Raw genomic sequence first — 43,546 nt, 5'->3', positions numbered from 1 at the left:
CTCTTTACTGATTCGAATATAGAGGCCATTCCCAATTGAGTGATAGCCTACTTTACCCGTTTTGATTAAAGACTTAATTTGCTGAGCGTTGATTTTGTTTGCCATATCATACCTTTACAATAAAAGTGGTGGCAGATTTTTAAAGTTTGGGGCAAATTTTGAATTTTTTCAAAATTTGCCACCATTTCTGCCATCATTTTTTAATTACAAAGAGCAATTCGGGGCAACAGGTTGAAACACGTAAAAATTATAACTATAAGATTTTAAAGACTATTTTAACACTCGGAAACAGCCTGAAACATTACTCGATGTTTTGGATCTGCTCACGCATTTGTTCAACTAATACTTTCAATTCAACCGCTGCGCTGGTGATGTCGGTGTTAATTGATTTTGAGGCAAGGGTATTTGACTCGCGGTTAAACTCTTGCATCATAAAGTCTAAACGACGGCCGCATGCGCCACCTTTTTTAATGATTTTGTGGGTTTCTTTTACATGTGACTTTAAGCGGTCGAGTTCTTCGGCCACATCTTGCTTTTGAGCTAAGTAAATAAGCTCTTGCTCAAGGCGGTTTTCGTCAATGTCGGCTTTTAAGTCTTCTAGCTTGGCATTGAGCTTTTCACGTTGCCATTTGGCGATTTCTGGCATGTGCGTTTCTACAATAGAAACTTGTTCTAAAATTCCGTCTAGGCGGGTGGTGATCATGGTTTCAAGGTTATCGCCTTCGCTGCCACGTGCGGCTTTAAACTCTTCAATGAGTTCGTTAAAGCCTGCAAGTAGGGCTTTATTCACGGTGTCTAGGTCAACTTCTTGTGCTTCCATAACACCCGGCCAGCGTAAAATGTCTACTGGATTGATGTCGCCTTGGCTTTGCTGTTGCACCCACTTTGCACTGTTTATGAGCTGCTCAGCTAAGGTTTCATTAATTGATAGCTCACCCACGTGTGCTGGGTTGGCAGTAAACTTTAAATACACTTCAACTTTACCGCGCTGTAAGTGTTTACGTAGGCGCTCGCGTATTACCGGCTCCATACCGCGAAATTGTTCAGGTGCGCGGATAAAGGTTTCTAGGTAACGCTGATTTACTGAGCGGATTTCCCAAACTCCTGTGCCCCAATCACCTTTAACTTCTCGGCGTGCGTAGGCGGTCATACTATGGATCATGTAAAGTTCCTAATCTATTAACAAAATTTCCAGCAGGTATTATAGCTTAATAAAAAATCAACGCAGCAAGCAATTTTCACTCAATGTCGTTGTTTTGTCGATTTCTACATGGCATCGTAAAGGCTGACCCATTATAATGACTGAAATTTTGACTATTAGGGGAACGTGGATGCGTCCAAGTGAAAGAACAGCAAACCAGATCAGACCGGTAACATTTACACGTAACTACACAATACACGCTGAAGGTGCTGTATTAGTTGAGTTTGGTAATACAAAAGTACTTTGTACTGCAACCGTTGAAGCCGGTGTGCCGCGCTTTATGAAAGGTCAGGGCAAAGGTTGGATCACCGCTGAATATGGTATGTTGCCACGTTCTACGCATACTCGTAACAACCGTGAAGCGGCCCGTGGTAAGCAAGGCGGTCGTACTATGGAAATTCAACGTTTAATCGCACGTGCACTGCGCGCTGCGGTTGACTTAAAAGCCCTAGGTGAAAATACCATTACTATCGACTGTGATGTATTGCAAGCGGATGGCGGTACGCGTACTGCATCAATCAGTGGTGCATGTGTTGCGTTGGTTGATGCACTGACGCACATGCGTACGAAAGGCATGATCAACAATAACCCACTTAAATTTATGATTGCAGCGATTTCTGTTGGGGTTTACAACGGTCAAGCAATCTCAGATTTAGAATACCTAGAAGACTCAGAAGCTGAAACTGACATGAACGTGATCATGACCGAAACCGGCAAGCTGATTGAAGTGCAAGGTACGGCTGAAGGTGAACCTTTCTCGTTTGAAGAACTGGATGAGCTATTAGGGCTGGCTAAGCATTCAATTCGTGAAATTATCGACCTGCAAAAGAAAGCATTAGCATAATCGGTTGTTGTTCAAGTTTAGTTTAGGTATCAGTTAAGTAGGTAAGAATATGAAAGCATATCAAAAAGAGTTTATTGAATTTGCCCTTGAAAAGCAGGTGCTTAAGTTTGGTGAGTTCACCCTGAAATCAGGCCGAACTAGCCCGTATTTTTTTAATGCAGGGTTATTTAATACCGGTCGTGATTTAGCACGTTTAGGTCGCTTTTATGCCGCCGCGCTTGAAGATGCGGGTATTGAATATGACTTACTGTTTGGCCCTGCGTATAAAGGCATTCCAATAGCAACCACCACGGCGGTGGCATTGTCTGATCACTATGACAAAGATGTACCGTATTGCTTTAACCGTAAAGAGAAAAAGCAACATGGTGAAGGTGGTTCATTAGTGGGCTCGCCTTTGGAAGGGCGCATTATGCTGGTCGATGATGTGATCACCGCAGGCACGGCTATCCGTGAGTCAATGGAAATCATTGCCGCAGCAGGTGCTGACTTATCAGGGGTGTTAATTGCGCTTGACCGTCAAGAAAAAGGCAAAGCCGAGTTATCAGCTATTCAAGAAGTTGAGCGTGATTTTGGTACTCAGGTAGTATCAATTGTAAAACTGGCCGACTTAATTGTGTATCTTGAAGAGCAAGGTAGCATGGGTGAGCATCTTGATGCGGTAAAAGCATATAGAGATCAATACGGCGTAGCATAACCGCTGTTTGCGTGAACTGCCAAGCTTAAGTTAAACACGCAAATTAAAAGTTTACACTGAAAAATGCCAGTCTCTGACTGGCATTTTTTTATGGTGTTTTATCATAATACGTTGTTGAGCGGTTGGTGGGCGAAAGCGTTTATAGACAGCGTAAATAGCCACTACTTATAAAAAGCGCTCAGAGAAATCGCAATACACACAGCGATAAATACGGGTACTCATCACTAATTCAGCCAGAGTGAGCTATTCTTGCCGTTTTTGCACAGCTGTTTTGCAGTTAGGTTTATGGTTTGTTGAGCAGAAATTTGGCATAGTAAGCACCTTGCTGAACAGGGCAGCGTAAATCTTTACATAAGGCACACATTTTCATGGTCTCAACGCTAAATAATAACAAGCATATTCATATTTTGGGCATTTGTGGCACGTTTATGGGGGGCATTGCCGCCATTGCGCAATCGCTTGGCTATAAAGTGACAGGTTCTGATCAAAATGTGTACCCTCCCATGAGTACACAGCTTGAAGCACTTGGCATTGAACTCACCCAAGGATACGACGTTGCACAGCTAAATCCCGTCCCCGATGTGGTGGTAATTGGCAACGCCATGAGCCGAGGTAACCCCTGTGTTGAGCATGTGCTTGAAAAAAACATTCCGTATACCTCAGGCCCAGAATGGTTAAAGCACCATTTGCTGCAAGACAGTTGGGTATTAGCCGTTGCAGGGACCCATGGTAAAACCACCACCGCCAGCATGTTGGCGTGGGTATTGGAGTACGCGGGTTTGCGCCCCGGTTTTTTAATCGGTGGTATAGTGCAAAACTTTGGGGTGTCGGCACGAGTGAGCGATACACCGTTCTTCGTGATTGAAGCCGATGAATACGATACCGCCTTTTTTGATAAGCGCAGCAAATTTGTGCATTACTTGCCCCGCACGCTGGTCATGAACAATTTAGAGTTTGATCATGCAGATATTTTTGCTGACTTAAACGCCATTCAAACTCAGTTTCACCATTTGTTAAGAACATTACCCGCCCAAGGTAAAGCCATTTACCCAGCAGACGATACTGCACTGGTTGAAGTGGTAAAGCGAGGGTTTTGGAGTGAGCAGGAAACTTTAAACGGCGATTGGTCGTATAACTTGCTTGAAGCAGATGGGTCACAATTTGAAGTGTGCTTAAACGGCCAAGTTGAGGGGCAGGTGGTATGGCAAGCAATTGGTGAGCATAACGTAAAAAATGCCATGATGACCATTGCCGCGGCGCGCCATGTGGGCATTCCTGTTGGCGTAACGATTGACGCGTTAAGTGAGTTTATTTCACCAAAACGCCGTATGGAGTTGCTAGGGGACGTGAATGGCATCAGTGTGTATGACGATTTTGCGCACCATCCAACCGCGATTAAAACCACGCTGGCAGGGTTAAAAGCCAAAGTGGGTAGTGCCCCTGTGGTAGCCATTTTAGAACCGCGTTCAAATACCATGACAATGGGGGTGCATCAACACACTTTATTGGCATCGCTGAGTGAAGCCGATGAAGCCTATTTGTTTGAGCCTGATAATTTGGGGTGGTCGCTGCGAGAAGAAGCCAGCAAGGCTGGGCGTCAGTGCTTTTCGAGTATTGATGAAATCATTCAGCAAGTGTGTGCGCATGCCCAAGCAGGGCAACATATTTTAATTATGAGTAATGGTGGCTTTGGTGGGTTACATCAAAAATTACTTAGCGCGCTCAAAACAACGCGTATCTTGTCACAATAGTGCGGTTTAATTAATAAGGGTAAATGTCGTGAATAGTTTTAAACCTGCGATTACGCTGGCGTTTAGTGGTGCATCAGGTGCGCCTTATGGGTTGCGATTACTAGATGTATTAGTGGCCATGAATTACCAAGTGTTTGTACTTATTTCCAGTGCTGCACGCGTTGTGCTTGATACTGAGTCAAATGTAAAACTCTCAGGCAATGAGCAAAAAGCCACAGAGCAACTAACGGCCATGTTTAATGCCCAACCTGAACAAATTAAGGTATTTGGCAAAGACAATTGGTTTAGCCCTGTTGCCTCGGGTTCTGCAGCGCCTAAAAAGATGGTGGTGTGCCCGTGTAGTGCTGGAGCTGTTTCAGCCATTGCCATGGGCGCCTCCGACAATTTATTAGAGCGTGCTGCCGATGTGGTTATTAAAGAACGTGGGCAGCTCATTTTAGTACCCAGAGAAACACCATTTAGCTCAATTCACTTAGAAAACATGCTGAAACTGAGCCAGTTAGGCGTCACAATTATGCCTGCGGCGCCAGGTTTTTATCATCAGCCAGAGACCATTAATGATTTGGTTGATTTTATGGTGGCACGCATTTTAGATCACCTCAATATAGAGCATACCCTGACCAAGCGGTGGGGTTATGGAGAACAAAAATAACATGACGGTTGCATTAGATATAAAAGGCTTGAAAAAAGTCTATAAAAATGGCGTTGAAGCGGTAAAAGGCATCGACCTACAGGTAGAGCAAGGAGACTTTTTTGCCTTGCTCGGGCCAAATGGCGCGGGTAAATCAACCACTATCGGGGTAATTGCGTCATTGGTGAATAAAACCGCCGGTGATGTTCAGGTGTTTGGGCATTCTATTGATACCGCCCTTGAAGATGCGAAGGCTGAGCTGGGGTTAGTACCGCAGGAGTTTAACTTTAGCCAATTTGAAACCTTAAGCCAGATTTTGGTCAATCAAGCTGGTTACTATGGTGTACCTAGACAAGAAGCCCATAAACGTGCTGATAAATATTTAGCACAATTGGGGCTACTGGAGAAAAAAGACAAGCAGGCACGTACGTTATCGGGTGGCATGAAGCGTCGCTTAATGATCGCCCGCGCTTTGATGCATGAGCCAAAGTTACTTATTTTAGATGAGCCCACCGCGGGGGTTGATATTGAATTACGCCGTTCTATGTGGACCTTCTTACGTGAAATAAACGAGCAAGGAGTGACCATTATTTTGACCACGCACTACCTTGAAGAAGCGGAACTGCTGTGTAAAAACATTGCCATTATTGATCAAGGAGTGATTGTCGAGAACACCACTATTAAGGCGCTGCTGGCGAAGTTAGACAAAGAAACCTTTGTGCTGGATTTAAAAATGCCAGTACAGCCAGTAGACATTGATGGGTATGCATTTAACTTAACCGATGAGCACACCCTTGAAGTGGAAGTTAAAAAATCACAAAGCCTTAATGAGGTGTTTGCGCAATTAAGTACACAAGGTAATACGGTATTGAGTATGCGTAATAAAGCAAACCGATTAGAAGAGTTATTTGTTGGGTTATTAGAGCAAGGGCGCACGTCATGAGCATTACTCGTTACGGGGTAGCATTAAAAAGTATTTGGATTAAAGAGTGTATTCGATTTTTGCGTATTTGGGTGCAAACATTAGTACCGCCAGCCATCACAATGACGCTCTATTTTGTTATTTTTGGTAGCTTAATTGGCTCTCGTATTGGTGAAATGGGGGGCTTTAGTTATATGGAATTTATTGTTCCTGGCTTAATCATGATGTCGGTGATCACCAACTCCTATTCGAATGTGGCCTCGAGTTTCTATTCGACGAAATTTCAAAAAAGCATTGAAGAGCTGTTGGTTGCGCCAGTGCCGAACTACATAATTGTACTCGGTTATATGGGCGGTGGTATGGCACGCGGCATGCTGGTGGGCTTCATTGTGACCTTGGTATCACTCTTTTTTGTGGATATTCAAATACATAATATTGGTGTGATCGTTGCGACGGTAATACTGACGTCTGCGGTGTTTGCCCTCGGTGGGTTAATTAATGCGGTATTCGCCAACAGTTTTGATGACATTAGTATTATTCCTACTTTCATTCTGACACCTTTAACGTATTTAGGTGGGGTGTTTTATTCGATCACGCTGTTACCGGAGTTTTGGCAAGGCGTTTCACAAGCGAACCCCATTATTTATATGGTTAATGCGTTTAGATTTGGCTTTTTAGGGGTGTCAGATGTCAACATTTATGTGGCATTTACGGTATTATTGGCATTTATTACTGGGTTATTTATCTTGGCGCTTACCTTAATTCGCCGAGGAGTAGGATTACGTCACTGATGACAGAAGCAAATTCGAGAAGTATTGTCTCAAATCAGCCGAGCTTGCATGAAAAGCTAGATGAGATTGTCAATAAGCACCTAACGGCTGAGTTTAAAAAGCCAATTGCGGCGCATACTCAAAAAGCGTTTGATGAAGTTAATGAGCGTGTTCAGGCTTTTACTGGCGGCATTGTTTTAGACTCATGTTGTGGCGTCGGAGAAAGTACCGCTAATTTGGCGAAACTGCATCCAGATGCATTAATTATTGGCATCGATAAGTCGGCACATCGGTTAGACAAACATGATGTTGAATATAAGCAAACGGAGTCAGGACAGTATATTTTGGTGCGAGCCGACTTGAATGATTTTTGGCGTTTGGCTGTGGCGGCCAATTGGCAGCCAACCCATCATTACTTGCTTTACCCAAACCCATGGCCAAAAGCAAAGCACATTGGCCGTCGTTGGCATGGTGCTGGGGTATTTCCTTTTATTGTTAAACTGGGTGGTCGGCTTGAAGTGCGCAGTAATTGGGATATTTACGTTAAAGAGTTTGCGCGTGCTTTACAATTATCAGGGCATCCGACTGCTGTCGAGCCCTATAGTAGTGACGAAGCCATTACCCCCTTTGAACGTAAATACTGGATGAGTGGTCAGTCGAGCACGCGATTAGTCATAAACCTTTAGTGAGTTAGGTTACGTGAGTTTGTTTTGATGTGAGGGGTCGCTTTGCCAATATAGCGACCCTGCATCATACTCACACCCGCATCAATAAAACGCTGAAACTGTGTTTCATCTTGCACGGCCCCCACAATCAATCTTATATCTCGGTCACTACATAGCTTGGCCAAGTGAGAAATGAATTCAAACACTTGATCATCTCTGTGCATATGCGCCGAAATACTTTCATCGAGCTTGATGGCATCGATATTGAGTTTCATAACTCGGCTGACGGTTAATAAGCCACTGCTTACCGCATTGATTAATATTTTCACCCCTTTACTTTTGAGGCCATTAATACAGGTTGCCATTGAATTGAAGTTATTGAGCACCGCCTGCTCATCAAATTCAAAGGTCACCAGTGCAGGTTGCGGGTAACGTCTTAATTCTTGATTAATAAAGTCAATCAGTTGTGGGTCAGTTGCATCTTGATAGCTGAGCTTTAAGCTCCATGCTGTATTGGTTTTTCTGAAGCGAGTGACACATTGCGTCAAAATGTTGTGGGTCATTTTGCCTTCCATACGCGAGCGTGTTACAACTTTTTGATACATATCGGCATTGAGAATTGCACCTTGCTCGTTGATAACACGTGCGGTACAAATGTGTTGCGTAATTTGATTTTTTTGTACGTCAAATCGTGGTGTAAAGTAAGCGACAATACGGTTGTGTTCAAAGGCATTTTGTAAGGTATTGGCCATTGCCAGATGACTCGCTTGTTGCTGTTTCGCCTCTTGGTTGTTGGTGGTGTACATACAGACGGTTTTATTTTGTTGTTTGGCTTGGCGACATGCCACATAGGCGTTGTCTAGCAATAAAGCTTTATTACCTGAGGCGATACCTGCACACAATTGAATATATAGGTGTGGGCTATTTATGACAGGATGCGAGCTTGGAAACTCTCTGATCAAATTATTCAGGTAATGCTCTCCTTTATCGGTGTCGCACATGATCACTAATTTAGAGGTGGCAAGACGGTATACCGGATAAGGATAAGTAAACTCGCTAAAATGGCGCATGACCCGTTGAATGACTTGGTCGCCAATACTCGCCCCATAAAAGCTAATGATATCTTCTAACTCACTAACCCACACAATCGCTAGACTCAGGTGCTGGTTATGGCTTTTAGCCAAATCACGCTCTAAAGCGATGCGATTAGCAAAGCCCGTTCGGGTATCGGAGGTCATGGCTTTACGATAAAGCAACAAGTAGAGCCCAGCGACGAGCAAAGAAATAAAGAAAAAGAAACTGGCGGTGAGCGTTGCCTTTGCCACGCTTGACCTTAATTGACGTTGCACGTTGTCAATGGTGATATCTGCACCGGCTAAGTAAATTGTGCCGTCTGCGCTCACAAACGGCACTAAAATGGTTTTAAAGTAGCCCCACTGGTCTTCAGAGACTTCAAAAACAGGTTCTGTTGAGCGAAATGCCCCTTTATTAATAACGGTGGCTTCTAAATAAGGGTCTAAGAATTGGGTGACACGACCATTTTCTAAATCTTCTTTGGTGAAGCTGGACGATGTAAAGCGCACATATGGCGAGTCGTAGATCATGGTGTAGACATATTCAACACCGAGCGCTTCGCTAAGTTCGGTTAACTTGGCACTGAGTGATTGAAATTGATATTGCTCAATGTTTTCTAATTGGTTATGGAAATCATTACCGACAATAAGTTGTGCGCTTTTAGCCGCATATAATAGGCGCGTATCAATATCATCCATAATGGCTTGGCGTGTTGTATGGTAGGTATACCCAACATAAGCCGCAAGGCTTGCAATAAAGGTAGAGAACCCAATAAATAGCCAAACAACGAGAGAGGTCCTTCTGAGCATATAATTCCCTTTTTAATCCTGTCCCTTAATTTTAAACTTAGAAGCTAAAGCAATGCAAAGGATTGATAGCACATATTGATATTATTTTTACTATTTATAAACTTAAATATACATGTAAATTTCAATAAAGTGTCGTTATATTTAAATGATAATGTCACTAATCATTAAGGTATTTCGCGACTTTTCAGCGTTCAAAGCGAGACAAACCTAGCAACTTGAAGTAAAGTTAGCCATTTCGTCATAACAAACTTACGGGCATTGTGGTAAACGCAATAGATCTGTAGGGGTAATTAGGTAGCAAGATGGGTCCAAAGCGTTGTGCTGTCGCTTCTGAAGAAAGTTTGATGCGTATTTTTACGGTGCCAGAAGCGCCAGATTCGACTCTGAGTAAGATAGAGTTAGAAATCTCTAATAATTTAGCCGGGTTCTTAAATGAGAACATCGCGGCCATAGAGAAGCCTTTACATGAAATAGAAAAGGACTTTCAGGATGCTGTGATCCCTGAAGAGCCAATGTTTGTGTCTGACTATGCGCAGGACATTATGGAGCAGTTGGTTGCCCATTCAGTGCACACTGCCGCACCGAGCTTTATTGGGCATATGACCTCAGCGCTTCCTCATTTTGTGCTTCCACTGTCGAAATTGATGGTAGGTTTAAATCAAAACCTCGTAAAAATCGAAACGTCTAAAGCATTCACCCCATTAGAGCGCCAAGTTTTAGGCATGATGCATCACTTAGCCTATGGTAACGAGGCCAGTTTTTACGATAAATGGATGCACAGCGCGAAAACATCATTGGGCGCGTTTTGCTCTGGTGGCACCATTGCCAACATTACCGCGCTGTGGATCGCACGAAATCGTTTGCTCAAAGCCGATGGCGAGTTTAAAGGCATTGCCGCACAAGGTGTGCTAGCAGGCATGCTGCATTACGGATATAAAGGGTTAGCAGTGTTGGTGTCAGAGCGTGGCCATTACTCATTGGGTAAAGCCGCTGACATTTTGGGGCTAGGGCGAGATAATTTTATTGGTATTCCAACCCGAGATAACAACAAAGTTGACGTCGAAAAAATGCGTGAAAAAGCGTTGGAACTGCAAGCCAAAGGCATTAAGGTATTAGCCTTAGTGGGTGTGGCAGGCACAACAGAGACTGGCAATATTGATCCGTTGAATGAGATGGCAGATCTCAGTACGGAACTGGGGTGCTATTTTCATGTCGATGCCGCTTGGGGCGGAGCGACCTTGTTGTCAGACAATAACCGTTATTTACTCACTGGTATTGAACGCGCTGATTCAATTACCATTGATGCACACAAGCAAATGTATGTCCCTATGGGGGCTGGCCTAGTGTTATTTAAAGACCCAGCGGCCGCGGATGTAATAGAGCATCATGCTGAATATATTCTACGTAAAGGCTCAAAAGATTTAGGCAGTCATACATTAGAAGGTAGTCGTCCGGGAATGGCGATGCTGGTACATGCCTGTATGCGTGTGATTGGCCGTAAAGGCTATGAAATGTTGATTGATAAAGGCATCGACAAAGCGGGTTACTTTGCCGAGCTGATAAAAAATGACCCTGACTTTGAACTTATTTCTGAACCCGAGTTGTGCTTATTAACGTATCGGTATGTGCCCACCCAAATAAAGCGCGCCATTGCACAAGCGGATGAGGCTGAGCGCATTGAAATATATGCAGCGTTAAACCGCTTTACTGCGAGTATGCAAAAGCGCCAGCGTGAAACGGGTCGTTCATTTGTTTCACGTACTCGGTTGACACCACCACAATATGACAATCAACCGACGGTGGTTTTCAGAGTGGTGTTGGCAAATCCATTAACGTCTAAAACAATTTTGAAAGAGATTCTAGCCGAACAAAAAACTTTGGCGCAAACAGATCCCATCTTTAAAAAGTACTTGGCAAAGTACCTGTAGTATTCAGGTATTTTCTCACAATCTAATCTAAGCCAAACCAGCGAATGGTTAGATTGTGCTTAACCCCCCGAAAAGCACACAATAATACGTAAATATACCTTCCATGAATAAAATAGTTCCTACTTTCTTGAATTATTGCGTATGCTTAGTAGAGGTATAAAAAGTGTTTGTTGTGTGTATTCTTAGTGGCTTTGGTGTCTTATGCTCAATGATTTAAGTGAAGTAACGCAACGTTTGAGACGTGTATGTTCTCAAGAAGTTGACGTTTCAGGTAGTTATCAAGCATTTTTACAGGATATTATTGACGAAGGACGAACAACACTTGCGGTTAGCAGGGTCTCTGTTTGGCTGTTTGACGATCATACTCAACCTTGCTTTTTACTCAATGTTGCCAATACTGATTGGTCCAGTAATGTGGATCAAACAGATTATGCAAAATTGAGTTATGAGCGTTATCCTGTTTATTTTGATGCGTTAATGACAGGTGAATCTATCGCTGCCCATGACGCTGAAACAGACGCTCGTACCGCTGAATTCACCGATGAGTATTTACGCCCTAATGGCATAACAACCATGCTGGATACCGTTATTTTTAAAAATGGTGTGCCCCATGGCATTGTTTGCTTTGAAGGCGATGGAGGGCCTCGGCAGTGGCAAATGGCCGAAGTGTCTTATGCGGAAATAATTGCGGATTGTTGTAGCCGTAGGATATTGGTGAGTGAGCTGTGGGCGTTACAACAACAATTGACAGACTTGGCATTTCAAGATGCGCTGACGGGACTAAAAAATCGCCGCTACTTGATGGATTATGCTGATAGAGAAATTAGCCGCCATACGCGAGCGGAATTGCCATTAAGTATGGTGATGGTTGATATTGACCATTTCAAAGCAATCAATGACACCTACGGGCATGAGGTGGGTGACATTGTATTACAGGCTTTCGCGTCGTGTTGTAAACAAGTACTCAGAACCGAAGACTGCTTATGTCGGCTCGGTGGTGAAGAGTTTATTGCTATTTTACCTCACACCAATGCAGATAATGCGTATCATGTTGCTGAGCGTTTACGTATCGCTCTATCACAGGAGCAAATTCGTTATGGCCCTGAGAAAATCATGATTTCCGTCAGTTGTGGGGTGACGCAAGTCAATTTACAACTGCCTTTTAGTCAATCTCTAAAACAGGCCGATCACGCGGTTTATCAAGCCAAAGCTGAAGGGCGAAACCGTGTTGTAAGAGGCTAAAGCACTATATTGCGTTAAAGAAGCACATTACTCATTGTAGAGAATAGTTTTGTCTTTGCCGGTTTCTTTGGCAGTATAAAGTGCTTTATCCGCTCGTGCTTGAATCGCATCAAAGCGTTCATTATTCTTTTGATTAATCGCAATACCGATACTGAGTGTGATGCTTTCATGAATGAGTGCAGGGTGCTGCGTACATTTTTCAGTGAAGACCTGACGAATACGCTCAGCGACTTCTAAAGCATGATGCGTATGCATGGCATAAGTCAGTACACAAAACTTTCTCCTCCCCATCTGGCAACCGCATCACTTTCGCGAATGATGTCTGACAGTGTTTTGCCAGCCAGCTCTAAAACTGTATCACCAACGAGGTGACCGTGTGAGTCGTTTAACAATTTGAAATTATCAATATCAAGCATAAAAATATGTATGTTGCTGTGCTGGCGTGCGCCAATGGTAAGCAACGGCTTTATTGCGTAGTAAAAACCACGTCGATTGTATAGGCCTGTGAGTGGGTCGTGGTGAGCTGCTTTGTCTAATTCAGCGATAAAGCGGCTGGTACTGAGCAGCATTAAAATCGGCGCTCCGACCATAATGCCAACTAAGGCACCTAACCAAGTAATAACAGCCACGGTACCTGTTTGTTTTCCGATAAGAGGCAGCTCACCAAGCGCGCCATTGGTGGTATAAATGAGGGTGGCAATGACTTCAATGAGCACAAGCGATGCTGCCACGCGTGAAATGGTTTTTTCGTAGCGATTATTGTTAGCATAGCGCCATAAGCAATACGCAAAGCTTGTTCGTACTACGATCAGCCAGATACCAATGGTTACGAGGCGCACATCGCGTATCGGCATGACAAAGGTAAACACAACGGTGGATGCAAAAATGGTTATAAAGAGCAGGGAAATAGTACGAGGGGGTAAAGGTTTATTCATAAATTGCCAAGTGCCCGCCAGTAACCAAGTGTGACCAGCAATCAACATGGTGTTATAAGTAAAACCCCTAATGGGGTTCCACTCAGATGAAACAAAAACATTAATTGCGTAGGCAATCGCTAAACAGCTATAACCCAGCGCCCACATTCTGGCTCCCAGAGCTGAGTCGCTCATTTTTCCAATGGCAGCGATCATAACGGCACCAATGAGTGCGGCGAGCGTTAATGCAAACATCAACGTAATATCGTGAAACTCCACTTTTTTAGTCACCTTGTGATTATTTTTATCTGTATCTTATTTTCAGTTGCTTTACTTACTCTCTACCAAGTGCATGATTTGACTGTGTCAAACCAAGGTGCAGTGAATACTTTGTTGGGCACCTTAGCCGGTAAAGTCACACTTAAATTTAACCGTGACGCTAAGTGTTGTTTTATTAATGCTTTGAGGCCACGACTTTCTAGTTGGTAAAACTGTGAAATGAGTTGCTCTTTAGTAGCTTGGTTGATTTTTTCACCTTGCTCAAATTTATAAGTGCTATTTACCCAAAATAAGTAAATTCTTTTTGGTTTATCGGGTAGATCATTAACGAGCTGCGCGATAGGTTCATACAGGCGTTGATAGTTTACAAATTGCTTTTGCAGTAAGAAAACAAAGAGTAAATTGATGCCAGAATTGATATGTCCTGGTTTTTTTCCTTGTAGCTGATGGCCGGCCAATGCAAGTCTAAAATAGGCATTAGCCTGCTCAAGATTGCCGTTATCTAACGCAAGCACCCCCAAATTATTGGTGATTGTTGCTACAGCGCTTTTTTTGTCTAACTTTTTAGCAATATCCAATGCCTCTAAATAGAGTGTCTTAGCTCTGCGATAGTGCTCTTGCCGACGTGCAATAATGGCAGAACTGATTGTTAACCCGATTCTCTGAACAGAAGATGAAGGTTGCTTGAGTGCACACTGAAAAGTGAGTTCGGCCTCTTTAAAATACGATGACTTTCGCAGCCAAATTCCCACCATTCTCAAAATAGCGACGCGCTTTTTTAAAAAGAAAGGGCGTGTAGGGTGTGAAAGCAAGTATTCTATTGATGTACCCGCACGTGCCAGTTGATTGGTGTTAGTGGATGCTCGCGTGTTGATCATATGCCAAAGAATGTGTTGTGGTTGGGTCAACTGGGCAAGATCAAGATTCGCGTCTAATATCTGTAACGTTTGTATTGGGTCAGACGATAGAAAGTATTTTGCTTGTTGCAGCAAATATTCATTCTCAGCTTTTTGGTCACTCGGTGCAGCGGTACACAACTCACAGACGAAAAGGGTGAAAAGAATAAAGGTTTTGTACAATGAAATGTACCCAGTATTAAACAGCGTTATTCAAGTATAGGTTAGCTTGGGATGACACACCAATTAGGGGGCAGGAATAAGAGAAGAGCCTATTCCTGAAGGGGGATGGTCGGCGTATTTATCTTATTGTTCAGGCATTTGTGAAGAGTGATGCTCTACAATAAGCCACTGTGTCTTAATTTTTTGATATACAAAAGTAAACCGTGCTTGTACTTGTCGGTTCTGGTTTAACTGAATATGGTAAATTCCTGAATGAATGGCAATGTTGGTATAAGTACGAACATTACTTTCCACTAAATGAGCTTTGGGCTCATTCTTTAAAAATAGCATGAAGTAATCTTCAAACTCTTGTGGGTTGTGGCGCACCAGATCAGAAATGGTGGGCAGTAAAACCGCGTCGTGAGCGTATAACTCAGTAACGCGTTTTGGGTTGCCGCTTTGTAAGGCTTGGTTCCATTGTTCAAATAAGGTAAGGACCAGTTCGGAGGCCATATTGCTTCCTATTCAATAGTATTTTTGTTCATAAGCGACGGCGTTGTGCGCATGTAAGCTTTCTTGATGCTCTACTTTAAATTGGTAGTCTTTGACAAAGTCCATGCTTTCTAAGTTTGCTTTTAAGCGCCGAGCAGCATCTTCACAAAACATCAAGTTTTTGGCGTTGAGCCTAGCGAATTCTTGTTCATCTTCACGTTTGACAGCGGTTTGTACTGGAGTGCCTATGACTTCTTCAAATTGAAAAATGAATTTATCTAATGGGTTCCATTGCGCTTGACTGTTGTGCTCTAAATGTAAACGCAGATATGCGTAAGAGCGCTGACTATGAGGTGTTGCAATGGAACCATGCTCTGATTGTAGCCACTTTAACAGCTGAGCTTTATCAATGTGTGATTGAGTAAATTGCTTATCAATGGCTTGGGCACTAAGTTGGCGCGATAACGATGCCGAACAAGGGCAAGTGCTTGAATAAGGTATTGTCAGTTTTAGCTCGTAATGAATGTGGCCTTGTTCATTACTGGCGATTAAGCTAATTGGGTAACGCTGTGAACCAGATTCTTGGCTTAATAATGCTGGTTTGTTCAGTGTGATATCAAAGTCTAGCTGTAATTTGGCACAGTCGCTGAGCCCAGCTTGCGATGCAACAGCAAGCCGAAGCAAGGTAGTGATATTGGTTTGATCACATTCTTCAGCACTGAGCTGATTGAGTAATCGATATAGCCGAGACATATGAATGCCTTTGGCTTGAGTGTTAACTAAATTAACAAATATATGGCCTTGCGCACTGGGTTTTTGTGTACCTTGCGCCAAAGTTAAATTCAGTGGCACAGCGATATTTTCCATACCCACCCATTGTAATGGCAGGTTTTTATGACGGGTATTTTGGCTTTGTATATCTGGGAGTGGATTATTGTTTTTCAAAGGTTAATCTCCGTGCGCTAAGCGGTTGTTCTATTATTTCTTTGCCATTGAATACCAGCTGACCATTCACCCATGTGCTGACAATACTGGCGCTAAATTGATGAGCCATATAGGGAGACCAACCACAGTGATAGAGTATGCTTTCTGGTGTGACCGTATATTGCTCAGTTGTATCAACTAACACTAAATCTGCATAGTAGCCTTCGCGAATATAGCCACGGTCTTTAATGTTGTAGCGAATAGCGGGGTTGTGTGCTGTTTTTTCTACCACTTGCTCTAGGGTCATCACTTGGCGATGAACTTGGTCCAATAAGCTGAGTAAGGCATGTTGCACCAATGGCAAACCGGCCGGCGCGTTTGGGTAAGGTACTTGCTTTTCTTCCCACGTATGTGGTGCGTGGTCGGTTGCGATGATATCGATACGGCCATCTTGTAGTGCACTCAGAAGTGCTTGTCGGTCTGATTCTTTTTTGATTGCTGGGTTACATTTTATTTGATTACCAAGACGTGCATAGTCGAGCTCTGAAAACCATAAGTGATGTACACATGCCTCAGCTGTAATTTTTTTAGTGTGAATAGCGCCTGGAGTAAATAAACTCAGCTCTTTTGCTGTTGTGATGTGCAATACATGTAATTGGCTATCAAATCGTTTCGCAAGATTAACTGCATAGGATGAAGAGGCGAAGCAGGCTTCGTCATCGCGAATAACCGGGTGATCTTGAATAACGATGTCTCGATTTAGGTTATCCAGTTTGGCTTGATTCTGTGCTATCACGGGGCCGCTTTCACAGTGAGTGACAATTAAGGTTGGCGCTTCACGAAAAATACCTTCTAATGCCGTGGTATTTTCAACTAATAAATTACCTGTTGATGCCCCCATAAAGACCTTTACGCCACAATGTGTGCTTGAGTCTAAGCGCTTTATTTGTTCTAAATTATGTTCAGTAGCACCCAGATAAAAAGAATAGTTCCCGATACTGCTACGCGCTGCAATATCAAATTTGGCTTCGAGTGCCTCAATGCTGGTGGTCGCAGGCGTAACGTTAGGCATTTCCATAAAACTGGTTATACCGCCTGCCACCGCAGCACGTGACTCACTTGCGATAGTCCCTTTGTGTGTTAGACCTGGTTCACGAAAGTGCACTTGATCATCGATCATACCAGGCAACAGGAATTTACCATCGGCATCTAAGACGGGCTCATTGGCTTTTGGCGTAATTGATAAGGCGATTTTTTCGATGCGCTCGCCGACAATACGTACATCGCTACTGACTATTTGCCCTTCATTGACGAGCTTTGCATTTTTAATAAGCATTATAATTCCTCTACTTTTTGATATTCGCCAGTAACTCGGACATGGTCTTCTTCGACCTTGAGATAAAAACAATGTCGACGACCGGTGTGGCAAGCGGCACCTGTTTGGTGTACTTCACACAGCACGGCATCGCCATCGCAGTCAAATGACAAATTAACGAGTAATTGCACATGACCGCTGGTTTCACCTTTGACCCAATAACACTGTCGGCTGCGTGACCAATAAGTGACTCGGCGGGTGTTTAAAGTGCGCTTGAGCGCGTCGATATTCATCCATGCCATCATGAGTACTTGCTTAGTTTCAGTGTCTTGGGTAATTACCGGAATAAGCCCATCTTGATTGAAAGCAAGCTGAGCAAGTACTTCATCAAGGGGAATTGGTTGCTCTTTGGGATGATATTCAATGGATTGAAAGTACGTATGCTGCATTGCTTTTCCTCATGTCACAAAGTTAGCTGCCAATACTTGTGAATATATCGTTATTTACCTTCAGATAAATAAACGTGTTTAGTGGTAAACGAACATGGCCCATTTACTGGTAATTATTTTTTTATCAGTGCTATGTACTTTCTTAAAGTGAAAAGCGAAGCATCTCCTGAAAGGCGCAAAGCACGTTCAGAGTGCCATCTCTTTATATTTATAAATAGTACAGTTAAATTATGTTATAACATAACACTTAAGGTTTGGAAGTTAAAGTAAAAAGTAGGCACATACTATTTACGATATAGGACGGTATAGCGCTTAAGGTGTTACTTAACCTCAAATTTGGATAAGGGTTTTGGAATAGAAAATGTTTTGAAAACACACTTACGTACAATCCAATGATGCTATTTTGTTCAATACTAAGGCGCTTTTATGCAGTAATAGCGGGCTATTACAAATGAAAGCAACGCCGAGAGTGAGAAAAATAGCTTTATTGGGCAAATTCGTTTATCCAGAACAGAGGTTATTTGCATCAGGGCTGAGTTCTTATCTTTTAACTCATGCATCTAGTGGGGTAATGCTTCAGGGTATGATCTTTCGAGCATAGGCTTCGTATTCACACAGAGCGCATTGCATTTTTATCGGGTGGGGTGTTGCGGTATAAAATATACAGTGCTAAATTTTTACTGTTCATTATTTAAACATATTTAGTTACCCTTATTAAGGAAAATAATTATGAAATTAACACTGAATAAAAGTAAGTTAAAAACATTATCTCAGGATAAAAGCGCTTTACCTGAGAATATGACACCAAAAATAGTTGGCGGTGGTTTATGGGACACTCAAGCTGGCTGTGTACCCACTTATAAGGCTGCTTGCAGAACGGTAAACCAATGGTGCGGCCCTTCTGGCGTATGTTAAAACCTAATGATCTTCCCCTAATAATGTACACACCTTTTATTTAGAGAATGAAGTAAGATAAGAGGTTAAAGTGACTTTTAAAGTTCATAAGAACAGTGGGATCTGCATTTCCCTTAACCTAGAGGCTTGCAGAAATATGTTGAAGAAAAAGGTGCTGTAGCCGAATGTTATATTGCGATATTTGTGGCAACTGGGTGCTTATTTCATTATCAATTTAACGGAAATCTCGGCTTTTAGCCGAGATTTTTATATCTTGCTGTTGCCAGCTCATAATGTGTCGAAGCTAACTTCAATATGGGCGTTACCGTCGTCTGAGGTAAAAGGCATCATTAATTTTGCGCCTTCACACTTATGTGTAATTGTATGACCTGTACCAGAGACAACAATCGGTGTAGCCATTTCAAAATCATAGCCCTTTTCACCTAATAAATTTTTGGCACCACCTGTGACCATGTTGGTTATTTCACCAACCATATCAGTGACTTCTTCATTAATACCCTCTGGGCGCTCACCTAACATACGTTCCATAATTGTGAGTGCTAGGCTTTCATCAAAGGAAATTGAGAAAGAGCCTTTCGTTTGCGGGCCGACCATACCAATTAAACCAGATACATCGCCACGTGCGACTTCGTCTTTTTTGACTTTCGGCTTCCCTGGAGTCAACTCAGTTTGTGCCATGGTTGACAGCACATTAATTAAAGACGCCAAAAAAGGATTGATGAACTCTACCTTCATTAGGGATTCCCTTGTTTTCTCTTATTTAATAATTCATATAACCAATATGTAAGTGTAGTGCGTTTTAGATGTAGTTGCCTCTACTGTTTACATTTTTTGCATTGGCCGTGGGCTTCAATAGTTTGAGCACTGACTGTAAAGCCTTTCTCTGCAGCTAAGTTATTCAGTTCATGAGAAATGATACTAGAATGCAATTCATCAACGTGGCCACAACTGTCACAGATGAGTAGCTGTACAGGGTGAATGTGATCAAAATGGTGACACAACATGAATGCATTCGCGCTTTCAATTTTGTGAATGAACCCTAACTCAGACAAAAAGTCGAGCGCACGATAAATCGTGGCTGGTTTTGCTCCAGATTCCGTTAGTTTAAGTTCTTCTAGTAAATCATATGCTCCAACCCCACCTTGCTTACTTGCGAGTAGCCTAAATACTTTCTCGCGAATGGGGGTGAAACGTGCACCTTTGTTATCACAAACTTGTTTGGCTTTACTCACCAATAGTTCAACATTCATAATTTAGATCCTTACACTGCTTAGCAATACTAACATATTCTTTTTAATAGTCTTGTGTTGTTAAAAATTATTATTAATTTAACAAAGCGGAGTTATATAGCTGCACAGAAGCAGAGCGTTGCCGTGGATAGAAACATATTGTAAGTGAATCTGGATGAATGTGCGAGTTTTAGTGATGTTATTGAAAAAAGCACATGTTTGGTCCTACAAAAGCCTATATATAGTTCGTAATAAAAGACCTCATATTACGACATGCGATTAGGTGATGGTTTTGTTCATAGGTTTAAGGGTAAAGCAAAGATGAACCTAGTGCGTATTATACAGTCTGAATTAATCTGGGCACTTTTATGTTGGAAGTGCGCATTAAATTTTGTTGCGTAAAAGTAGCAGCGAAGCGATAGGGCTGTGGGGGAAATGTTAGCAAGCCGCCAGTGGGCAATTAATGGACCTTGACACATTAATTATTTTAGAAGAGCCGAACATATGAACATATTAATATTTAAAGATGTATAATTTAACATTATGGTAACGAGGTTTACTTTATTATCGTAGTTCGATTGATATTGAGCATGTTGACGGATCTTTAAAAAGAGACGGATGGGGAGTAGGAGTGTTTACTGATACGCAAGCTAAATTGAAATGTTGGTTTCAGCGCTTAGCCGCAAGGCCGAATTATGGTCGCTATGAAAAAATTGACAAAGAGATGGAAGCTATTGATTTTCAAAATACATGCTCCCAGCAACTGCTGTGCCTTGATGATGTGAAAGCATATCGTGTCCACCATTATGGCGTTGAAGATGTTGTAAAGTATACACGAGATACACAGTCAATTTATGTTAAACATGTCTTTATTGATAAGATAAAAGGCAAAGTAAAGCCCGTAATAACGGCGGCTGATATCGATTTCTTTCGCTCGTTAGACCACCTTTCAATGTACTGTTATGTTTTAGTGTATGTAAAAGATCCCCAGACAAAGTATTACGATAGTGCTTTTTTTCTAGACGATTATGAAGCCATTCAAGGCATAGACAGCACCGAAGCCGAAAAGCGTTTAGCGGGCTTAGATGCGATTTCAAAAATCATCCGCAGTATATTGTTATAAACAAAGTCTGCTAAATTTCGCTCTGAGTTATTGGTAATCGAAAATTTGTGATGATTCAAAATAGGGGCGGCATATATCTACCTCGTACTTTTATTGTGTACTCATTCAGCTCCGTAAAGGCTGGTAACTCAGTTGATTTTTGTCATTTTGTATAAAAGGCTTCTTTTATCGTAATGGTTTTTAAGAAGCCCTAAGTGATTGCCAGTTTTTGGTATTAACCATGCTGCTTAGTATCGGCCCCATGGAGGAGCAGATGAACCCCCTTTGGCAGGTAGTGTTGGTGCGGAGTGCGGGTTATTTGATCCACCCATTACTTTACTCAGTGTTTCTTTTGATAGTATGTTCATGGTACTTACCTTCGATCGTTTTAGTGAAATACTGAGTTTAGAATGTCATGAATTATGCTCTATGTCATGTGGGGCAAGGGGCTCTAGTGCTATGTTGTAAAGCAGGAGGTGATGGAAAGTATGTTCATGGGCACATCGTGGTTATGTAGAGGCATCCTATAGCAAGGGATCATTCGTTTTGAGGTGGCGCTTTAAAATAATGACATCGCGAGTTAATCCACCAGCTTAAGAAGGGTAAATCACTCATGTTGGTATAGGTTAACGGTATTTGGAAAGTGTGCGAAACTGTATTTTTTGACATGCTAGATAGCATGTTCACCAATCAATAGTTAAATACAAAGATAACTGGTTTGAATTAATCAGTATGTGTTACTAGAGGGAGGTAAATATTTTGAAATGGTGGCCCCTCCCAGTATAAATACAGCTGTTTTTCAGCGTTTTCAGGGTGGTTTTAACACTGTTTTTTAAAGAAAAAGCATCTTTTTTTACACCTTTTCTCAATGTAAAAAAAGGTGTAAAAAATGACTCAACCAACTAACCTAATTAGGTCTAGCAGTTCGATACCTCGATGTTAGACCTTACATGTTCTGGTCCATTTAAGCCTTAGTTCTGTTAGTCAGCCATTTAAAATAAAATCGGCACCGTTTTGTGCTTGGTTTTGCGTAAATTCCAGCTTTTCCCAAAATGCTTCAATATCAGGTTCTCCAATCTGTTGCATCTGACTAAATAATTTTTGATGCCAAAATGCCCACTCTTTTCGCTTTAACGTATCGATGACGTGAGGACGAGCTTCATCACTTATTCTGCTCACTAGATGGGTTGAATCTCTTGGCCGTAGCTCATCTTCAATAATTGCTTCAAGTGATCGAAATTGACCTTCAACACGGCCTCGAATTTCGTAAACTTCATCCCATGTATTGAGCTTATCCAGTAACAAAGGGTCCTGCGTATTCCAATCTACTTTTATGGTAGGTTCTGGGTCACGTAAATTATCAATTGAAATATCAATGAAACTCTTTGCTTCTTCAGTATATGGGTAGAACGTTAAGCGCTCAGTACCATTTTTATGTTTGAACAGATCTTTTGCCTTTTTAGCATCCTGATTACATACATCACACAGTGGAATAAGATTATCTGGATGCACAGCAAATATGGGGTACTTTGATTTACATAGCTGATGATCGTAATCGGCTCGCCACTGTTCACCATCTGGCACTTCGGCTCTGAACGGCGCTAGTTTTCCCATGCCACACGCTTTGCAGATATTGCCATTAACCGCTTGAGCTCGGTAAGCATTGAAGTGAACCTTGATATCTGAACCACCCGCAGCAATAACTGCATCCAGACCTTTAGTTGAGCAGTATAGGTGAGTACATAATGTTTTAAGTGCTGTAAAACAAGCCTCGCTCATAAAATCAAACAAGTTTCTTTGGGGAGCTACAAACAATAGTTGGAGGCTCTGATTATCACGCATGACCTCAAAGAGTTGCAGCTTTGTATCATTACCAGCTGCTTGCATAGAATTAAATAAACCTCTGTACTTCTCACGAGTTGGTCCGTTACCCCAACAAGCTTTCCCTATATCATCTTGGGTTAATAATGTTCGACAAAAGGTATCGGTATTAACCGATTGCTCTAAAAAATGTAAAAGCTCAGCATTAAGCAATCTAAACACTTTAAATCTAGGCGTGTTGGGGGCTAAACGAAATAACATTATTGGCTCAACTTCCTTATTAAATACGCTTTTTCGGCCGATAAGCCAAGGTTTGCTTCAATCCACTCTCTAGCGTTGTCATCACCTTGTTTTAGCTGCTCACGAATTTCATCAATCACGCTTTGTGATATCAGTGAACGCAAGTCAAATAAATCCTTAATCAACACATCAAATGACGCACCATAAGTTTCGTTCTGCGCCACTTTCATATCAATTAAACCATCATCGCTTCGGCGGAATTGGTACACGTTATTTCGCTTGAGCGAAGAAACCATAAAAGGTGAATGGGTTGATAATAACGCCTGAGATTTTGTCTTCCCATTTTTTCCTCTTAAGGCATTCGTTAAATAAGAATGAAATGATGTACGCCATGCCGGATTCAAATGAGTTTCAGGTTCATCAAGCAAAAATAATGTGTTCTCATGAGTGTATAATTTTATAACCGCCAGTATTTGCAGTAATTGAGATTCACCGTCAGACAACTCTTCATAAGCCACCGAGTCTATCCCGCTATTTTTTAACTCAAGGCTTTTAGCCATTAGGGGAAGCTTAACCTTTAGTGGTTTTTTAACCGCCCCTAAAAAGCCATCTTTTTCAAGTAGCTTGCGGTCATGCGCTCGAATATTCTTTATGCCTAATTGCTGCACCTTATATAAACGCTCAAATAACCTAACTGGGTTGAGCGTGCCAAACGTCGAAAGCTGGCTTTCTTTTGCAAGTTCAGTTAGATCTAGTTCTATTAGCCCTTTTAGAAAATCCAGTTCGTAATAATCGTATTCTTCTGCTGTTGTTTTTTTACCTAAGTACTGTGTTGTGCCATTACCCGTTTCGGCCAACCGAATAAAAGATTTAATATCATCTACAACCTCATCGGCAACATTAGGTTGAGTAAAATCAAATTCTAATGCCAGTGAGGTAGGTATAGTGAAGGTAAGGTTTGATCGATCTTTATTGCTTTGGGAATGCTGTGTAATAAGTGCTTGATATTCAAAATCGATGAAAGCGACTGCAAATTGTGCACTGTCATAATCTAGATAAACCAGATTTGACGGATGAGTTGCCGTTTCGGGTAGCGCTAAATCATCATCAGTATATTCAGCCGCATCGAAATCAAATAAATAAGCGTGATTGCGCCTGAATTTATCAACCAGCTCTTTTTTGTTACTTAAGTATATATTAAAGGCCAATTCAGAGTCGCTGTTACGTAACTCATAAGCCATTTCTATTTTACGTTTTTCCTTGTGGTACTTAGCCCTAGCTCGTAATGCTTTAAATAATTGATTCGCATTTTTCAAAAACGGGCGTTGTAAGTTTTCATTTAATCCAGATGAATAACCAACAATATGAGGCAAAGGTAAGCTTTCAATGCCGATTGCGATTGCACTCTCAGATGATTTAAGAGCAATACTCTCAACTTTATTATCTTTAACTAAAATCTTGAATTTAGGGTCGGCAAACCCATCTGCGACATTTAGTTTATTACCAAACACTTCCACTCGGCTAAAAGGCGCCTGATTTACATATCCAGACATACTGTAGTTCAGTGTGAAATCAAAACCTAAATGCCCCTTATCTTTAAAGTCATGGCGCTGTAAACGCTCTAAATAAGCAAAACATTCGGCTATCAGCTCTAATAACTGAGATTTACCCGAGCCATTTAAACCAATAAATGCAATAACATGATCATCAGCATTTTCAAAGCTAAACGTTTGGTCTTTCAAGCCTTTGTATTGTCCGTTTAGCGCCAGAGACAGCAAGCGCATTAGGCTTTTTTCCTTGCCGCAGCTTTCTTCTTGGGTTTCTTTTTACTTGAAAGCGCTTCACGTTCTGCCTTAATCTTTGCCAGCAATGCCTCGGCGCTATTTTTACCGCTAATGAGTTCAGGGTTGGCTGTGCGCCAATCGGCAGTGAGTTCACCACGAAAGGCTTTGGCTAAGATGGATTGCGTTAGGTTATTCACTCGCTCAAGGGCGGCATTGGCTTTTTGCTCGATGCGGTCGGCAAAGGCGAATAGTTCTTCAACACGACGGACGATTTGGGTTTGTTCGGGTTCGCTTGGAAGGTCTACTGTGATTTCTCGGACTTTATTCAAGTTTAAATTTGGCTGCGCTCCACCAACTGCGGCTTTTCTTGTTTCTTCATAATTTTCTTGTAAGCGCAATTTAAGAAACTCTTTACTTACTTTTGTTTCATCTACAAGAATTGCTGCACATGCCTGATTGCAGGTAGCTTCTAACTGTAACTCAGTTACTTGACCTCGTGTTTTACCTTCGCCATACATTGCCAGCAAGAGCGTGCCTCTTGGAAATGATTTCAAAGTACATTCTTTAACTGCCAGTTTCGTAACGAATTGCTCAGCTTCAAATGTTAATGCAGATCCCGTTGCAGCACTTGTCAGCCAAGGAATATCGCCACCATCCCAATATTCTGTATTTGTTCTTTTTGGGGTTTTGCCAGTAGCTACCTGCGCTAATGATCCAATATTAGTTGAAACCCAACTTTCAATTGAAACATCATTCTCACCCCGCCACTCTACCGTCAACTTGCCGCTGACGGCGGCGGCGAGGACGGATTGGCGGAAGGTTTTTAGGATTTGGGGGATACGCTCGAGGCGAGCTTTAGTGGTTTCCACCTGTGCCAGTAGGGTGTCCAGTTTATCGGCAATCACTTTTTGTTCGGCTGGGGGAGGAAGTGGGAACTTATAAGATTGAACATCGGAGGACTTTGCAGCAGGATACAATGCACCTTGAACAGTGCCACTAATTGAATCAATAAAGTTCTTTGAGCGGGTTAAAGCGAAAATGTAACGGCTATCTACCAGCAAGGACTTAATTACTTCAAATCCAGTCGATGCAATTTGATTGTTATATTCAGCAGGAACTAACGCCACCGCATTAAGGTTTGGTCTCGTTAGTGAAACCAAAACATCACCCGTATTTACGATTTTTCTGGCTCGGCTTGGGGCATCTTTACCAATAAGGTGCTGAGGGGATTCAATACATTTTAAATCCCTATTAATACTGCCTATATCAATATATGAAAATTCAGCATCTTGAGCCGGCTTACATTGCTCGCCTTTATAAGAAATATCCGCAATACAAACAGCACTCCAGCCCTTAGGCAAATTAACGTCGCTCATCAAATCCCCCCTTCCAACGCCGCCAGCAATTCATCCAGCTCACTTAACGCGCCGGTAAGCTCCTCTTTCGCTTCGCGTGCCAATACACTTGGCTCGGGTAAATCAGCCGCATCAACACTGTCTTTGTCTTTTAACCAGCTTATATCTAGCGAATCGCCTTTGGTGTTGGCGATCCAGTCGCGACTAAAACAGCGCCAGCGACTATGTAAAAGCTTGTCGTCAACATTTTCATTTTCCACGGCGGCTTGTTTGTCTACTGCAATTTGTTCAGCACCAAAGCTGTATTCACCTTGGGTGCGCTTGCTTGAACCATCAGATTTATCACCGAACACTTTTTCAAAGGCCCCAAGGTGTGGGTCTAAGCCAAAGTATTGTTGTGTAAAACCAATATCTGAATTGCCAAACGGGGTGCGTTTGCCAAAGCTGGGCATGTTGGTACGTAGGTCGTAAACCCACACGTTTTCGGTGCAATTTTCTTGCTGGTGCTTGTCGGTTTCGCTGCCTTTGGTAAAGAACAACACATTGGTTTTTACCCCTTGGGCGTAAAAAATCCCTGTGGGTAGGCGCAAAATCGTGTGCAGGTTGCATTTATCCATTAAATCGCGGCGTACGTCGGTACCGACACCCGCTTCAAACAATACATTGTCGGGCAATACAACGGCGGCGCGGCCACCGGGTTTTAAGTTGCGGTAAATATGCTGTAAAAACGCTAACTGTTTGTTACTGGTTTTGTGAGTGAAATTCCGGGTATTGCTAGCCTCGCCGCCTTTACTGGTACCAAACGGCGGGTTAGCCAAAATTATATCGGCGCCCTTTAATGCTTTACCCGCATCGCCCAGTGCGTTACCTAAATGTATTACGCCCTCGTCATCGCCTTCCATACCGTGTAACAAGCAGTTCATTAATGCTAAACGGCGCGTGTTAGGTACAAGCTCTACACCCACAAATGCCTTATTTTTTTGAAATTCAGATTGCTTGCTGTTTAAGTCAAAATAGTCGTCGGTTTGCTCACGCATGTATTGGTCGGCAGCGACCAGAAAGCCTGCTGTACCCGCAGCGGGATCTTGAATTACTTCGCCAATTTGCGGCTTCATACAGCGCACCATGCTATTAATTAATGCACGCGGGGTAAAGTACTGCCCCGCGCCCGATTTAGTCTCGCTGGCGTTTTTTTCTAATAAGCCTTCGTATAAATCACCTAGGCCGTCTTTAGCGGCACTAAACCAGTCGATTTGATCCAGCGTTTTAATCATTTGTTCTAAATGCCGCGGCTCACGCAGGCGCGTTTGCGCATCGGCATAAATAGCGCTAATTAATGGATCTTCGTGTACTTGCATTTCTTTGGTTTGGCCTAGGTTTTCTGGGTCGGCCTCTAGGCGTTTACCGGTTGAAAGGGCAAATAAAATGGCCTTGTAATCGTTTAGTAGATTAATGCCCGATTTATCACTGATATTCTGCCAGCGGCAGCCGATTGGCAGCGGGTGTTTTTTTAAGGTGCCGGCTTCGGTGTTTTCGTGCACCATTTTAATAAACAACAGCAGTACCAGTTCGGTAACGTAGTCGCTGTAGTTAATACCGTCGTCACGTAATACGTCACACAGGTTCCAAAGTTTTTGTACAATGTCGTTATTGGTCATGAAAAGTCTCGTTAAATAATCTGCCAAAACGGGTCTTGCTGCCAATCATTTGGCAAACCCATTCGGGCTAATGGTGTATTCGGGAATTCATTAAAAAGCTCGGCTAAGCGTTGCTTCCAACTCGCGTGTGGCGCGCAATAAATCATGAAGTGTTGCAATATTGGCAAAATAACTGCCGCACGAGTATGCAAATTTACATTGCCGCTTCGTAAGTAATCTGGCCATGCAATTCTTCTACTTTTAGGCACGGCTGGTTTTATGCCTAGCTCTCGATTCCATAATCGACTGTGGTGGGCACAAATATTTCTCACCGCAGTTAGGGTGTGTAACCAAGATTCCAGTAACGGCGCCTCTAGCCCTAACCCTCTGGCAATAGCTTTTTTATCGCTGTCCTTACTTAAATTCTTATATAAATGAGATAAAGTGCCCAAAGTAATTTCTTCCACCATGGCCCAATTAGGCATGAGTTGAGGGGTAGAATAAGTTAGCGCGTAGTGCCGCGCGTAGCCTTCTTGTTGGCGCTTTTGTTTTAGTTTTGCTTTGCGCGTTGAGTCGGTTTTCAGTTTATCTATTCGCTGGCATTCTCTATGGTAATCGCGCAGTTCATTGTCTTGCTTGCGACGGATCTCGTCTAGTAGACGGTTATGCTGATCATTATTTTTAAAATGCTTAGCATCTAAATACCAATGGCTTTCATAGGTAGTGCCCATATGATTGCTTATGTGGCCACGAACCGCAACTTCTGCTCGCTCAATGGCATCTATCACCAACAAGCGCAAACGACGGTCAAAGTCGTATAACTCTGCTAACTGGCGAAACCCCGTACCCGCGATAAAGTTATGTTGTGCATTGACCTGAAACGGCCGCATATAGGGTGTAAGGCGAAAGAAACTGACTGATTGTAAAAATGCCAAAGCTCGGGGTCGATCAAGGGTGCTCAACCCACGCTGTTGCAGCAGAGTAAGCTGTTGCTCTGGAGTAATTGCTGGTTTATTAAATGCCATCATTGCCTTATCTCATTTTCGTGCAGGCAGATTGCAGACATAAAAAACCCGCACGATTTGAGCGTGGCTACAAGAACCATAGGCTTGGCGGGTATATTGCGGGAGATTATAGGTAGTAAAGCTAACTTAATCAAGCATAACATGCGCAGCGTATGAGTGTAATAACAGCTCATTTCTATACATATATGCTGATATGTATATAGTTTTTCATCTTTTTTATACATATTACCGCTCACCTTTTGCTAACCTAGTTTGGGCCAAATGGCTTCACTAAGTTCTTCTAGCACTGTATCAAGTTGATTATTCAAAACTTTATCAAACTGTTTAGCTCCGCCATGCTCACCGAAGCGGTTGTTAACAAAGTCACGGTCAATAATCACTTCATGTACGAGCTGTTTAGCTAATCGTTCTAACCACTTGCGCTGGTTAGGGTTCCACTGGTGGCTTTGGTAAATGCGCGCCATAGCCTGCGCAACTCTTTGTTCAAACGGAACCAGTGCCTCTCCTAATGCCGCACGACGAATATGGCCAATAATGCTCGCTGCGATATCTTGGTTAGTTTGGTTACGCACTGCACTTTGCAGCTTAGGCTCGGTGTAACCTGCGCCATCAAGCAGCAGCTTAATATCTTTGAGCTGGGTGCGATTTAAATCGCGTGGCTTGTTAATAACCGCGGCAAGCGCTGCATTTTGATTTAATTGTTCTTTAACGAACTGATTAAAACTATCGAGGTAATCTTCTGGTTTTTGATGCGCACCATAACTTTGGCTACGATCGCGGATTTCATCGTGATGCTCTGAAATAACAGGTTGTCGTTCGCTGCCTAGCAAGCTATTTACTTCTGCTAATTGATTTAATAGACCACTGTGCTGGTTTATAAACGTTGCCGCTTTTTTTGGTCCTAGCTGGTTTAAATGAGTGTGTAAGCTTTTTGGTTCAACACCCCATGATTCTTGTAACTCATCTAACTTTTGCTTAAGGGCTGGTTTATTTTCTGATTTTTTCTGTGCTTTACGTAATACCCGCATCACCTTTTGGCTTAGTTGACTCAGCACGACATCAGCATGGCTTTGTTCAGGTGTATCGCCTGGAGCACTAAGCGCTCGTTCGAGTAGCTCTGGATTGGTAATTTCATCCACTAATTGGTCAAGCGTAACGTTCGGGTCTCTTACCAAGGGCTTCATGGTATTAACATCTTGCAATGCAGCGTAGATATCAACTGGGTCATAAATGCGAAATACGGTTTTACCTATGTCATCACAGCGGCGGGTTGCACGCCCAACCATTTGCTCGTATAAAATACGAGATTTTACTCGGCGCATAAACACTAAGTTACAAATTTTAGGCACATCAATGCCGGTCGTTAATAAGTCGACGGTAATGGCAATATTAGGGTATCGCTCGTTTTTATATTGGCGGATAAGCTGCTCTACCTTATCACTTTGGCCAGTTACTTTTGCCACGGCAGCCTGATTATATTCGCCGTTATAAAGATCTTTAAAAGCCTCATCGAGTAAGCGTTTTACCATGTCGGCGTGCAAATCGGTGGCACAAAAAATCATGGTTTTCTCATCACCAAAAGGGTCGAGTTCTTGAACAAGTTGCTCACAAATAACACGGTTGAAGTTTTCGTTAATAACTCGGCGGTTAAACGCGTCAACTTCAAAGCTGAGTTCGTCGTCGAGCTCAGCACTTTGTACTTCACCGGTTTGTGTATTAATAGCGCTAACTTCCTCACCTTTGGTAAAAGTAATGCCATTTTGTGTCAATAAGGTTTCATAACGAATCGGTGGCTCATGATCGATTAGCCAGTCGTCAGCTACAGCTTCTCTGTATGAATAGGTATAAACAGGTTTGCCAAAAATATCACTCGTGTGTTTTGCCGGTGTCGCCGTAAGTGCGATTTTTACTGCATCGAAATAATCTAAGACACGGCGATAGCTCGACAAGTACTGGCTGGTGTCGCGAGTAGCCAGTTCACCCTCTGTCATTTCTTGATCGAGTGTATAACCTCGGTGGGCTTCATCAATTATAATGCAATCAAACTGGTCTAGCGGTGGCGGGTTATCACTCATAAAAACACGCTTAACCATAGCTTGCACAGTTGCAACTTGTACTCGGGTTTCTGCTTCTGCCGCCATGTCTCCTAGCTCTGCTACATTATATATTTTTGATAATGTGTGATTTTGTTCAAGCGGAGCTTCGTTAAAAGCGTCTATTGCTTGTTGCCCTAGAGCCGTTCGGTCGACTAAAAATAAAATTCGCTTGAAACGTTCTGCTTTTAAAAAGCGATACATTAAACCAATAATTGTACGGGTTTTTCCAGTGCCAGTTGCCATTGCTAGCAATGCATGGCGAATATTTTGCGCTAAGGTATTTTCAACAGCGATAATCGCTTTTTGCTGGTAATCACGCACTTTTAAGTAGCCAAAAGGCTCATCTTTGAGTTTTTGTTGGGCGGCGTCTTTGCTGCGCTTAAGTAGATCAAGCAACCCCTCAGGGGTATGAAACTTTGGCAAAGCGCGTTTAATATTCGCAGGCTCGCGTACATCACGAAACCACGTACCTGATTGTTCAGCAAGTTGAGGTACATACGGGCGACCGTTACAGGAATAAACAAACGGTACTTTGTAGTGGCCATCTTCTTCATCTGGCCATGCTATGGTCAACCCTTGTAGCTCCCAAGCAGGTATTAAAGGGGACTGAACATTCAAGCCTTTACTGTATCGCTCTGCTTGTGGAATTTTACCTGCAACATTGGTATTTTCTTTTTTAGCTTCAACCACCGCAATAGGTGAAAGGCCTGCAAAAAGTACGTAATCAGCACGCCCTTTTTTACCTTTATATTCAGTTGGCCACTCGGCAATGGCGATGTTTTTTCCTTTTTCTGGGCGAGTGCCATTTTTATAGGTGAGCACTTCAGTATCAACCTCCCAGCCAGATTCTTGCAACTGTTGGTCGATTAGAATACGCGTTAACGCTTCATCCAGGATGATATGCTGAGTTGCAGCTTTTGAACTTGTACTTAGCTTTTGCTTATATGAAGAGTTTGATTCGTCATCTAGGTTTGAAAGCTTAGTTTGTAACTCTGCTATCTTCTTTTCGTAGTTGTGCTTTTGGTCGGCAAGCGCTCTTTCATGTTCTTTAGCTTGTTCAGCTAGCTCTTTGGACTCTTGGTCCATTTCAAAAGCTAGCGATTCATATTCTGTTTTTTCTTTATTTATTAATTCGTTGAGTTGTTGGCTGGAATCAAGATCGAGATTTGCTTTTTGCAGGTCGACTTTTAAGTTATCTATTTCACTTTGTAAACTGCGTAATTGCTCACTGGGGTCATGAGGGGGAATAAAAGCACCCGGTTTAAATGATGTACCTTGCTTACCAAATGACTGATGAAACCAGATTGCTAACTTGCGTGCGACAACTAAGCCATTGATGGCTTCTTTATGTTTTGTTCTAAATTTGTGAGTTGCTTTGTTCCCTTCAACCCTTAGCGTATGAAAAAGGTCTTTAACAACCTGATCTAATTGAAGCTCTCTACTGATTCTGTGTATTAATTCAAGCTGCGATGTATTGTCTTCAAAGTTAACTCTTACCAACACAGCAATGTGTTGCGCAATCGCCTCGCCTAGCTGTCTCAATTTAATTAACGTGGTATTAGGGTCACTAGCAAACGCTTTTTCAGCTGCACTCGCTAGCTCGACAAAAAGATCATCGTGTTCAGAAAGAAAGTAAAAATTTCCCGTTTTATTATCCACAGCTAACTCCATTTAAGCACTTGCTCTAACTTATTAGGCATCTACTTATTCAACTTATATTTTTATTGTTGAATACCATTAAGCTTATTACTTTCAGCCATAATACCAATATAAGTTAAAAATTATACATTCTTAATCAAAAAGATATACATACGAAAAACGGCCATTTGATGTGGCCGTTTTAGTTGCATACTTAAGCGACATTTATGGCTAAAAAAGAATCAAGGAAAATTGAAGGGTACAATCATAAAGAGAGATTTAACTCGCTAAATGATAAATTCTTGCTCCACAACTCTCACCTCTTTATTTAGAGCAATATCAAGCTCCTTCTGAGGTAAATACTCAGAAGCTAATTTAGGACGATTATCTCTGGACATACATGCAGCCATAGCAGTAAGCCGAAATTGAGCAATGATAACTTATAGGGGGGTAGAAAAAGGTGTAAAAAAAATTTATGAATATACTTTAACTATTTGATATTGATTATGTTAAAGGTTAAAAATGGTGGCCCCTCCCAGACTCGAACTGGGGACCTAACGATTATGAGTCGTGTGCTCTAACCAACTGAGCTAAGGGGCCATAGACAATATGATTTGGATTAATCATATTTTATTTCGCTTGAAAGTGTTATCAAGCGGGGTGCAGTATAAAAACTTTTAAAAGCCTTGTCACTAGTAAATGTAATAAATTTAACTATCTGTAAATCAAACGGTTAATTTTTCTTCAATTTCAGCGTAATACCGGTTTTAAAAACAAAAAAGCCAGCATCAGAGCTGGCTTTTTAGGGTGATGAAATTAGGCAATACCGAGTTTCTTCTCTAAATAATGGATGTTAGTGCCACCATTATGGAAGTTTTCATCAGCCAATATTTTCTTATGCAATGGCGTATTGGTTTTGATACCGTCAATCACAAGCTCATTTAACGCATTGCGTGCACGTGCAATAGCCACATCGCGGTTTTCGCCATAAGTGATAAGCTTACCAATCATAGAGTCATAATGCGGTGGTACAGTGTAATCTGCGTATATATGACTATCCCAGCGGATCCCTAACCCACCAGCAGGATGGAATCGTGTGATTTTACCTGGAGATGGAATAAATGAATCAGGGTCTTCTGCGTTGATACGACATTCAACAGCATGCCCACGGATCACCACATCATCTTGAGTAAATGAAAGAGGTTGCCCCGCCGCAATTTTTAGCTGCTCTTTGATCAAGTCGACACCAGTCACCATTTCAGTAACAGGGTGCTCAACTTGAATTCGCGTATTCATTTCAATGAAATAGAACTCGCCATTTTCATACAAGAACTCAAAAGTTCCCGCACCACGATAGCCAATTTCAATACATGCACGCGTACAACGTTCACCAATGAATTTGCGCATTTCTTCGGTAATACCTGGTGCAGGTGCTTCTTCAACGACCTTTTGATGGCGGCGTTGCATTGAGCAATCGCGCTCACCTAAATGAACAGCATTACCTTGGCCATCAGCCAGCACTTGTACTTCGATGTGACGAGGGTTCTCTAGGAATTTCTCCATGTAAACCATGCCATTACCAAAGAACTGCTTGGCTTCTTGTTGCGTTAGAGCAATTGAATCAATTAATTCAGCTTCGCTGCGTACCACACGCATACCTCGACCACCACCGCCGCCTGCGGCTTTGATGATAACAGGGTAACCGATGCGTTTTGCTATCTGAACGTTACGTTCTTGATCTTCCGTTAAAGGACCATCTGAGCCTGGTACACAAGGTACTCCGGCTTTACGCATCGCTTCAATCGCGGCAACTTTATCACCCATGATGCGAATAGTATCGCCTGTAGGGCCGATGAAAATGAAACCACTTTGCTCAACTTGGTCTGCAAAATCAGCATTTTCAGATAAGAATCCGTATCCTGGGTGAATTGCGACGGCATCAGTTATTTCTGCGGCTGCAATAATGCGTGGAATGTCTAAATAGCTTTCGGTCGCTGCTGGTTTACCAATACAAATGGTTTCATCTGCAAGCAAGACATGCTTAAGATCACGGTCAGCTGTAGAATGCACAGCGACAGTTTTAATCCCAAGTTCCTTGCAGGCACGCAATACACGAAGTGCAATTTCACCTCGGTTTGCAATGACTACTTTATCTAACATAGCGTTTGCCTTCTGAGTGCGTGATTATTCGATGATGAATAGCGGTTGGTCGAATTCAATAGGGTCGCCATTTGCTACAAGGATCGCTTTAACTACACCCGCTTTGTCAGCTTCGATTTGGTTCATCATTTTCATGGCTTCAACGATACAAAGTGTATCACCAACGTTTACTTTAGTGCCTACTTCAACGTATGAAGGTGCTTCAGGAGAAGCGGCTGAATAGAAAGTACCAACCATCGGCGAAAGAACTTGATGACCTGCAGGCGCAGCTGGAGCTGGTGCATCTACTGCTGGTGCGGCTGTAGCCGCTGGAGCTGGTGCCACAGGAGCAGGTGCAGCAAATTGTTGCGGTGCAGCAACAACAGGTGCGCTGCTAAAGCGATTAATGCGTACTGACTCTTCACCTTCAGTGATTTCCAGTTCAGCAATCCCTGATTCTTCTACTAATTCGATAAGTTTTTTGATCTTGCGAATATCCATACAATGACCCGCCTGTTAGTTAATTTGAGTTATTTTCGCTGTGCAATTGGCTAATCGCTGCTGTTAACGCTGCGTGATAGCCCATTGCGCCTAATCCACATATTACTCCCTGCGCCACATCGGAAAAGTACGATTTATGACGGAAGGATTCGCGTGCATATACATTGGTAATATGCACTTCGTAAAAAGGTATCGAGACACTGAGTAATGCATCGCGCAGCGCTATACTGGTATGTGTAAAAGCGGCTGGGTTAATGATAATGGCATCAATGTTTTGCCAAGCGTCATGTATTGCATTAATGAGCTCTGCTTCGCTATTGCTTTGCAGGTGCGTCAGTGTCACATGTTGTTGCTGTGCATAATTCGTTAGGGGCTGCATAATATCGTCTAAAGTCTGCGTACCATATTTATGAGGCTCGCGGCGACCTAACATGTTCAAGTTTGGGCCATTTAAGACTAAAATCTTTAACTGTGTAGACATAATGCGTGAAATTCCCTTAAATTTAAAACTAACGAATAATTTAGCTTATGATGTTAGTTAACTTAAGCTGTTCAACGAGAAATAGCAACTTTTTCTCACGTTCGCAGACTATTATAGAGAGTTCGGGGTAAATAGCAGCAAAATACTGGTCTAATGAGAGAGGCTTGAAGGAAAAAAGGTTAAGCGTTTGCTTAACCTTTAGAGAGTTTATTGTAGCGCGTTACGTACTTTTTTTAAGTGAGCAGAAAATTCATCGGCACCTAAAAAGCCTGTTACTCGTAATTCGGGCATTTCATTACCATCTTTGTCGAAAAATAAAATGCTGGGTAATCCGAATACCGTATACTCTTCCATGATCTCAATACTGGTATCATTTGTGTCGGTGAGATCAAGTTTCAATAGCGAGAAATGTTTAAACTCAGCTTGGACGTTATCTGCAGGGAAACTGTATTTTTCAAATTCTTTACAGGCTACGCACCAGTCAGCATACAAGTCGACCATCGCAATTTGGCCGTTATCGTTTGCTTCTTTGGTGGCAACTTTAAGCGCTGCCAAATCAGCGAGTAGGGTAAATCCTTTTTTGCCGGCTACTTCAGAGGATTGCACTGACGCATTTTGACTCGGAAGCACAACGTGCTTCGCTGTTAATATACTTGTTAATAGTAAGCCACTTGCGAGTGCCCAAAGAAGTGTTTTGAGCTTGCCCGCGGTTTGCGTGCTTTGCCAATAATGTAAATACAGCGCTGTTGCAGCCATTAAGCCCGCGGCCATGAGTAAAATAATGTCAAACGCTAAAATACGCTCAAGCAAGATCAATGGCACCACTAACATGATAAATCCGAATAGGGTTTTGACTTGCTCCATCCAGCCGCCAGCTTTTGGTAATAGTTTACCGCCTGATGTACCGAGTAATAGTAAGGGCAGCCCCATACCTAGGCTGAGAACATATAAGGTTACACCGCCAACAACATAGTCACCACTTTGTGCAACATAGAGTAATGCTGCGGACAAAGGCGCCGTTGTGCAAGGAGAGGCGATTAAACCAGATAATACACCCATAGAAAATACACCTAAATAGCTCCCGCCTTGTTGTTTGTTACTGACAGAGGTCAGTCTATTCATCATACCGCTGGGTAGTTTAATTTCGTACCAACCAAACATCGACATGGCTAATAATACGAACAATAAGCTGAAACTAATTAACACGGCGGGATGCTGTATATAACCCTGCACTTGACCACCTAGTGCGGCAACCACTAAACCCAAAGCGGCATAGGTGACAGCCATACCTTGGATATAAACAAATGATAATCGAAATGCCTTTTTAGTTGATAGCCCTTGTTGTCCTGCAATTAAGCTCGACAAAATGGGAAACATAGGAAAAACGCAGGGTGTAAATGCCAAGCCAACACCAACCACAAAAAAGATCGCCAAATTAGTTAAAAAGCTTTGTTGGGCGAGTTGCTCCGTAAATGATAAATCATCGCTACTGTTGAGAGTGTTGGCATCCTTGAGTGGCGCTTCCTGGGTTGTGTTCGTGGTGTTTGCATCAGATTCAGTCAATAGCGGTGTAAGTGGCACTGTGATGACTTCTGGTGGGTAGCACAAGCCAGCCTCGGCGCAGCCTTGATAGCGAATTTTAACAACAGCATTGTCTTGTATGGCACTAAGTTTAGATACCACTGAGAATGAATCAAAATACACTTGCGTTCTGCCAAAAAATTCATCTTCAATCTCTTGACCTGGTGCGAGCTCAGGCACTGAAATAGACGCCTCTTTGGCAATAATTTCAATCTTTTTTTGATAAATGTAGTAACCCGGTTCAATTTCCCAGCCAATAAATAGGATGTTGCCTTGTTGATCAAAGTCAAACTTGAACGCTTCATCAACGGGTAAAAACGTATCTTGCTTAGGTGCAAGTAAGCTATCCAAGACAGTATTTGATGCATGTACTGGCAGTAACCACAGTAAAGAAAAAAGAAAAACCAACAATCTCATTTATTGAGTACCTCATCTATATCAGTAACGACTTATGCACATTGCGAATGCTTGGCATTAAGGTGTGATGTTATCTGATTGTGTGTGAGTAACAACACAGATGTTATATTGCGTGTTACTTAACTTTTGCCATATCTATGGCAGACCTCAATGTGAAAGAAATGTTCCCTTTTACATTGAATGAAATCAATTATTTATTAAGCCTGCATATGAATGTGGATATGATAGACACAGTGAGTTAAATCATACTCATAAATATGGCATCATAGAGACATTATATTTGGGTCGTTTGAATCAGCCTCATAGTAGCGGATAGACTCAAAATTCCCAAGCAGATTGCGCTGGCTTGAAATGAGACCTTGTCACCCATATTTATCTTTCATAGGAATTAGGAGAAAGTATGTTTCGAATTTTATTTGTGCTGTTTATTGTTGTTCCCATTATAGAAATTGCGTTGTTGATTCAAGTTAGCGATGTTATTGGTGGCGTCGCAACCATTGCATTGGTGGTATTGACTGCGGTATTGGGTGCCAAGTTAGTAAAAAAACAAGGTCTCAGTGCATTCTCAAATGTGCAAGGGCAAATGGCGCAAGGGCAAATGCCTGCAAGTGAGTTATTCAGTGGCTTATGTGTGATCATTGCTGGCGTATTGTTGATGACGCCGGGGATTATGACTGATGTAATCGGTTTTATGTTATTAACGCCCGCTATTCGAGTGCACTTAGCGAATGCGCTGGTTAAGCAAATGGGTGCACAAATGCATGCCAAAATGTCGGCTCAGCAAGGTGGTTTTTCACATCACGCGCAACAAAACCCATTCGAGCAACTTCAATCACAGTTTGATAAAACCGAGAGTGTGCAAGAGCAATCAAGCACCATTGAAGGCGAGTATCAGCGAAAAGATTAAAAAAATTACAATTTTTACTTGGGTTTTAAAAATGCCATCCCCATTAATGATGGCAACTGAAAATGAACTTTTTTTCTGTATATGCAGAAACTGTTAGGAGAACAAATTTTATGAATATTCGTCCTTTACATGATCGTGTAATCATCAAGCGTCTTGAAGAAGAAACAAAATCTGCTGGTGGTATTGTATTAACTGGCTCTGCTGCAGAAAAATCAACACGCGGTGAAGTGGTTGCTGTAGGTAACGGCCGTGTTTTAGACAATGGCGAAGTAAGAGCACTAGAAGTAAAAACAGGCGACACAGTCCTGTTTGGTTCTTACGTTGAAAAAACTGAAAAGATCGAAGGTCAAGAGTACCTGATCATGCGTGAAGACAACATCTTAGGCATTGTAGGCTAATCCTACTTTTCAACTTTCAAAGCATTCAAATTTAGAGGAATTTAATCATGGCAGCAAAAGAAGTATTCTTTGCAAACGACGCACGCACAAAGATGCTTGCGGGTGTAAACACGCTAGCGAACGCAGTACGTGTAACTTTAGGTCCTAAAGGCCGTAACGTTATTTTAGACAAGTCATTTGGCGCACCAGTGATCACCAAAGATGGTGTATCTGTTGCTAAAGAGATTGAACTTGAAGACAAGTTTGAGAACATGGGTGCACAAATGGTAAAAGAAGTTGCATCTAAAGCAAATGATGCAGCAGGTGACGGTACAACAACAGCAACAGTATTAGCACAGTCTATCGTAAACGAAGGCTTAAAAGCCGTTGCTGCGGGTATGAACCCAATGGACCTTAAGCGCGGTATCGATAAAGCAGTTATTGCTGCGGTAGCGGAGCTTAAAACATTGTCAGTACCATGTGCTGATACAAAAGCCATTGCGCAGGTAGGTACTATCTCTGCAAACTCAGATAAAGAAATTGGTGAAATCATTGCCAATGCAATGGAGCGTGTAGGCCGTGAGTCTGGCGTTATCACAGTAGAAGAAGGTCAATCTCTAGAAAATGAACTAGATGTTGTTGAAGGCATGCAGTTCGACCGTGGTTACCTTTCTCCTTACTTCATCAACAACGCAGAAAAAGGCGCTGTTGAACTAGATAGCCCACTTATCCTGTTAGTTGATAAAAAAATCTCTAATATCCGTGAATTACTTCCTACATTAGAAGCTGTTGCTAAAACAAGTAAGCCATTACTTATTATTGCCGAAGACCTTGAAGGTGAAGCACTGGCAACGCTCGTTGTAAATAACATGCGTGGTATTGTTAAAGTTGCTGCGGTTAAAGCACCAGGCTTTGGTGACCGTCGTAAAGCAATGCTACAAGATATTGCAACTCTAACTGGTGGTACTGTTATCTCTGAAGAGATTGGTCTAGAACTTGAGAAATCAACGATTGAAGACTTAGGTACTGCTAAGCGCGTTGTTATCACTAAAGATGATACAACCATCATTGATGGTGCGGGTGAGCAAGACGGTATCGACGGTCGAGTTTCACAAATTAAAGCACAAATTGAAGAAGCAACGTCAGACTACGACAAAGAAAAGCTGCAAGAGCGCATGGCGAAACTTGCTGGCGGTGTTGCAGTGATTAAAGTTGGTGCAGCGACTGAAGTTGAAATGAAAGAGAAAAAAGACCGCGTAGAAGATGCATTACATGCAACACGTGCAGCGGTTGAAGAAGGTGTGGTACCTGGTGGTGGTGTTGCGCTAGTACGTGTAGCGAACAAGCTTACAGAACTACTAGGTGACAACGAAGACCAAAACCATGGTATTAAAGTAGCACTTCGTGCGATGGAAGCACCACTTCGTCAAATCGTATCAAATGCGGGTGATGAAGCATCTGTTGTTGTGAACAACGTGAAAGGTGGTGAAGGTAACTACGGTTACAACGCGGCAAATGGCGAATACAGCGACATGATTGCGATGGGTATCCTTGACCCAACTAAAGTAACACGCTCTGCACTACAATTTGCAGCATCAATTGCGGGTCTTATGATCACCACTGAAGCAATGGTTGCGGAAATTCCACAAGAAGCAGCACCAGCAGCACCAGATATGGGCGGCATGGGCGGCATGGGTGGAATGGGCGGCATGATGTAATCATCCTCCTATGTTTTCATAGGAACTCATAACGTATCAAAAACCCCGTAAAACATTGTTTTGCGGGGTTTTTCTTTGTCATGAGCTGTTCAACTCGTTTCACAATAGTTCATGAAGTTTCAATTTTCTGGGGGTATAAAGTGGGGGATCGCCACTTGCTTAGTAATATTTTTTAGTCTTTAATTAGGTGCGTACCCCACATTTGATACCCCTAAAAGGATTGAAATATGAGCTTAACAGCCTTAGAAGTGAAAAGTATTTCGTGCCCAGAAGATAAAAAACAAATCAAAAAGTTTGACAGTAATGGGTTGTTTTTATTAGTAAAAAACAATGGTTCTAAATTGTGGAGAATGCGATTTAAACTCGCAGGCAAGCATAAAGAACTAGCTTTAGGCCAATACCCCTCGATACCCCTTGTTGATGCAAGAAAGCTGGCAGAGGAAGCAAGGGCGTCTTTGATTCAAGGGATCAATCCAATAGATGAAAGAAGAGAAAGAAAACGAAACCACGCAGCAATCAATAGGCGGTTTCACGCCGTAGCCATGAATTGGTGGGAACAACAAAAAGACTCTTGGTCTACTGACCACCAAGCTCGCGTAAAACGGTTTCTAACCACAGAGTGTAAATCATTAAGCACATTACTCATTGAGCAAATTGACGCAGGTCATATTACCGAAGTCATGTTGTCGATAGAAGCCTCAGGCAGCCCAAAAAAAGCACCTGTGATACTTTCTATAATCAACCGAATCTTTGGCTATGCGCTAGCCCATAGACTCACCAGATATAATCCTGCTCAGGGATTACCACTCAAAGATATTATGAAACCACTACCAAAGGTACGTTCACATTCAGCCATTATTAAAGCCAGTGAACTAGGTAAGTTAATTTATGACATAGACACCACTCCTACAGGGAGTTTTTGCACCGTAGAAGCGCTGAAACTGATCCCTAGGGTATTTCTGCGGCCAAATGAAATACGTAACCTGAAATGGGAGTACATTGATTTTGATGAAAAGCTTATACGTATACCAGCCGAAGAAATGAAAAAAAATCGTGACCACCTTGTCCCGCTCTCGAAGCAAGTGATGAAGCAATTAAAGTATATACGGGATTTTACCAGTTACTCTATCTATGTTTTTCCAAGCCAACGAGATGGCAATAAACCAATGAGTAAGAACGTAATGACCAATCGTTTACGAGACTTAGGATATACCGCTGATGTAATGTCTGCTCACGGGTTTAGAAGTACCGCTTCAACGATCCTACATGAACAAGGTTGGAGTCATGATGCAATAGAAGCACAACTTGCTCATTTGACGGGTACGAACACCTCAAGAGCATATAACAGATCAATTTATTTGCCCGAGCGCAAAAAAATGATGCAACAATGGAGTAATTATTTAGAACAACTTTCGAGTAAATAAGAATTTTTAATTACATTTAAACTGTTGAAATTTATTAATTTTACCTTTTTTGTAACATATTTTCGTTCAAAATTTCCCGCTGCTTTGCCGACTCTTTACAAAATTAAAAAAAGTCGTATAAATTAATGTTGGCTTAATGGGTGCTGAGTATAATTGTTTGGCCTAAGACGTCTGGCATTTATATATTTTCTAACTTTTTTTAATGAAAAAAGAAACATTTCTTACGTCAATTTCAATCGACGTATACCAATCAAAGAACAGTGAGAGCACTTCAGAGCGTTCAAAAGTATTTTATGACCTGTTGAATTTAAATATGAGCCAGATCCAAAGAATCATTAAGATGGTTCGCCTGTGTGCCAAAGATGGGTGATCTTTACGTATGATATAGTAAAGTTGAAAACATATCTCTTAAAAAATCCTCCTTGTATTGCCATAAAAACTGTACATAAGCTACTAAGTTAAAACGCATTTAAATTGTAAAAAAACGAGATGATTCGATTTGTTTGAATGATAAATAATTGGTTTTTTCAACGTACATTACGCAAGAAAATAAGCATATCTCACAGGCAAAGGCACATCTACATCTCTTGAAAAACAGGGAGCTGAAAGAGTGAACTTATCAAGCAGTTCATCTACTCAGAAATATGCTCGCAAAGACCCAAAAATGCCATCGTTTTACTTGATCCGCATTGAGATATGTCGAAGGAAATCGCGAGATTTAAGGAATTTTCAAACGAGAAAGTAGCGCACAGATTAGTGTATATAGACCCATCACTCAGCACGAATGCGTACCCATCAATTAACCCCTTTGCTTTTGTTGATACACATGAGGATAGTGTGAACCTTATGACCCAAGAGATCATCAAAATACTCAATGTACTGCTTAAGTGAACCACTACAACCAGTCAAATGAACGCGATTTTGTACCCCTGTGTTACGACTCTACTCAGACGAAAAAATAGCTCGCTAATAGACTTAAAGCGATTTATGAATGATGAGGAAAACTCAGACCTCATTAAAGATTGATTACAGCTAGAGAATCAATTGCATCGTAGTTTTTTCGCTAAAAAATTTACGAGTAAATCATTATGAATCAGCAAACATGCCATAGAAATGAGGCTGCAAGTATTACTCAATGACCCAATACTACAGCGACTCCTTACGTGAGCTGATTCAATCGATCTTGAAACCTTAATA

The 43,546-nt window shown here is 42.0% G+C and carries 34 protein-coding genes, 1 tRNA gene and 1 pseudogene; 15 read left to right on the top strand and 21 right to left on the bottom strand.

Features of this window, described 5'->3' with window-relative positions:
- Positions 1-301: 301 nt before the first annotated feature.
- Positions 302-1,162, bottom strand: a complete 861-nt coding sequence (locus J8L97_RS13335) for a YicC/YloC family endoribonuclease (RefSeq protein ID WP_211050341.1) — start codon at positions 1,160-1,162, stop codon at positions 302-304.
- Positions 1,163-1,331: 169 nt separating this feature from the next.
- Between J8L97_RS13335 and rph the strand changes: the two genes are divergently transcribed.
- From rph to J8L97_RS13300, 7 genes are all read left to right on the top strand, one after another.
- Positions 1,332-2,045: a ribonuclease PH gene (gene rph / locus J8L97_RS13330; protein ID WP_210996862.1), complete on the top strand. Its 714-nt coding sequence runs from the start codon at positions 1,332-1,334 to the stop codon at positions 2,043-2,045.
- A 49-nt stretch (positions 2,046-2,094) separates the two neighbouring features.
- Complete coding sequence (gene pyrE, locus J8L97_RS13325; RefSeq protein WP_192505989.1) at positions 2,095-2,739, top strand: orotate phosphoribosyltransferase; 645 nt, start codon at positions 2,095-2,097, stop codon at positions 2,737-2,739.
- Between the two features lie 368 nt (positions 2,740-3,107).
- A complete protein-coding gene (gene mpl, locus J8L97_RS13320) occupies positions 3,108-4,490 on the top strand; it encodes a UDP-N-acetylmuramate:L-alanyl-gamma-D-glutamyl-meso-diaminopimelate ligase (protein ID WP_211050339.1) in 1,383 nt (460 codons plus the stop codon).
- Positions 4,491-4,518: 28 nt separating this feature from the next.
- Positions 4,519-5,142: a flavin prenyltransferase UbiX gene (locus J8L97_RS13315; RefSeq protein WP_192505987.1), complete on the top strand. Its 624-nt coding sequence runs from the start codon at positions 4,519-4,521 to the stop codon at positions 5,140-5,142.
- A 1-nt stretch (position 5,143) separates the two neighbouring features.
- Complete coding sequence (locus J8L97_RS13310) at positions 5,144-6,064, top strand: ABC transporter ATP-binding protein (RefSeq protein WP_211050345.1); 921 nt, start codon at positions 5,144-5,146, stop codon at positions 6,062-6,064.
- A gap of 2 nt (positions 6,065-6,066) precedes the next feature.
- Entirely contained in the window at positions 6,067-6,834 is a 768-nt protein-coding gene (locus J8L97_RS13305) for an ABC transporter permease (RefSeq protein WP_211050343.1), read from the top strand.
- Complete coding sequence (locus J8L97_RS13300; RefSeq protein ID WP_211050337.1) at positions 6,834-7,499, top strand: tRNA (guanosine(46)-N(7))-methyltransferase TrmB; 666 nt, start codon at positions 6,834-6,836, stop codon at positions 7,497-7,499. Before J8L97_RS13305 ends, J8L97_RS13300 begins: the two co-directional genes overlap by 1 nt.
- On the opposite strand, the gene J8L97_RS13295 is transcribed toward J8L97_RS13300, so the two are convergent.
- Positions 7,496-9,361, bottom strand: coding sequence for a GGDEF domain-containing protein (locus J8L97_RS13295; RefSeq protein ID WP_211050335.1), 1,866 nt, complete (start codon positions 9,359-9,361; stop codon positions 7,496-7,498). The two genes, J8L97_RS13300 and J8L97_RS13295, sit on opposite strands and share 4 nt — an antisense overlap.
- A gap of 302 nt (positions 9,362-9,663) precedes the next feature.
- Between J8L97_RS13295 and panP the strand changes: the two genes are divergently transcribed.
- Positions 9,664-11,289 carry a pyridoxal-dependent aspartate 1-decarboxylase PanP gene (gene panP, locus J8L97_RS13290; RefSeq protein ID WP_211050333.1) on the top strand — a complete coding sequence of 542 codons (1,626 nt, stop codon included), beginning with the start codon at positions 9,664-9,666 and terminating at the stop codon, positions 11,287-11,289.
- Between the two features lie 201 nt (positions 11,290-11,490).
- The gene (locus J8L97_RS13285; RefSeq protein ID WP_211050331.1) at positions 11,491-12,531 is read left to right on the top strand and encodes a sensor domain-containing diguanylate cyclase; all 1,041 of its coding nucleotides are present in this window, start codon (positions 11,491-11,493) and stop codon (positions 12,529-12,531) included.
- 27 nt (positions 12,532-12,558) lie between these two features.
- Here the strand turns inward: J8L97_RS13285 and J8L97_RS23540 are convergent.
- The 6 genes and pseudogenes from J8L97_RS23540 to hisI all read right to left on the bottom strand — a co-directional run bounded on the left by J8L97_RS23540 (position 12,559) and on the right by hisI (position 17,962).
- Positions 12,559-13,100, bottom strand: a pseudogene (locus tag J8L97_RS23540) (GGDEF domain-containing protein).
- Between the two features lie 686 nt (positions 13,101-13,786).
- Complete coding sequence (locus J8L97_RS13270; protein ID WP_211050320.1) at positions 13,787-14,803, bottom strand: tetratricopeptide repeat protein; 1,017 nt, start codon at positions 14,801-14,803, stop codon at positions 13,787-13,789.
- Positions 14,804-14,926: 123 nt separating this feature from the next.
- The gene (locus J8L97_RS13265) at positions 14,927-15,295 is read right to left on the bottom strand and encodes an SgcJ/EcaC family oxidoreductase (RefSeq protein ID WP_211050318.1); all 369 of its coding nucleotides are present in this window, start codon (positions 15,293-15,295) and stop codon (positions 14,927-14,929) included.
- A gap of 12 nt (positions 15,296-15,307) precedes the next feature.
- Positions 15,308-16,219, bottom strand: a complete 912-nt coding sequence (folE2, locus tag J8L97_RS13260; RefSeq protein ID WP_211050315.1) for a GTP cyclohydrolase FolE2 — start codon at positions 16,217-16,219, stop codon at positions 15,308-15,310.
- Positions 16,206-17,534 carry a dihydroorotase gene (locus J8L97_RS13255; RefSeq protein WP_211050313.1) on the bottom strand — a complete coding sequence of 443 codons (1,329 nt, stop codon included), beginning with the start codon at positions 17,532-17,534 and terminating at the stop codon, positions 16,206-16,208. The genes folE2 and J8L97_RS13255 overlap by 14 nt, the downstream gene beginning before the upstream one ends.
- A complete protein-coding gene (hisI, locus tag J8L97_RS13250; protein ID WP_211050310.1) occupies positions 17,534-17,962 on the bottom strand; it encodes a phosphoribosyl-AMP cyclohydrolase in 429 nt (142 codons plus the stop codon). The genes J8L97_RS13255 and hisI overlap by 1 nt, the downstream gene beginning before the upstream one ends.
- A gap of 729 nt (positions 17,963-18,691) precedes the next feature.
- On the opposite strand from hisI, the gene J8L97_RS13245 reads away from it, so the two are divergent.
- Positions 18,692-18,877, top strand: a complete 186-nt coding sequence (locus J8L97_RS13245) for a hypothetical protein (RefSeq protein ID WP_211050308.1) — start codon at positions 18,692-18,694, stop codon at positions 18,875-18,877.
- A gap of 267 nt (positions 18,878-19,144) precedes the next feature.
- Here the strand turns inward: J8L97_RS13245 and J8L97_RS13240 are convergent, their stop codons facing one another.
- Both J8L97_RS13240 and J8L97_RS13235 read right to left on the bottom strand, forming a co-directional pair.
- The gene (locus J8L97_RS13240) at positions 19,145-19,612 is read right to left on the bottom strand and encodes a chemotaxis protein CheX (RefSeq protein WP_192505975.1); all 468 of its coding nucleotides are present in this window, start codon (positions 19,610-19,612) and stop codon (positions 19,145-19,147) included.
- Positions 19,613-19,692: 80 nt separating this feature from the next.
- Positions 19,693-20,127 carry a transcriptional repressor gene (locus tag J8L97_RS13235; RefSeq protein ID WP_192505974.1) on the bottom strand — a complete coding sequence of 145 codons (435 nt, stop codon included), beginning with the start codon at positions 20,125-20,127 and terminating at the stop codon, positions 19,693-19,695.
- A gap of 610 nt (positions 20,128-20,737) precedes the next feature.
- On the opposite strand from J8L97_RS13235, the gene J8L97_RS13230 reads away from it, so the two are divergent.
- Positions 20,738-21,229, top strand: a complete 492-nt coding sequence (locus J8L97_RS13230; protein WP_192505972.1) for a hypothetical protein — start codon at positions 20,738-20,740, stop codon at positions 21,227-21,229.
- Positions 21,230-22,192: 963 nt separating this feature from the next.
- On the opposite strand, the gene J8L97_RS13225 is transcribed toward J8L97_RS13230, so the two are convergent.
- The 11 genes from J8L97_RS13225 to J8L97_RS13175 all read right to left on the bottom strand — a co-directional run bounded on the left by J8L97_RS13225 (position 22,193) and on the right by J8L97_RS13175 (position 37,923).
- Entirely contained in the window at positions 22,193-23,290 is a 1,098-nt protein-coding gene (locus J8L97_RS13225) for a hypothetical protein (RefSeq protein ID WP_211050307.1), read from the bottom strand.
- Positions 23,290-25,053, bottom strand: a complete 1,764-nt coding sequence (locus J8L97_RS13220) for an AAA family ATPase (RefSeq protein WP_211050305.1) — start codon at positions 25,051-25,053, stop codon at positions 23,290-23,292. Before J8L97_RS13220 ends, J8L97_RS13225 begins: the two co-directional genes overlap by 1 nt.
- Complete coding sequence (locus J8L97_RS13215; RefSeq protein WP_211050303.1) at positions 25,053-26,429, bottom strand: restriction endonuclease subunit S; 1,377 nt, start codon at positions 26,427-26,429, stop codon at positions 25,053-25,055. The genes J8L97_RS13220 and J8L97_RS13215 overlap by 1 nt, the downstream gene beginning before the upstream one ends.
- Entirely contained in the window at positions 26,429-28,066 is a 1,638-nt protein-coding gene (locus J8L97_RS13210; protein ID WP_211050301.1) for an N-6 DNA methylase, read from the bottom strand. The genes J8L97_RS13215 and J8L97_RS13210 overlap by 1 nt, the downstream gene beginning before the upstream one ends.
- Before the next feature lie 11 nt (positions 28,067-28,077).
- Positions 28,078-29,073, bottom strand: coding sequence for an Abi family protein (locus J8L97_RS13205; protein ID WP_211050297.1), 996 nt, complete (start codon positions 29,071-29,073; stop codon positions 28,078-28,080).
- 239 nt (positions 29,074-29,312) lie between these two features.
- Positions 29,313-32,837: a type I restriction-modification system endonuclease gene (gene hsdR, locus J8L97_RS13200; RefSeq protein ID WP_211050296.1), complete on the bottom strand. Its 3,525-nt coding sequence runs from the start codon at positions 32,835-32,837 to the stop codon at positions 29,313-29,315.
- Positions 32,838-33,327: 490 nt separating this feature from the next.
- A tRNA-Ile gene (locus J8L97_RS13195) sits at positions 33,328-33,404 on the bottom strand.
- Between the two features lie 216 nt (positions 33,405-33,620).
- Positions 33,621-34,964, bottom strand: a complete 1,344-nt coding sequence (accC, locus tag J8L97_RS13190) for an acetyl-CoA carboxylase biotin carboxylase subunit (RefSeq protein WP_211050295.1) — start codon at positions 34,962-34,964, stop codon at positions 33,621-33,623.
- 24 nt (positions 34,965-34,988) lie between these two features.
- A complete protein-coding gene (gene accB / locus J8L97_RS13185; RefSeq protein WP_192505970.1) occupies positions 34,989-35,444 on the bottom strand; it encodes an acetyl-CoA carboxylase biotin carboxyl carrier protein in 456 nt (151 codons plus the stop codon).
- A gap of 19 nt (positions 35,445-35,463) precedes the next feature.
- On the bottom strand, positions 35,464-35,925 hold the full coding sequence (gene aroQ / locus J8L97_RS13180; RefSeq protein WP_192505969.1) for a type II 3-dehydroquinate dehydratase: 462 nt from the start codon (positions 35,923-35,925) through the stop codon (positions 35,464-35,466).
- Between the two features lie 207 nt (positions 35,926-36,132).
- A complete protein-coding gene (locus tag J8L97_RS13175; RefSeq protein WP_211050294.1) occupies positions 36,133-37,923 on the bottom strand; it encodes a protein-disulfide reductase DsbD in 1,791 nt (596 codons plus the stop codon).
- A 400-nt stretch (positions 37,924-38,323) separates the two neighbouring features.
- Between J8L97_RS13175 and J8L97_RS13170 the strand changes: the two genes are divergently transcribed.
- From J8L97_RS13170 to J8L97_RS13155, 4 genes are all read left to right on the top strand, one after another.
- Positions 38,324-38,830 (top strand): FxsA family protein, encoded by a 507-nt coding sequence (locus J8L97_RS13170; protein WP_211050293.1) that lies wholly within the window; start codon positions 38,324-38,326, stop codon positions 38,828-38,830.
- 110 nt (positions 38,831-38,940) lie between these two features.
- Positions 38,941-39,228 carry a co-chaperone GroES gene (locus tag J8L97_RS13165; RefSeq protein WP_010365634.1) on the top strand — a complete coding sequence of 96 codons (288 nt, stop codon included), beginning with the start codon at positions 38,941-38,943 and terminating at the stop codon, positions 39,226-39,228.
- Between the two features lie 47 nt (positions 39,229-39,275).
- Positions 39,276-40,925 carry a chaperonin GroEL gene (gene groL / locus J8L97_RS13160; RefSeq protein WP_010365636.1) on the top strand — a complete coding sequence of 550 codons (1,650 nt, stop codon included), beginning with the start codon at positions 39,276-39,278 and terminating at the stop codon, positions 40,923-40,925.
- Positions 40,926-41,152: 227 nt separating this feature from the next.
- A complete protein-coding gene (locus J8L97_RS13155) occupies positions 41,153-42,349 on the top strand; it encodes a tyrosine-type recombinase/integrase (RefSeq protein WP_211050292.1) in 1,197 nt (398 codons plus the stop codon).
- The last annotated feature ends 1,197 nt before the right edge of the window (positions 42,350-43,546 follow it).

Origin of the sequence: Pseudoalteromonas sp. MMG012 (genome assembly GCF_018100875.1) — a bacterium.
Lineage (GTDB): Bacteria > Pseudomonadota > Gammaproteobacteria > Enterobacterales > Alteromonadaceae > Pseudoalteromonas > Pseudoalteromonas aurantia.
This window is presented reverse-complemented; position numbering and strand designations above follow the sequence as displayed.

Bases quoted from the DNA above. Each gene is read 5' to 3' on its own strand.
- J8L97_RS13245 (WP_211050308.1), top strand. From the start codon at position 18,692: ATGAAATTAACACTGAATAAAAGTAAGTTAAAAACATTATCTCAGGAT.
- J8L97_RS13205 (WP_211050297.1), bottom strand. From the start codon at position 29,073: ATGATGGCATTTAATAAACCAGCAATTACTCCAGAGCAACAGCTTACT.
- J8L97_RS13210 (WP_211050301.1), bottom strand. From the start codon at position 28,066: ATGACCAATAACGACATTGTACAAAAACTTTGGAACCTGTGTGACGTA.
- J8L97_RS13155 (WP_211050292.1), top strand. From the start codon at position 41,153: ATGAGCTTAACAGCCTTAGAAGTGAAAAGTATTTCGTGCCCAGAAGAT.
- panP (WP_211050333.1), top strand. From the start codon at position 9,664: ATGGGTCCAAAGCGTTGTGCTGTCGCTTCTGAAGAAAGTTTGATGCGT.
- J8L97_RS13215 (WP_211050303.1), bottom strand. From the start codon at position 26,429: ATGAGCGACGTTAATTTGCCTAAGGGCTGGAGTGCTGTTTGTATTGCG.
- aroQ (WP_192505969.1), bottom strand. From the start codon at position 35,925: ATGTCTACACAGTTAAAGATTTTAGTCTTAAATGGCCCAAACTTGAAC.
- rph (WP_210996862.1), top strand. From the start codon at position 1,332: ATGCGTCCAAGTGAAAGAACAGCAAACCAGATCAGACCGGTAACATTT.
- mpl (WP_211050339.1), top strand. From the start codon at position 3,108: ATGGTCTCAACGCTAAATAATAACAAGCATATTCATATTTTGGGCATT.
- J8L97_RS13165 (WP_010365634.1), top strand. From the start codon at position 38,941: ATGAATATTCGTCCTTTACATGATCGTGTAATCATCAAGCGTCTTGAA.
- J8L97_RS13235 (WP_192505974.1), bottom strand. From the start codon at position 20,127: ATGAATGTTGAACTATTGGTGAGTAAAGCCAAACAAGTTTGTGATAAC.
- J8L97_RS13220 (WP_211050305.1), bottom strand. From the start codon at position 25,053: ATGCGCTTGCTGTCTCTGGCGCTAAACGGACAATACAAAGGCTTGAAA.
- J8L97_RS13285 (WP_211050331.1), top strand. From the start codon at position 11,491: ATGCTCAATGATTTAAGTGAAGTAACGCAACGTTTGAGACGTGTATGT.
- hsdR (WP_211050296.1), bottom strand. From the start codon at position 32,837: ATGGAGTTAGCTGTGGATAATAAAACGGGAAATTTTTACTTTCTTTCT.
- J8L97_RS13170 (WP_211050293.1), top strand. From the start codon at position 38,324: ATGTTTCGAATTTTATTTGTGCTGTTTATTGTTGTTCCCATTATAGAA.
- accB (WP_192505970.1), bottom strand. From the start codon at position 35,444: ATGGATATTCGCAAGATCAAAAAACTTATCGAATTAGTAGAAGAATCA.
- hisI (WP_211050310.1), bottom strand. From the start codon at position 17,962: ATGCAGCATACGTACTTTCAATCCATTGAATATCATCCCAAAGAGCAA.
- accC (WP_211050295.1), bottom strand. From the start codon at position 34,964: ATGTTAGATAAAGTAGTCATTGCAAACCGAGGTGAAATTGCACTTCGT.
- J8L97_RS13255 (WP_211050313.1), bottom strand. From the start codon at position 17,534: ATGCTTATTAAAAATGCAAAGCTCGTCAATGAAGGGCAAATAGTCAGT.
- J8L97_RS13225 (WP_211050307.1), bottom strand. From the start codon at position 23,290: ATGTTATTTCGTTTAGCCCCCAACACGCCTAGATTTAAAGTGTTTAGA.
- J8L97_RS13175 (WP_211050294.1), bottom strand. From the start codon at position 37,923: ATGAGATTGTTGGTTTTTCTTTTTTCTTTACTGTGGTTACTGCCAGTA.
- J8L97_RS13300 (WP_211050337.1), top strand. From the start codon at position 6,834: ATGACAGAAGCAAATTCGAGAAGTATTGTCTCAAATCAGCCGAGCTTG.
- J8L97_RS13295 (WP_211050335.1), bottom strand. From the start codon at position 9,361: ATGCTCAGAAGGACCTCTCTCGTTGTTTGGCTATTTATTGGGTTCTCT.
- J8L97_RS13335 (WP_211050341.1), bottom strand. From the start codon at position 1,162: ATGATCCATAGTATGACCGCCTACGCACGCCGAGAAGTTAAAGGTGAT.
- J8L97_RS13310 (WP_211050345.1), top strand. From the start codon at position 5,144: ATGACGGTTGCATTAGATATAAAAGGCTTGAAAAAAGTCTATAAAAAT.
- J8L97_RS13240 (WP_192505975.1), bottom strand. From the start codon at position 19,612: ATGAAGGTAGAGTTCATCAATCCTTTTTTGGCGTCTTTAATTAATGTG.
- pyrE (WP_192505989.1), top strand. From the start codon at position 2,095: ATGAAAGCATATCAAAAAGAGTTTATTGAATTTGCCCTTGAAAAGCAG.
- groL (WP_010365636.1), top strand. From the start codon at position 39,276: ATGGCAGCAAAAGAAGTATTCTTTGCAAACGACGCACGCACAAAGATG.
- J8L97_RS13265 (WP_211050318.1), bottom strand. From the start codon at position 15,295: ATGGCCTCCGAACTGGTCCTTACCTTATTTGAACAATGGAACCAAGCC.